This window comes from Endozoicomonas sp. ALC020 (genome assembly GCF_049275935.1).
Lineage (GTDB): Bacteria > Pseudomonadota > Gammaproteobacteria > Pseudomonadales > Endozoicomonadaceae > Endozoicomonas_A.
In genome coordinates this window covers 2,555,515-2,613,185 of sequence record NZ_CP184830.1, presented here as the reverse complement: position 1 = coordinate 2,613,185, position 57,671 = coordinate 2,555,515, and the positions used below count along the sequence as shown (strand labels likewise).

Annotated in this window: 52 protein-coding genes and 1 pseudogene (1 of these 53 running past the window's edge); 31 read left to right on the top strand and 22 right to left on the bottom strand. The window is 48.7% G+C overall.

Annotated features, from left to right (window positions below; genetic code table 11):
* The 6 genes from ACOJUO_RS09295 to ACOJUO_RS09270 form a co-directional block, all read left to right on the top strand.
* A protein-coding gene (locus tag ACOJUO_RS09295) for a hypothetical protein (protein WP_422139619.1) crosses the window boundary here: on the top strand, window positions 1-880 show its 3' portion. It extends 281 nt beyond the left edge of the window; 880 of the gene's 1,161 nt are visible here — the last part of the coding sequence; the start codon falls outside the window, past its left edge; it ends in the stop codon at window positions 878-880.
* A 218-nt stretch (window positions 881-1,098) separates the two neighbouring features.
* The gene (locus tag ACOJUO_RS09290; protein ID WP_422139618.1) at window positions 1,099-2,067 is read left to right on the top strand and encodes a hypothetical protein; all 969 of its coding nucleotides are present in this window, start codon (window positions 1,099-1,101) and stop codon (window positions 2,065-2,067) included.
* A gap of 234 nt (window positions 2,068-2,301) precedes the next feature.
* Window positions 2,302-3,492 (top strand): hypothetical protein, encoded by a 1,191-nt coding sequence (locus ACOJUO_RS09285; RefSeq protein ID WP_422139617.1) that lies wholly within the window; start codon window positions 2,302-2,304, stop codon window positions 3,490-3,492.
* A 565-nt stretch (window positions 3,493-4,057) separates the two neighbouring features.
* On the top strand, window positions 4,058-5,074 hold the full coding sequence (locus ACOJUO_RS09280) for a hypothetical protein (protein ID WP_422136446.1): 1,017 nt from the start codon (window positions 4,058-4,060) through the stop codon (window positions 5,072-5,074).
* 226 nt (window positions 5,075-5,300) lie between these two features.
* On the top strand, window positions 5,301-6,491 hold the full coding sequence (locus tag ACOJUO_RS09275) for a hypothetical protein (RefSeq protein ID WP_422139616.1): 1,191 nt from the start codon (window positions 5,301-5,303) through the stop codon (window positions 6,489-6,491).
* A 389-nt stretch (window positions 6,492-6,880) separates the two neighbouring features.
* The gene (locus ACOJUO_RS09270; RefSeq protein ID WP_422139615.1) at window positions 6,881-8,095 is read left to right on the top strand and encodes a hypothetical protein; all 1,215 of its coding nucleotides are present in this window, start codon (window positions 6,881-6,883) and stop codon (window positions 8,093-8,095) included.
* 97 nt (window positions 8,096-8,192) lie between these two features.
* Here ACOJUO_RS09270 and ACOJUO_RS09265 read toward each other — a convergent pair whose 3' ends face one another.
* From ACOJUO_RS09265 to ACOJUO_RS09245, 5 genes are all read right to left on the bottom strand, one after another.
* The gene (locus ACOJUO_RS09265; RefSeq protein ID WP_422139614.1) at window positions 8,193-9,254 is read right to left on the bottom strand and encodes a patatin-like phospholipase family protein; all 1,062 of its coding nucleotides are present in this window, start codon (window positions 9,252-9,254) and stop codon (window positions 8,193-8,195) included.
* Entirely contained in the window at window positions 9,254-9,643 is a 390-nt protein-coding gene (locus tag ACOJUO_RS09260) for an acyl-CoA thioesterase (protein WP_422139613.1), read from the bottom strand. The genes ACOJUO_RS09265 and ACOJUO_RS09260 overlap by 1 nt, the downstream gene beginning before the upstream one ends.
* A 130-nt stretch (window positions 9,644-9,773) precedes the next feature.
* Window positions 9,774-12,077: an MlaD family protein gene (locus ACOJUO_RS09255; protein ID WP_422139612.1), complete on the bottom strand. Its 2,304-nt coding sequence runs from the start codon at window positions 12,075-12,077 to the stop codon at window positions 9,774-9,776.
* Window positions 12,074-12,727, bottom strand: a complete 654-nt coding sequence (locus tag ACOJUO_RS09250) for a paraquat-inducible protein A (RefSeq protein WP_422136440.1) — start codon at window positions 12,725-12,727, stop codon at window positions 12,074-12,076. Before ACOJUO_RS09250 ends, ACOJUO_RS09255 begins: the two co-directional genes overlap by 4 nt.
* A complete protein-coding gene (locus ACOJUO_RS09245) occupies window positions 12,724-13,362 on the bottom strand; it encodes a paraquat-inducible protein A (protein ID WP_422136439.1) in 639 nt (212 codons plus the stop codon). Before ACOJUO_RS09245 ends, ACOJUO_RS09250 begins: the two co-directional genes overlap by 4 nt.
* A 170-nt stretch (window positions 13,363-13,532) precedes the next feature.
* Here ACOJUO_RS09245 and ACOJUO_RS09240 point away from each other — a divergent pair, with 170 nt between their 5' ends.
* A complete protein-coding gene (locus ACOJUO_RS09240) occupies window positions 13,533-14,291 on the top strand; it encodes a DeoR/GlpR family DNA-binding transcription regulator (protein WP_422136438.1) in 759 nt (252 codons plus the stop codon).
* A gap of 112 nt (window positions 14,292-14,403) precedes the next feature.
* On the top strand, window positions 14,404-15,408 hold the full coding sequence (gene pdxA, locus ACOJUO_RS09235; RefSeq protein WP_422136437.1) for a 4-hydroxythreonine-4-phosphate dehydrogenase PdxA: 1,005 nt from the start codon (window positions 14,404-14,406) through the stop codon (window positions 15,406-15,408).
* Here pdxA and ACOJUO_RS09230 read toward each other — a convergent pair.
* Both ACOJUO_RS09230 and ACOJUO_RS09225 read right to left on the bottom strand, forming a co-directional pair.
* Window positions 15,303-15,758: a hypothetical protein gene (locus ACOJUO_RS09230; RefSeq protein ID WP_422139611.1), complete on the bottom strand. Its 456-nt coding sequence runs from the start codon at window positions 15,756-15,758 to the stop codon at window positions 15,303-15,305. The two genes, pdxA and ACOJUO_RS09230, sit on opposite strands and share 106 nt — an antisense overlap.
* Window positions 15,742-16,125: a hypothetical protein gene (locus tag ACOJUO_RS09225; protein ID WP_422136435.1), complete on the bottom strand. Its 384-nt coding sequence runs from the start codon at window positions 16,123-16,125 to the stop codon at window positions 15,742-15,744. Before ACOJUO_RS09225 ends, ACOJUO_RS09230 begins: the two co-directional genes overlap by 17 nt.
* 181 nt (window positions 16,126-16,306) lie before the next feature.
* Between ACOJUO_RS09225 and ACOJUO_RS09220 the strand changes: the two genes are divergently transcribed.
* Together ACOJUO_RS09220 and ACOJUO_RS09215 are read left to right on the top strand one after the other, a co-directional pair.
* Window positions 16,307-18,661 carry an autotransporter domain-containing protein gene (locus tag ACOJUO_RS09220; RefSeq protein ID WP_422139610.1) on the top strand — a complete coding sequence of 785 codons (2,355 nt, stop codon included), beginning with the start codon at window positions 16,307-16,309 and terminating at the stop codon, window positions 18,659-18,661.
* 160 nt (window positions 18,662-18,821) lie between these two features.
* Entirely contained in the window at window positions 18,822-19,394 is a 573-nt protein-coding gene (locus tag ACOJUO_RS09215; protein ID WP_422136433.1) for a BPSL1445 family SYLF domain-containing lipoprotein, read from the top strand.
* Here the strand turns inward: ACOJUO_RS09215 and ACOJUO_RS09210 are convergent.
* Window positions 19,375-20,253 (bottom strand): SMP-30/gluconolactonase/LRE family protein, encoded by an 879-nt coding sequence (locus ACOJUO_RS09210; protein ID WP_422139609.1) that lies wholly within the window; start codon window positions 20,251-20,253, stop codon window positions 19,375-19,377. The genes ACOJUO_RS09215 and ACOJUO_RS09210 overlap by 20 nt on opposite strands.
* A 351-nt stretch (window positions 20,254-20,604) precedes the next feature.
* Between ACOJUO_RS09210 and alr the strand changes: the two genes are divergently transcribed.
* Both alr and ACOJUO_RS09200 read left to right on the top strand, forming a co-directional pair.
* The gene (gene alr, locus ACOJUO_RS09205; protein WP_422139608.1) at window positions 20,605-21,702 is read left to right on the top strand and encodes an alanine racemase; all 1,098 of its coding nucleotides are present in this window, start codon (window positions 20,605-20,607) and stop codon (window positions 21,700-21,702) included.
* 254 nt (window positions 21,703-21,956) lie between these two features.
* Complete coding sequence (locus tag ACOJUO_RS09200; protein WP_422136430.1) at window positions 21,957-22,445, top strand: winged helix-turn-helix transcriptional regulator; 489 nt, start codon at window positions 21,957-21,959, stop codon at window positions 22,443-22,445.
* On the opposite strand, the gene ACOJUO_RS09195 is transcribed toward ACOJUO_RS09200, so the two are convergent.
* Entirely contained in the window at window positions 22,446-22,802 is a 357-nt protein-coding gene (locus ACOJUO_RS09195; protein ID WP_422139607.1) for a PilZ domain-containing protein, read from the bottom strand. It lies immediately after the preceding gene.
* Window positions 22,803-23,304: 502 nt separating this feature from the next.
* Here ACOJUO_RS09195 and ACOJUO_RS09190 point away from each other — a divergent pair.
* The 15 genes from ACOJUO_RS09190 to ACOJUO_RS09120 all read left to right on the top strand — a co-directional run bounded on the left by ACOJUO_RS09190 (window position 23,305) and on the right by ACOJUO_RS09120 (window position 35,980).
* Window positions 23,305-23,649, top strand: coding sequence for a DMT family transporter (locus ACOJUO_RS09190; protein ID WP_422136428.1), 345 nt, complete (start codon window positions 23,305-23,307; stop codon window positions 23,647-23,649).
* Window positions 23,650-23,742: 93 nt separating this feature from the next.
* Window positions 23,743-24,627, top strand: a complete 885-nt coding sequence (locus tag ACOJUO_RS09185; protein ID WP_422136427.1) for a LysR substrate-binding domain-containing protein — start codon at window positions 23,743-23,745, stop codon at window positions 24,625-24,627.
* Window positions 24,628-24,733: 106 nt separating this feature from the next.
* Window positions 24,734-25,618: a carbohydrate ABC transporter permease gene (locus ACOJUO_RS09180; protein WP_422139606.1), complete on the top strand. Its 885-nt coding sequence runs from the start codon at window positions 24,734-24,736 to the stop codon at window positions 25,616-25,618.
* Window positions 25,619-25,628: 10 nt separating this feature from the next.
* Entirely contained in the window at window positions 25,629-26,549 is a 921-nt protein-coding gene (locus ACOJUO_RS09175; RefSeq protein ID WP_422139605.1) for a carbohydrate ABC transporter permease, read from the top strand.
* Window positions 26,550-26,555: 6 nt separating this feature from the next.
* The gene (locus tag ACOJUO_RS09170; RefSeq protein WP_422139604.1) at window positions 26,556-27,836 is read left to right on the top strand and encodes an extracellular solute-binding protein; all 1,281 of its coding nucleotides are present in this window, start codon (window positions 26,556-26,558) and stop codon (window positions 27,834-27,836) included.
* Window positions 27,837-27,900: 64 nt separating this feature from the next.
* On the top strand, window positions 27,901-29,322 hold the full coding sequence (locus ACOJUO_RS09165; RefSeq protein ID WP_422139603.1) for a CehA/McbA family metallohydrolase: 1,422 nt from the start codon (window positions 27,901-27,903) through the stop codon (window positions 29,320-29,322).
* On the top strand, window positions 29,312-30,046 hold the full coding sequence (locus tag ACOJUO_RS09160) for an HAD family hydrolase (RefSeq protein ID WP_422140065.1): 735 nt from the start codon (window positions 29,312-29,314) through the stop codon (window positions 30,044-30,046). Before ACOJUO_RS09165 ends, ACOJUO_RS09160 begins: the two co-directional genes overlap by 11 nt.
* A 9-nt stretch (window positions 30,047-30,055) precedes the next feature.
* Window positions 30,056-31,183, top strand: a complete 1,128-nt coding sequence (locus ACOJUO_RS09155; RefSeq protein ID WP_422139602.1) for an ABC transporter ATP-binding protein — start codon at window positions 30,056-30,058, stop codon at window positions 31,181-31,183.
* Window positions 31,184-31,278: 95 nt separating this feature from the next.
* Window positions 31,279-31,923, top strand: a complete 645-nt coding sequence (locus tag ACOJUO_RS09150) for a transposase (protein ID WP_422139601.1) — start codon at window positions 31,279-31,281, stop codon at window positions 31,921-31,923.
* Between the two features lie 173 nt (window positions 31,924-32,096).
* A complete protein-coding gene (locus ACOJUO_RS09145; protein WP_422136420.1) occupies window positions 32,097-33,056 on the top strand; it encodes a DEAD/DEAH box helicase family protein in 960 nt (319 codons plus the stop codon).
* A gap of 113 nt (window positions 33,057-33,169) precedes the next feature.
* On the top strand, window positions 33,170-34,324 hold the full coding sequence (locus ACOJUO_RS09140; RefSeq protein ID WP_422139600.1) for a helicase-related protein: 1,155 nt from the start codon (window positions 33,170-33,172) through the stop codon (window positions 34,322-34,324).
* A gap of 53 nt (window positions 34,325-34,377) precedes the next feature.
* Entirely contained in the window at window positions 34,378-34,677 is a 300-nt protein-coding gene (locus tag ACOJUO_RS09135) for a transposase (RefSeq protein ID WP_422136418.1), read from the top strand.
* 131 nt (window positions 34,678-34,808) lie between these two features.
* A complete protein-coding gene (locus ACOJUO_RS09130; protein WP_422139599.1) occupies window positions 34,809-35,276 on the top strand; it encodes a DDE-type integrase/transposase/recombinase in 468 nt (155 codons plus the stop codon).
* Window positions 35,277-35,365: 89 nt separating this feature from the next.
* Window positions 35,366-35,659, top strand: coding sequence for a type II toxin-antitoxin system RelE/ParE family toxin (locus ACOJUO_RS09125; RefSeq protein ID WP_422139598.1), 294 nt, complete (start codon window positions 35,366-35,368; stop codon window positions 35,657-35,659).
* A gap of 9 nt (window positions 35,660-35,668) precedes the next feature.
* The gene (locus tag ACOJUO_RS09120) at window positions 35,669-35,980 is read left to right on the top strand and encodes a HigA family addiction module antitoxin (RefSeq protein WP_422136416.1); all 312 of its coding nucleotides are present in this window, start codon (window positions 35,669-35,671) and stop codon (window positions 35,978-35,980) included.
* Between the two features lie 61 nt (window positions 35,981-36,041).
* Here ACOJUO_RS09120 and ACOJUO_RS09115 read toward each other — a convergent pair.
* Window positions 36,042-36,188, bottom strand: a pseudogene (locus ACOJUO_RS09115) (toxin-antitoxin system HicB family antitoxin); the annotation flags it as partial.
* Window positions 36,189-36,213: 25 nt separating this feature from the next.
* The gene (locus ACOJUO_RS09110) at window positions 36,214-36,414 is read right to left on the bottom strand and encodes a hypothetical protein (protein ID WP_422139597.1); all 201 of its coding nucleotides are present in this window, start codon (window positions 36,412-36,414) and stop codon (window positions 36,214-36,216) included.
* Between the two features lie 199 nt (window positions 36,415-36,613).
* Between ACOJUO_RS09110 and ACOJUO_RS09105 the strand changes: the two genes are divergently transcribed.
* The 4 genes from ACOJUO_RS09105 (at window position 36,614) to ACOJUO_RS09090 (ending at window position 41,002) form a co-directional block, all read left to right on the top strand.
* A complete protein-coding gene (locus tag ACOJUO_RS09105; protein WP_422139596.1) occupies window positions 36,614-37,636 on the top strand; it encodes a Leu/Phe/Val dehydrogenase in 1,023 nt (340 codons plus the stop codon).
* 129 nt (window positions 37,637-37,765) lie between these two features.
* The gene (pdhA, locus tag ACOJUO_RS09100) at window positions 37,766-38,845 is read left to right on the top strand and encodes a pyruvate dehydrogenase (acetyl-transferring) E1 component subunit alpha (RefSeq protein ID WP_422136414.1); all 1,080 of its coding nucleotides are present in this window, start codon (window positions 37,766-37,768) and stop codon (window positions 38,843-38,845) included.
* Window positions 38,845-39,876: an alpha-ketoacid dehydrogenase subunit beta gene (locus ACOJUO_RS09095; RefSeq protein ID WP_422139595.1), complete on the top strand. Its 1,032-nt coding sequence runs from the start codon at window positions 38,845-38,847 to the stop codon at window positions 39,874-39,876. Before pdhA ends, ACOJUO_RS09095 begins: the two co-directional genes overlap by 1 nt.
* Window positions 39,877-39,925: 49 nt before the next feature.
* Window positions 39,926-41,002 carry a dihydrolipoamide acetyltransferase family protein gene (locus tag ACOJUO_RS09090; RefSeq protein ID WP_422139594.1) on the top strand — a complete coding sequence of 359 codons (1,077 nt, stop codon included), beginning with the start codon at window positions 39,926-39,928 and terminating at the stop codon, window positions 41,000-41,002.
* A gap of 56 nt (window positions 41,003-41,058) precedes the next feature.
* Here ACOJUO_RS09090 and ACOJUO_RS09085 read toward each other — a convergent pair whose 3' ends face one another.
* The 11 genes from ACOJUO_RS09085 to ACOJUO_RS09035 form a co-directional block, all read right to left on the bottom strand.
* On the bottom strand, window positions 41,059-42,285 hold the full coding sequence (locus ACOJUO_RS09085; RefSeq protein ID WP_422139593.1) for a hypothetical protein: 1,227 nt from the start codon (window positions 42,283-42,285) through the stop codon (window positions 41,059-41,061).
* Between the two features lie 202 nt (window positions 42,286-42,487).
* A complete protein-coding gene (locus ACOJUO_RS09080; protein ID WP_422139592.1) occupies window positions 42,488-43,735 on the bottom strand; it encodes a hypothetical protein in 1,248 nt (415 codons plus the stop codon).
* Between the two features lie 197 nt (window positions 43,736-43,932).
* The gene (locus ACOJUO_RS09075) at window positions 43,933-45,402 is read right to left on the bottom strand and encodes a hypothetical protein (protein WP_422139591.1); all 1,470 of its coding nucleotides are present in this window, start codon (window positions 45,400-45,402) and stop codon (window positions 43,933-43,935) included.
* A 198-nt stretch (window positions 45,403-45,600) separates the two neighbouring features.
* Window positions 45,601-46,896: a hypothetical protein gene (locus ACOJUO_RS09070; protein WP_422139590.1), complete on the bottom strand. Its 1,296-nt coding sequence runs from the start codon at window positions 46,894-46,896 to the stop codon at window positions 45,601-45,603.
* 201 nt (window positions 46,897-47,097) lie between these two features.
* A complete protein-coding gene (locus ACOJUO_RS09065) occupies window positions 47,098-48,369 on the bottom strand; it encodes a hypothetical protein (protein WP_422139589.1) in 1,272 nt (423 codons plus the stop codon).
* A 202-nt stretch (window positions 48,370-48,571) separates the two neighbouring features.
* Window positions 48,572-49,999 carry a hypothetical protein gene (locus tag ACOJUO_RS09060; RefSeq protein WP_422139588.1) on the bottom strand — a complete coding sequence of 476 codons (1,428 nt, stop codon included), beginning with the start codon at window positions 49,997-49,999 and terminating at the stop codon, window positions 48,572-48,574.
* A gap of 189 nt (window positions 50,000-50,188) precedes the next feature.
* Window positions 50,189-51,466 carry a hypothetical protein gene (locus tag ACOJUO_RS09055; protein WP_422139587.1) on the bottom strand — a complete coding sequence of 426 codons (1,278 nt, stop codon included), beginning with the start codon at window positions 51,464-51,466 and terminating at the stop codon, window positions 50,189-50,191.
* A gap of 201 nt (window positions 51,467-51,667) precedes the next feature.
* Window positions 51,668-52,921 (bottom strand): hypothetical protein, encoded by a 1,254-nt coding sequence (locus ACOJUO_RS09050; protein WP_422139586.1) that lies wholly within the window; start codon window positions 52,919-52,921, stop codon window positions 51,668-51,670.
* Window positions 52,922-53,120: 199 nt separating this feature from the next.
* Window positions 53,121-54,320, bottom strand: a complete 1,200-nt coding sequence (locus tag ACOJUO_RS09045; protein WP_422139585.1) for a hypothetical protein — start codon at window positions 54,318-54,320, stop codon at window positions 53,121-53,123.
* 202 nt (window positions 54,321-54,522) lie between these two features.
* Window positions 54,523-55,707: a hypothetical protein gene (locus ACOJUO_RS09040; RefSeq protein ID WP_422139584.1), complete on the bottom strand. Its 1,185-nt coding sequence runs from the start codon at window positions 55,705-55,707 to the stop codon at window positions 54,523-54,525.
* A 202-nt stretch (window positions 55,708-55,909) separates the two neighbouring features.
* A complete protein-coding gene (locus tag ACOJUO_RS09035; RefSeq protein ID WP_422139583.1) occupies window positions 55,910-57,136 on the bottom strand; it encodes a hypothetical protein in 1,227 nt (408 codons plus the stop codon).
* Window positions 57,137-57,671 lie beyond the last annotated feature (535 nt).

Below are 57,671 nucleotides of genomic sequence, written 5' to 3'. Positions count from 1 at the left end.
TAAAGTACTTGCTCAGAATATGGCAAAGATTGCCAGAAACCTGAAGGTGAATCAGCTGGACATCAGTTTCAAGGAGGAGCATCACTGTCATCAGAAAAAGGAGAGGCGAGATCATCAACATCTGCATAAGTCCCTGGCATTTTTTATACGTCACTTTCAAAAGCAGTTAGAGGTGCAGGATAATCAAGAACTGCATAACTCCCTGGCATTTTTTATACGTGACTTCAAGCAGATGGAGGTGCGGGATCAGCTGCAAGAGCAGCAGGAGATGATGCAAAAACTGCATCAGGCAGCGCTTGGTTCAGGCGCTATAGAGAAAGAAAAGATGCCAATCCATGAAAAGGCAATAGCTTTGACTCGCGAAAGAGCCACGAAAATAGACCCATCTCAATGGCCAGACCTGTCAGATGCGGGAATGACTCTCCTGCTCAGTATTAAGTATCAGAATGACCTGCTGATGATGGATCTTACTTCTGTTTTTCGGGCTATCCAGGAAGGAAATATGATACAGCTTATCGTTACTCAAAGGGTGGCAGCAGATGAGGGTAATCAGGTTGCCGCAGGCACAACCAGGCTGTTCATGCTTGGCGCAATTGTGCCAGCTCCTGCTACAGACGATGATACAGTGTCTATGGATATGCACGTGTTAATCGGGACCCAGCAGCCACTGCATGTTAATCAACAAAATTTAATGAACATACTCATAGCCGCTAAGGAGGTGGCTGGTGAATACGAGCACGGTGCCGATTTATCTTTATACTTTTTTCTAAGCCCTCAAATCAATATTCAGATTAACGAAGATCCTCTATCATCAATCCCCGATATCGAACATTCGATTAATCGTAATCTTCCTGATAGCGCATTGTCACCGAAGCTGTGAGAGGACAATAAGTGCAATCACCACAGACTCAGGAATCAGAAGACGTTTGTTCTGATGACGTGATTTGACCACATCATGAATTAACCTCCGCTCCCGGAAGAGCCCCTCAAATCATCGGGCCGGACGGGACGAGCCTTTCTTTAAGAAATTTTCCGGCTGTAAAGGAAAATTTTTAGTCTAAGCTCAGATTCGTTTTTCTATTAAAGGCGGATTGAGATATGCATCATGATTTTATTCATCAATCGCGATGGCTCTTTTTATCTGTTTTGTTATTTAGCCTGCAAGTGTCGGCTACCCACTGTAAGCTTTGCGGCAAAGAGAGCGAGCCCGGTAAAGATGGGCAAATGTTCTGCCAAACCTGTGATTCCGGAAAGTCTGCTTCTCCACCCCATGATCCGCCATCCTTCTCTGATGAAGGTTTGAAAAGCTCTGCCGCCGAAAAGAAGGCCACCGAAGCAACAAACGATGAGATACCTGCTCAGGACAAGACGAACATTTTAGAGTTCAGGGAGCTGTGGAAAGAGTTGATGGACTCGTGGGCTCCGCTGCAAGCACAGCCGGAGATGATGCAAATGCTGCATCAGGCAGAACTTAGTGCAGGAGCTACAGAGACAGAAAGGATGCCAATCCATGAAAAGGTAAGAGCTTTGATCCGTAAGAGACACTCGAAAGAAAACCGATTTAAATCGTCGAACATGTCATATATGAAAAAGGTTTATCTGCTCAGTGTCGGGTTTCAGAATTCACAACTGGCGATGGATCCTGCTTCTGTTTTTCAGGTTATTCAGAGAGGAGATATGATACAACTGAGCATTTCTGCTCAAATGGTGGAAGCAGATGCGGGCAATCAGGTTGCCGCAGCCGCCACAACCAGGCTGCTGGAGATTCATGGAGCTATTATTCCAGACCCTGCTACGGAGGGTGATGCAGAGTCTACAGATATGCACCTGTTCATCGGAACCCAGCAGCCGCTGCGTGTAAATCAACAAAACCTAATGAGCGTACTCACAGCCACCATGGAGGTAGTTGCTGAAAACTCGCACAATAATGATGCATCTCTACACTTTCATTTGATCCCACAAACGTCTATTCCGCCCGACGAAGATCCTCTACTGCCATCCTCCAATATCGAAGATTGGATCAATCGTAATCTTCCCGATAGCGGATCTGCCACTGATCAGTTGTGACGCTGGAATAAGACAATAACTGCAACCATCACAGACTCAGAAGTCAGAAGACGTTTGTTCTGCTGATTCTGACAGTGCGGTTTGACCGCATCATAAACTGATCTCTGATCCCGGGCGAGCTGTCATATTATCGGTTTGGGCTGAGCTTGCCTTTCTTTAAGACATTCCCTGGCTTGCAGTGCAAAATTTTAGTCTATGCTCAAATCCGTTTTTTTATTAAAGGCGAATTAGTGTATGCATCATTATTTTATTCATCAATCGAGATGGCTTTCTTTATTTGTTTTGTTACTTAGCGCGCAGGTGCTGGCTGCACCTTTTACCTGTGAGAGGTGCGGCAAAGAGTTTTTCTGCCGAACCTGTGATTCCGGGAACTCTACTTCTACACCTTCTGGTCCGTCATCCTGTGCTTATAAAGATATGAAAAGCTCTGCAGCTAAAAACACCAGCGGAGCAACGAACTCTGAGAGACCTGATCTCGAAGAGTTTTATCTGCCAGCCTACAGATTCTCGTCGGTAGAGAAAGGTGAAAATGGTGATTCGTTGATTGTTCAAGTTAAAGTCCGAGAGAGTGTTATTGATGCTATCGAGCGGGCAGCAGTAGAGAAAGAAGGCGATGCATGTACCAAGTCATTGGCTGAGCTAATTGCTTCTAAGCTTGTAGCTATTGGCAATCACAGCAAGATAGATCATGTGAATTTTAAGTTGGATGAGGGGGATCAGGAACGTCTGCCAAAGCTATTTGAGATGGTGGAGCAAAAGCAAAAGCAGATCGAGTTCTTGAAAAAAATGTTTCTGGCAGCGCGTGGTGCAAAAGTCGAACGGACAATAATGGCAAGGAGTATAATCCATGAAAGAGCAGAGGTTCTGACTCGTGAAAGAGCCGCGAATATAGACCCATCTCAATGGCCAAACCTGTCGTATATGGGAATGACTCACCTGCTCACTGCTGAGTTTCAGAACGCCTCACTGATGTTCGATCTTACTGCTGCTTTTCAAGCTATTCAGGAAGGAAATATGATACAGCTGATCATTACCCGAATGGCGGCTGCAGATGAGGGCAATCAGGCTGCCGCTGGCACAGTCACGCCGGTGATGCTTGCAGCTCTTATTGAAGGCCCCACTCAGCGCCGTGATCAAGCAGAGTCTCCGAATGTTCATCTGGTATGGGGAACCCCGCCAATGATTTATAATGATATGAACTTGCCCCCGCCACTGCGTTTTAATCAACATGATTTAATGGATGCACTCACAGCCATTATGAGTGTGGTCAGTGAATACGAGCAAAATGCTGATTTATCTTTACACTTTTTTACGACGCCTCAAACGTATATTCAGAATAACGAAGATCCTCTATTATCAATCCCCAATATCGAACATTCGATTAATCGTAATCTTCCCGATAGCGCATTTTCAGCGAAAATGTAATAAGACTAAGTACCTGGCCAGTTGGTTTCGCATATTCTGGCGAGTGGATTTTTTCATCCTTCAAGGCGCAACGACGGGCGCGTAGCCGTAGCTACGCAACCAGAGTTGGAACGCAGAAGGATGGAAAAAGCCGCCGTCCAGAATATGTGAAACCAACTGGTTAGGTACTTACTAAATGCAATCCTCACAGACTCAGGAGTCAGGAGACGTTTGTTCTGCTGAGTCTGACAGTGCGGTTTGACCGCATACTAACCTCTGATCCTGGGCGAGCTGTCGTATTATCGGTTCGGGCTGAGCTTGCCTTTCTTTATGAAATGCCCTGGCTTGCAGTGCAAAATTTTAGTCTATGCTCATATTCGTTTTTTTATTAAGGGCGCATTGGTATATGCATCTTTATTTTATTCATCAATCGAGATGGCTTTCTTTATTTGTTTTGTTACTTAGCGTGCAAGTGCTGGCTTCCCCCTGTACCTGTGAGAGGTGCGGCAAAGAGCTTTTCTGCCGAACCTGTGATTCCGGGAACTCTACTTCACCTTCTGGTCCGTCATCCTCTGCTGATGAAGATATGAAAAGCTCTGCAGCTAAAAACACCACCGGAGCAACGAACTCTGAGATACCTGATCCCGAGGCGTTTGATCCGATACCCTATAGATTCTCGGCGGTAGAGAAGGGTGAAAATGGTGATTCGTTGATTGTCCAGGTTAAAGTCCAAAGTAGGGTTATTGATGCTATCCAGCGTGCAGAAACACAAGAAGATGGCGATGCATCTTCCAAGGGATTGGCTGAGCTAATTGCTTCTAATCTTGTAGATATGAGCAATATCAGAGGGATAGATCATGTCAATTTTAAGTTAGATGAGGGGGATCAGGAACGTCTGCCAAAGCTATTTGAGATGGTGGAGCAAAAGCAAAAGCAGATGGAGTTCCTGGAAAAAATGTATCTGGCAGCGTGCAGTGCGGGAGCCGGACAGACACTAATGTTAAAGACGCCAATCCATTTTAGGGTAGAGGCTCTGTCTCGTGAAAGAGCGGCGAAAATAGACCCATCTCAATGGCCAGACCTGTCATATATGGGAATGACTCACCTGCTCACTGCTGAGTTTCAGAACGCCTCACTGATGATCGATCTTACTGCTGTTTTTCAAGCTATTCAGGAAGGAAATATGATACAGCTGATCATTACTCAAACGGTTGCAGCAGATGAGGGCAATCAGGCTGCCGCTGGCACAGTCACGCCGGTGATGCTTGCAGCTATTATTCCAGAAGCCTTCAATCGTTACAGCAGCTGTTCAGAGTCCACGAATATTCATCTGGTATGGGGAACCCCAGCAATGCTTTTTAATGATATACACCTGCCTCTGCCACTGCATTTTAATAATCAACATAGTAATTTAATGAATGCACTCACAGCCATTATGAATGTGGTCAGTGAATACGAGCAAAATGCTGATTTATCTTTACACTTTTTTGTGGCTCCTCAAACGTATATTCAGAATAACGAAGATCCTCTATTATCAATCCTCAATATCGAACATTCGATTAATCGTAATCTTCCCGATAGTGCATTTTCAGCGAAGATGTAACAAGACTATAAATGCAATCATCACAGACTCAGGCGTCAGAAGACGTTTGTTCTGCTGATTCTGACAGTGCGGTTTGACCGCATCATAAACTGACCTCTGATCCTGGGCGAGCTGTCATATTATCGGTTTGGTCTGAGCTTGCCTTTCTTTAAGAAATTCCCTGGCTTGCAGTGCAAAATTTTAGTCTATGCTCATATTCGTTTTTTTATTAAGGGCGAATTGAGATATGCATCATTATTTTATTCATCAATCGAGATGGCTTTCTTTATTTGTTTTGTTACTTAGCGTGCAAGTGCTGGCTGCACCCGGTACCTGTAAGAGGTGCGGCAAAGAGGTGTTCTGCCGAACCTGTGATTCCGGGAACTCTACTTCTCCACCTTCTGGTCCGTCATCCTCTGCTGATGAGGACATGAAAAGCTCTGCAGCTAAAACCACCGGAGCAACGAACTCTGAGACACCTAATTCCGTGGAGTTATATCTGAAACCCTATAGATTCTTGTCGGTAAAGAGGGAAAATGATGACACGTTGATAGTTCAATTTAAAATCAGAGACTGGGCTATTGATGATATCGAAAGGGCGGAAACAGAAGAAGATGGCGATGCATGTGCCATGGCATTTGCTGAGCAAATGGCTTCTAATCTTGTAGATATGCGCAATATCATCAAAGGGATAAATCATGTTAATTTTGAGTTGGAGGAGGGGGATCAGGAACGTCTGCCAAAGCTATTTAAGATGGTGGAGCAAAAGCAAAAGCAGATCGAGTTCTTGCAAAAAATGTATCTGGCAGCGCTTGGTGCAGAAGACGAACGAGCAATAACGTATAGAAGGTGGACAATCCATGAAAGAGTAGATGCTCTGACTCGTGAAAGAGCCGCGAATATAGACCCATCTCAATGGCCGGACCTGTCGTATATGGGAATGACTCACCTGCTCACTGCTGAGTTTCAGAACGCCTCACTGATGTTCGACCTTACTGCTGTTTTTCAGGCTATTCAGGAGGGAAATATGATACAGCTGATCATTACCCGAATGGCGGCTGCAGATGAGGGCAATCAGGCTGCCGCTGGCACAGTCACGCCCGTGATGCTTGCAGCTCTTATTGAAGACCCCACTCAGCGCCGTGATCAAGCAGAGTCTCCGAATGTTCATCTGGTATGGGGAGCCCTGCCAATGATTTATCATGATGAGAACCTGCCCCCGCCACTGCGTTTTAATCAACATGATTTAATGGATGCACTCACAGCGATTATGAATGTGGCCAGTGAATACGAGCAAAATGCTGATTTATCTTTACACTTTTTTGTGGCTCCTCAAACGTATATTCAGAATAACGAAGATCCTCTATCATCAATCCCCGATATCGAACATTCGATTAATCGTAATCTTCCCGATAGTGCATTTTCAGCGAAGATGTAACAAGACTAAGTACCTGGCCAGTTGGTTTCGCATATTCTTGCGAGTGGATTTTTTCATCCTTCAAGGCGCAACGGCGGGCGCGTAGCCATAGCTACGCAACCAGAGTTGGAACGCAGAAGGATGGAAAAAGCCGCCGTCCAGAATATGTGAAACCAACTGGTTAGGTACTTATAAATGCAATCATCACAGACTCAGGCGTCAGAAGACGTTTGTTCTGCTGATTCTGACAGTGCGGTTTGACCGCATCATAAACTGACCTCTGATCCTGGGCGAGCTGTCATATTATCGGTTTGGTCTGAGCTTGCCTTTCTTTAAGAAATGCCCTGGCTTGCAGTGCAAAATTTTAGTCTATGCTCATATTCGTTTTTTTATTAAGGGCGAATTGGGATATGCATCATTATTTTATTCATCAATCGAGATGGCTTTCTTTATTTGTTTTGTTACTTAGCGCGCAAGTGCTGGCTTCCCCCTGTACCTGTAAGAGGTGCGGCAAAGAGCTTTTCTGCCGAACCTGTGATTCCGGGAACTCTACTTCACCTCCTTCTGCTCCGTCATCCTCTGCTGATGAAGATATAAAAAGCTCTGCAGCTAAAAACACCACCGGAGCAACGAACTCTGAGATACCTGATCCCGAGGCGTTTGATCCGATACCCTATAGATTCTCGTCAGTAGAGAAGGGTGAAAATGGTGATTCGTTGATTGTCAAGGTTAAAGTCCGAGGCAGGGTTATTGATGCTATCCAGCGTGCAGAAACAGAAGAAGATGGCGATGCATCTACCAAGGGATTGGCTGAGCTAATTGCTTCTAATCTTGTAGATATGAGCAATCTCAGAGAGATAGATCATGTCAATTTTACGTTGGATGAGGGGGATCAGGAACGTCTGCCAAAGCTATTTGAGATGGTGGAGCAGAAGCAAAAGCAGATGAAGTTCCTGGAAAAAATGTATCTGGCAGCGCGTACTGCGGGAGCCGGACAGACAGTAATGTTAAAGACGCCAATCCATGTCAGGGTAGAAGCATTGTCTCGTGAAAGAGCGGCGAAAATAGACCCATCTCAATGGCCGGACCTGTCATATATGGGAATGACTCACCTACTCACTGCTGAGTTTCATAACGCCTCACTGATGTTCGATCTTACTGCTGTTTTTCAAGCTATTCAGGAAGGAAATATGATACAGCTGATCGTTACTCGAATGGCGGTGGCCGATGCGGGTAATCAGGCTGCCGCTGGCACAGTCACGCCGGTGATGCTTGCAGCTATTATTCCAGAAGCCTTCAATCCTTGCAGCAGCTGTTCAGAGTCTACCAATGTTCATCTGGTATGGGGAACCCCAGCAATGCTTTTTAATGATCTACACCTGCCTCTGCCACTGCATTTTAATAATCAACACAGTAATTTAACGAATGCACTCACAGCCATTATGAATGTAGTCAGTGAAAACGAGCACAATGCAGATTTATCTTTACACTTTTTTATGAGCCCTCAATCGTATATTCAGAATGACGGAGATCGCCCTGTATCGTGTGAAATCTATCACAACCCTTCGCTTTATCTTGGTCTTCCCGTCAGTGAAGTTGCCGTTGATAGTGGAATAAAACAATAAGCGCAATCATCACAGGTTCGGGAGCCAGAAGACGTTTGTTCTGCTGATTCCTTTGAATGGTAAACTATGACTTTCGGTGCCATTCTGACCTCTCTTCTTAAAGAGGTTTCACTTTCTGTCGAATCTTTCCTGTTTCGATAGCTTCCAGAAAAGCGTCTCCCAATCTGTCACTTTCTTTAATGACTTTTTGCCAGTACTTAACCCTTTCATCAAAAGAAAAGGTTTTAAAATCGGTTCTGTCCGGAATTTTGCCATAGGGAAGTTTGCTGACAAAGGATTCAGAAGGGTACACCAAAACCAGCTTGTCACAGTGTTCAATGGCCGGTTTTCGCCACCTCAGGCTTTTATCAAACCAGCCAGGCACGATTCGTTGATAGAAGTGAGGGTAAAGAATCAGGCCCTCTCCCTTCGGAAATGCCATGTCAAAATGGTAGTCTGTGATGCCGCCATCCCGATACACACCTTTCGGGGCACCGGCAATATTCCGCACCCCTTCCATCGCCAGAGGAATTGATCCGGAAGCCATAATGACATCCAGCATATTCTCTTCGGATAAAGAAACCCTCTCTGTTGGCAGGTTGTCCATTTTGTAGAACGGAGCATTGGCATCAGGATGATGGAAAAGCGTTCTGGTAAAAAAAGCCCCCAGTGTTTTGCGGCTGAATGTATTGCCGATTGCTGCAAGGCTGAGTCCCGAGAGCTGTTTCAGGTTCACATCGCTTTTGATAAGCCCCCGGCTCTTGGCTGCAATCAGGTTAAATCTTATGACCCCATTGGCAAGAATCTCGTTTGCTCCATTCTCACCCAACATGTCCCGGGCCAGAACCCGGCACTTTCGGCTGACCTCCGCAGCATCTGGCTCTATTGAATACTCTGTCAGCAAGTAACCCTGTTCAAGCCGGTGGTGAGCTTCGAGGGCATTTTCCTGAGCATAACAACTGAGGCGCCACGCTCCCGCAGACGTGCCTAAGAGGTTCAGGGGCTGCTGTCTGTCTTTAAAATATTCACCGATCAGACACTTGTCCAGACCTGTTAACACGAACCATTTGGGGCCGCCTGAAGCCCCCAGCATGATATCAATACCGGACTGGGGAAGACCTTCATCTCGTATTTTTTCCAGAGCTGTGGAACCGGCCCTGATTTCAAAGACATCAGTCATTACTGAACGTGCTCTAACAACGCTTGCCGGATATCTTCAGGAATGGAAGTCGCTTTTCCGGCTGCAAAATCATAATGAATCACCACCGCCTTGCCACGTGCCGCCAGAACGTTGTTCTGCCAGGCTTCATGATGGATATGCATGGATGAATTACCCACCTTTTCAAGACAGGTTCTGATCTCGACGTCAGCCCCGTACTTTAGCTCTGCAGTATAATCCACTTCAATTCTGGCAATAATCAGTCGCCAGCTTTCTGTATCGAGACCGGGAGTAAACAGACGACAAATCGGCTCTCTGGCCTGTTCAAACCAGACGGGCAGAACCGTGTTATTGATATGCCCGAGGGCATCTGTCTCACAAAATCGGGGAGCAAGGGTATGCAGGTACATCAGTGTTCTTCTTTATAATTGGAAACCTGGCTATGAATAGACTGCAATGGCTTCCTGCTGTCAGTATTATTGTTTAAACAGTTTTCTATGATGCCTGCATGAGAAAAAGATGCAAATAATCGTTCTGGAGCTATTCAGGGTAGACGATGGCAGGAGCCCATTTCAGCCATTCAGCTTGCGGTTCATCCGCCAGCTCGAACGAAGTTTCAGGAGCAACCCTGTGTCCCTGCTCCGGCGTCGCAAAGGCAACGCCACCCGCCAGAACCGCTTCGAGGGATTCCGTTCGAAGCCTGGCACCACTGAACAAACCAAAATTGAAATCCACGCCACTGGCATTCCAGAATCGGCTTTTATGGGTTACCAGCGGCGCGTAGCGATCTTCGATGTTGAGAAAAATAATGACTTTGTTGGCAGGGTTACCCAACTTGAATCCGGTAACCACGCCTACCGGAATCTCCCGGTAATAAACGGGATTACCCGGTTTAATGGAACCCAGCTGAGCACTGACCAAGCGAATACGCAGACCACCAGAACGAGGCTGATCATCAGGCGCTCTTGGGTCTGCAACAAAAACATCACGCTTGGCAGCAGCCTGGGAGCGTGCTGGCGACACGTCGATATAAAGACCTGTCAACAAGGTTTCCAGGTGAGCTGTGTTGGTGAGACCCAGTTTAGGTTTAACCAGCCAGAACCTGGAACCTTTGCGAGCCAGCCAATCAGCGCCTCCATTGAGTAAGACGCTGGCTTTTATGGCTTTTTTGGCATCATCCAGATTAAGTTCTGTCACCTTTCCCATCTCCAGACCCTTGTACTTCAGTCGTGTACCTACCTGAAGGCCATCCGCCGATTCAAATTGAATATGTATCACCTTGCCGGTTTCACTTGCCCGGTTAATATCGTCATACAAAACAAACCTGGTTTTATTGGCAACTTTGGCTGCATCAGGGTTTGGGGTTTTAAATGCAATGCCTCCTGAAATCATAGAGTTGAGTGTTCCTGTCCTGACTTTGAATCCCTGCAACCCACCTTCCAGAGTTACACCGCTGATATTCCAGAAAAGCGTGCTTTTATTCACGAGATGTTGATATTTGGGCTTGATCAATATTTTGATCACCACTTCCTGTTTTCCCAGCGTGTAGGACTCCACTTCACCAACAGGCATTTTTCTGTAGAGGACAGGGCTACCCTGATTCAGACCTTCAAGTGAGTCAGCCCTGAGCTCAAGGTGTAAGCCCGGAGAAGATGGTGAAGCCGGAGGCTTGGTGGCCAGACCCATAAAATCTGTTTCCGGTTCGGCATTTTTCATATCAACCTGACTGACATCCATAGCGATATAGCGGCCAGCCAATAAGGTCTCCAGGCCGGTGATGCCTTTGAGGTTTATTTGTGGTGCCACCATCCAGAAACGGGCACCTTTTACCAGAATGTTCCTGGCTTCAGGACGAATAACGGCCTCGGCAATAATGGCTGAGTAATCCTCATTAAACGACGTATTCTTGATAACGCCCACTTCCATACCATGAAACAGTATTTTTGATTTTTCCTGGCCAAGAGCGACATCCAGAGGGAACTTAATAGAAATACGAATTCCCGCTTCCGCTGCGTCATAATCGTCGTACAAAGGAAAGCGGGTGCCATCGGATGCTTTCGGTTCTTTTTCCTCCCATTCCGGAGTGTAAAGAGCGACCCCGCCCTGGATAATGGAAATCAACGACTGGGTTCTGACCTTCAGGTGCGTCAGACCTCCGGAAATATCCACCCCTCCCGCATTCCAGAAACGGGTATTTTTTCTTACCAGATGAGTGAACATCGGTTTGATGTAAACATGGACATCGACTCTTTCGTTATCCGGGGAGAGAGCGTAACGAGTCACTTCGCCAACCTTCAGACGGCGATAATAGACCGGACTTCCCTCCTGCACAGAGGACAACTCCTCAGCCTGAAGTACCAGGCTCAGCCCACCTTCTTCTATGCCCGGCGTGGGTGGTGAATTCAGCGCCAGGAAGGATAGCTGCCTTTCCCCCTTCTCGGAGGGCTTAAAAGCGATGTAGTTGCCAGAGACCAGAGTATCCAGACCGGACACGCCCGCTACAGAAAGTTGGGGCTGAACCAGCCAGAACTGACTGTTATCTCTGAGATATTTCTGCATCTGCCGATCCATTTCCAGCTCGACATCGACACCTTCAAGGTCTTTCGTCATGGTCATTCGAGCAACTTTACCTACCGCCAAACCGTTGTACCTGACTTCTGTTTTGCCTACTTGCATGCCTTTGGCACTGTCAAAATGAACGTGAACTTCCAGACCGTGTTGATAAAGTGTTCTCCAAATCAGAAAGGCAACTATCATCAGAGCAATCAGGGGCAGCAGCCAGATAGCCGGAACACGACGACGCTCTTTCAGATCAGAGTTCACAGCGATCTTTTCATCGCTCATTGTTGATCTCCTTTCAGACTGAACGGCCTTGACCGGTCCCAAAGCAATCTGGGGTCAAAACTCATTGCCGCGCACATGGTCAACACCACCACTGCAGCAAACGCAAAAGCCGCAGGACCCGCCGTGACAGTGCCCAGGTGCCCGAACTGCACCAGTGCGACGAGAAGGGAAATAATAAAAATATCCAGCATGGACCAGCGGCCAATCCAGATAATCAATCGATACAAGGCAGTCTGACGACCCGGGTTGATCCTTCTTGTATGCACACAAACCAGCAGCCATACCATGCCCAAAAGTTTCATCAAAGGGACCAGGATACTCGCTGTAAAAACCAGCAGCGCAATGGGTGCCATACCATGATGTATCAGTTCCATAACCCCCGACATGATCGTATCCGGCCTGCTGCGCCCAAAACGACTTACGATCATTATCGGCAGCATGTTTGCAGGTATGTAGAGCAGCGCGGCGGTGAGGGTTAGAGCCCAACAACGGGACAGGCTGTCTTTTTTTCTGGATCGCACTTTACTGCCACAACGGGGACACCGGACATCTTCTGCCTGACAAACCCTGTGGCAATCCAGACAGAGTTTTATCCCACAATCAGCACCGCTGGACATCGGGCCAGGTTGCTCCGAATCCGATGCAGTCATTCATCCTCTCCCAGCATTGTCCAGATCTCATGCTCGTTCAGGTTCTGGGCAATAATCAGTTCGCAGAGCATTAGTCCGGCAAAGCAATATAACCCTGTACCTATCTGCACGCTGGCCATATCTGCCAGTTTGATGACCGCGACCAGCGCACCCAGAAAATAGATTTCCGTCATGCCCCACTCTTGCAGGCGGGTATAAAGTCTCAGCAAACTTCTGGATATTCTGCGCCCCCGGCTAGTGATGGCAGATACAATGATTTTAAGCAGAATCAAAAGGCGAAACAGAGGAATCAGTATGGCAGACAGGAGCACCAGCAAAGCTATAGCACCATAATCCCCTTGATAGAGAGCAGCAACACCTCCGCAAATCGTGCTTTGCTGCTCATTTCCCAGAATATCCATGGATAGAACAGGGTAATAATTGGCCGGTATAAACAGAATTAAGCCAGTCACAACCAGAGCCAGACAACTCTGGATACCTGCAGGGCGGTGAGACTCCAGCACACAGCCGCATCGGGGGCATACAGCCTGCTGCCGACAGGCCGGGTCATGATTGAAGACCGGGGTATTTATCATCAGATCACAGTCAGGACAAAGCCTGATGCCTGAATCAAAACTCGTCTCTTTTTTAACCATATAGGTATATCTGGGGAAGAAACTGAACAAATTCTGCCATATAATCTGCCAGTGAATTTTAGCTGTTCTGATTGCCTTGTCTCTATATCGGCAGCACGAACCAGTACTACGCCCCAGAGCTCCCTGAGAGGCGTTAATAACAGATACACAATGATTCAAGAGGTCCAGGTATGCTTCCCGTTGAGCGTCGAGAGCACATTTTGTCTTATGTTGAAGAGAAAGGCTGTGCCAACATCGAAGAGATGGCGGAGAAATTCGATGTTTCCCAGATGACTATTCGTCGCGACATACGAACCCTGGAGCAGGAAGACAAATTGCGCGTCACCTATGGCGGTGCGGTATCTAAAAGCTTCCTTATGGAGGATATCCCCTACGAAAAGAAGAACGCCGTCAACATTGAAGAGAAAAAGTCCATTGCTCACGAGGCCCTCAATCTGGTTAAGGAAGGACAGATCATTCTGCTGGATGCTGGCACAAGTACCATGGCCCTGGCCAAGCTGTTGATGCGCATGAAGGTCACCATTATTACGCCCGACCTGAAAATTGCTCTGCAATTGTCAGACTCTTCAACCGCCAAGGTCTACACGACGGGGGGACTGGTCAGTGCCATTACCAAGGCTCACTGTGACACAACGGCCCTGTCCTTCCTGGACAGCATTAATGCTGACGTTGCCTTTCTGGCAACCAACAGCTGGAGTCTGCAACACGGTATGACTACTGCGTCTACCGACCATTACTTTATTCGTCGCAAGATGCTGGAACGTGCAGCCCGCAGTGTACTGCTGGCAGACTCCAGCAAGTTTGGCGCTTCCAGCATGAAAACCATCTGTCAGCTGAATGAGCTGGATACCATTATCACAGACAGCCGTTTCGATGATGAGAGCCTGGCGGCCATCAGCGAGGCAGGTGGTAATATCATCCGCTCCTGACTGCACGACAATGCAATTATACTTTGAATAGGATGGCATGTTCTTCCTGATTGCATGGACTAAACTCACAGCTATCAATCAGACTGAGTCCAGCCAGACGTTGCTGTGAGTGATGAAACCCCTTATCTGTATTCCAATGGGTGACCCGGCCGGAATTGGCCCGGAAATCCTGATAAAGGCACTTTTAACCAATGACTTCTCCAATACCTGTCGATTGCTGGTCGTCGGCTACGTGGAGATTCTTCAGCAAGCCATTTCGATCAGCGCTTCGCCTCTTACTATCAACTCTGTTGAGGCCTGTTCGGATATTGATCCACGGACAGGTATTCTCAATGTCCTTGAGCCACCTGCCCCTCCTCAAAGTGTCGAGCCGGGCAGAGTTTCCCCAGCCGCAGGAAAGATGGCCTACGACTGTATTCAACTGGCAACACAACTGGCTCTGGAGAGGCAGGCCCAGGCTCTGGTAACGCCCCCTGTTAATAAGATGTCCCTGGACGCGGCTAATATCAGACAGGCAGGACACACCGAGATTCTTGCCGAGCTGACAAACAGCAAGAACCCACTCACTTTATTTGAGGTTGCGGGCTTGAAAGTCTTTTTTCTTTCACGACATCTGTCTCTCAAGCTGGCCTGTGACTACGTCACCCGACATCACCTGATTCAATGTGCTCAAAAAGCGGTTGATGCCATGAAATCTCTGGGTATTGAGACCCCCCATCTGGCTATAGCCGGGTTAAATCCTCATTGTGGAGATAACGGACTGTTTGGACATGAAGAGCAGGAAGAAATCAGGCCTGCTGTTCTTGAACTACAGCAGCTTGGGTTGAACGTGTCCGGTCCCCTGCCTGCTGACTCGGTGTTTTATCAGGCTCTGAATGGAAAGTTTGATGCTGTCATCTCGCTCTATCATGATCAGGGACACATTGCGACCAAAATGGTGGACTTCCATAAAACCATTTCAATCACCTGCGGCTTACCCTTCCTGAGAACTTCAGTAGATCATGGCACTGCCTACGACATTGCCGGGAAAGGCGTTGCTTCTGCCATCAGTATGGCCGAGGCCATCGCAGTGGCAATCCGATATCTGACAAAGGTTTCACCAGTGGGAACAACCTGAATAGCGGGCGAACTACCAAAATCAACCTGCCCGGTGACCACAACAGGGGCGCTTGTCTCTGCATTTTCAGGTAAAGAAATAATCAAACGTCCATTGCCTGATTGCTGAATATCCACATCCAGCGTCTGTGCAGTGGTGGCATCATTAACAATCTTCAACGGCCCTTCTATGAACAAATCGGGACGCTCGATACTGGAGCCTTGCAGGATATTGCCTTTCAGAACAGGTGCATCATCCACGTCTCTGCCATGATCATAAACAATGATCTGCTCTACTCCCGAGATATCACTGACTGCTCCTCCTCTCAGTCCAATGAGGATTTTCAGAGTCGGGCTACTGACCTGCGTCAATCAGAATGCCGTCTGACTGTCCTTCCCCTCTTATCTCGCCTTTTGGGCCCAGCCAGAGCAGAAAACCGGAACTCGGGCCAATGTATCGAACAGCAGACTGTGCATTGCCATCGGTATCCGGATTCAAAACCAGTCCCTCAATCAGAAGCACGCTTTTGCCAGAAGGATTGCGAATTTCAATAGCGGTTTCATCTTCAGGCAAGGCCTGAATGATCTGGTTAGGCTCAATGGTTTCGCTGCTGGTCACAATCTGTCTGGAATAGGCTATTTCACAGGTCAGAGCCATCACCGCCGATATGGCCGTTGCCAGGCGTTTTTTGCAGACACTTAGCCCCGAAAATACCTCACCCTTCCTGTCTTGATTCATCCGGTCTGATTCCATTCATGGGTAAAGGACCAGAGAAATATCGACCTCCTGACCTGTCAATTGACCAAAGTCCGGTTTTTTTCTCTTCAGCCCTGAAGTATTCCCAGCCGTCTGCCGATAGTGGATTCAGCCGGATTTCAAATTTGAAAAAATCGCAGTCATCTACTGCAAGGAAGAAAGGATGAACAAGAGCCTGTTCAGGAAGAAGACTCTCGCTGCAGTGATTGCTGCAACAATTCCATTTGCCGCCACCCAGTCCAGCGCAGTGACAGAAATCACCAGTGATGGAGATAGTTACGCCGCCAGCGGGCTATTCGGTGCAGTAACACGCAATGTTAATGCTGATGCAACCGACACCAATGCATTCATTCTGGATGCTGACAACGGTACTTTCTACGTCCAGGGCTCGTTACTTCAGCCAGTCAATATCAATCTCGATAACCCGAATGGCGAAGCCATTCTGCTCTATCGCCAGGCTAATACCAGCTACGCCGTGAATATGCCTTCGCTCAGCGGCCTGTATGGTAAAGGTACAACCCACGGTATCCTGTTGAGTAACGGCGAAGCCAGCGTCATTCAAATCAATGTTGGAGAAACCAATCTGGGCGGCACTATTCAGGTAGAAGACGGAGATGCTTTCAGAATTGAAGAAGAGCTGTCGGGCATCGTCACCATAACCGGGACACTGCAAGGTAACACAGCCATCACAGCAGCAGAAGGTGGGAAGCTCGGAACAAATGCTACGATCTTAGTTAATGGCGGTGTACTGAAAACAAACGGAGATACTTCTATTGACTTCAGCGATGCCGGTGGAGCTCTTGTCATGGGGGTCGTTGACGGTACGGTAGAGGGCAAAGTGCTGGGTTATACCGGCTCCGGTGATATTCTGACGATAGGTGGTAACTCGACATTTGGTGGCGATATTGAGGATATTGAATCCATCTTGGTCGTAAGGTCAGATTCACACGTCGTCAGTTTCCGAGGTGATATCAAGAAGAATTCCGGCGCAACACACGTCAAAATCTCTGGTATTGCCAGCTTTGACAAACCCGGAGCACAGACCATTGATGGTGATCTGACTGTTTATTCAACAGGGGTCATTACAACAGAGCTGGGTACCGGCTCCGACGCCAATGCAGCTCTGATTGTCACCGGTACTGCCAATATTAACCCAGGTTCAACGCTGAAAATTGTTCCTACCCTGGAAGTCGTAGAAGCTGGTAACACCGTAGAAGATGCAAAAATTATTGAAGCCAACACCAGCCTGAATGCATCCGATCTGACGATTGAGCACTCTGTGTTGATTGATACTACCGAGGTCACACAGAACGGCAATGCTCTGACCACAGATCTGACACCAAGAACCCTCGAAGCACTGAAGAATCTGATTGCACAGGAAGGTGCCGGGGCCACCACTGAAGAAGCTCTGGCGGCTACGATGACAGTGATTACCCGGGACTCCACCAACTCCACGAGTTTCAATAACTTTTACCAGACCGTTTCCAATATTACTGATGTAAAGAAACTGGCTGAGTTCGCCAGAGAGAGTAAATTCAACAACTCTGACGCCGTCCAGATGACCAACGTAACGGCAGAAACCAAGGTTAAGACCAACGTTCTGGCCCACGTCAGGGCGGTTCAGGAAGATGACCTGTCTGACAGCGGACTGTCATACGGTGGCAGTTACACCAATCAGGGTTTCTGGTTGCAGGTTCTTGGCTCGGACGTCACTCAGGATGATCGCAGAAACGATGGTGGAGACAGACTTTTCGGTTTCGATGCCGATCTGAGTGGTCTGACACTGGGCGCAGAAACCACCATCAACGATGACTACCTGGTAGGAGCTGCATTCACTGTAGCCAATGCCGAAATAGACAAACACGATTCTAATGACAACTCTACCATCAAGAACTACCAGGTCAGCCTCTACGGCTCCTGGGAGCAAGATAACTGGTTCCTGGATGGCGTCATTAACATCGGTCGCAGTAACAACGAGCGTAGCCGTTATATCGATGGCTTTGTCGATGCGCCGATTACTTCGGACTATATCAGTCATCAGTACGGCCTGACCACCATGCTGGGCATGAACCAGAGCTTTGGTGAGATGAAGATAGTGCCAATGGTCGGTTTCAACTACACCATGGTCAAAAGTAAAGCCTTTAAGGAAGATGACAAGTATGCGACCGGTTTTGCCCTGAATGTGGACAGCCAGAAATATCAAAAGGTCGAGCTGGGTGCTGGCGTTGAAATCAGTCAGGCTTTCAAAGTCGACCAGGGTGAACTCGAACCTTCTCTGAAACTGATGGCCTGGCATGACTTTAAGGGTGATGTAGTAGAAACCACCACACGTTACGTGCTCGGTGGACCCGAGTTCACCTCAAAAGGGGCCGACGCTGTCAAGAACAGCTATCAGGCTTCAGCCAGTGTGACCTACCGTCGCAACGATAACATGAGCTTCGTTGTGGGTTATGAACTGAACCAGAGTTCAGATTACAAAGCTCAGAACTACTACCTGAGAATGAAGTACGACTTCTAACTTTGACGCTTTCGAGAGGACTCTGTTTCAGGGTGTTGTACTCTCGTTTTCCCTCTCTCCCTCCCTCCCGGTATTAAAGCCTTCAACCCACTCATTTATCTGGTACTATTCGCCCGGAAAAGCAGGTACTCTCGTTTTACATACCCTGCAAGATCCCACATTGACCAACACTATTTACCGGAATCGCACCGATATGGCTTCTCTCAGACACCTCCTGGTAACGGCTTTTATCCTTTTCTTGTCACTTTCTGCCCATGCTGCTTCCAGCACTGAACTCAATGCTACCGTCCATGAAGCGTTGAAAAATCTTTATGCACAGAGCAGTGCTGCAAAATCTCTGGGCAGCAGAGCGAAAGGAATCCTGGTCTTCCCCAAGGTACTGAAAGGCGGGCTGGTTGTGGGTGGTGAATACGGTGAAGGCGCACTTTTAAAGAATGGAGCAATACAGGACTATTACAATACCGTATCGGCCTCTATCGGTTTCCAGCTGGGCGCACAGGCTCGCTCCCAGATTGTCATGTTCATGACCAGCGAGGCTCTGAACAACTTCGTGAACAGCGAAGGTTGGGAAGCGGGTATCGATGGAAGTATTGCTATTGCTGAGTTTGGTGCCGGAGAAGGCATAGACACTAAAACCGCTAGAGCTCCCATCATTGGCTTTATCAGCAATAACAAGGGATTGATGTATAACCTGACTCTGGAAGGTTCCAAAATCACAAAAATTGAAAAGTAAAACCCTCGTCAGGTACTTCGGTGATTTCAACTCTACCCCGCTGATATTCGGTGATGTAAAGTCTTTTGCTACCTTTGCCACCGAAAACAACATTGGTGGGGCATGAGCCTCTGGTCACAATGGTTCGATGAATCTCGCCATCGGGAGTGACAGTGGCCACATGCCCCTGACCAAACATGGCCACATAAAGGTTACCCTCTTTGTCAAAAGAGATTCCATCGGGCCCCACAACCCGGCATGGGCCGGCAGTATCGGTGACCGACACAAACTGTTCACGGCTGCTAACCTCCAGTCTGTCTGTAAACGGATAACGATAGATATTCCCTGTTGCCGACTCACTGAGATAGAGCTTCCCATCAGGAGCAAAGGCAATACCATTGGCGAAACGAAACCCGTCATCAAGGCAATCCACCTGTTTACTGACGGGATCAATGCGAAACAATTTTCCCTGCATTGGCCCCTCCCAGACTTCCGGATCAGGCCCTTCCCGAGTGATCAGGTCAGCGACGCGGATACCAGAATCTGTCAGGTAAATGGCCCCTTCAGGCCCCAGAGTCATATCATTGGGCCAAAGAAAGGGGTTCTCACCGTCTCCGTAAAGTCTCTCCGCCAGTGAGCCATCGGGGTTGAGCCTGAGCAGAGATGGCTCACGGGTCTCGGCAACCCAGATACTGCCATCATGGTTGTCCTGTAAAATACCATTGGGCCTGTCGACCTGCGCAAAAACATGGCGGTGCTTTCCTGAGGCTGAAACCCGGGTCAGACGACCTCTCTCCTCACCGACTTCTGAAACAACTAAACTTCCGTCGTTTAATATCAAAGCGGACACTGGATACTCCAGCCCATCAACAAAAATCATACTGCCCCTCTTGAGTGTGACCGAAAAAACGCTACCTCTGACGGTCTAATGAAAAAATAGCTGCCATCGCAGGTGAATGTTCATTTGGAGAGACAGTTTAGATACAGATGACGACCAACTGTTTAGAACAATAAGAAACAAAATATAGGGAGAATTAGCTATAAAGGGTATTATTTAGTCACTAATAGAATTAATAAAAACACTTAAAGAGCAATAACTTATTAACTGATAGCATCCAGATAACTTTGAAAATGCAGCGCTATCAGACTCTGCTGCCATTTTCAGACTTCAGCCTGAGCTGTATTTTCGGCTCATGGCTGTTTGATTTGACTCGGGGGAAATGCGACTACTATGAGTCGTCCGGCCAGGGCCGTCATTCATCTTGACGCTCTAAAGCATAACTATCGATTGGCTAAATCACTGGCGGGCGGGGGCAATGTTCTGGCCGTTGTAAAAGCCGACGCTTATGGCCATGGTGCTATCAGATGTGCCCACTCCCTGTCAGAGGAAGCCGACGGGTTTGCAGTGGCCTGTATTGAAGAAGCCCTGGAGCTCAGGGCAGCCGGTATCAGAAACCGTCTGCTTATTCTCGAAGGATTCTTTGAACATTCCGAACTCACCAATATTGCCTCAGAAAATATTGACATTGTTGTACAAAGTCCGGAACAGGTAAAACAGCTTGAACAAACCCCACTGGAGAAGCCTGTCAGGGTCTGGCTGAAAATGGACTCCGGCATGCACAGAGTGGGTATTCTTCCCGGCGATTATCGCGATGCCTGGGCAAGGCTTGAGCAACTGCCCTGGATCGACGAGATTCTCATGATGACTCACCTTGCCTGTGCCGACGAAACTGACAATGGCTACACCCTGCAGCAGCTTGAAGTCTTTGAGCAACATACCCTTGGATTGCCGGGTAAAAGAAGCATTGCCAATTCGGCCGGTCTCATTCATTGTGCCGCTGCCAGGGCAGACTGGAGCCGCCCCGGTCTTATGCTTTACGGAGCCTCTCCTTTTGATCAGGCTCATAACATTGAATCCAGGCTCAAGCCTGTCATGGAGCTCCACTCAGCCATTATCAATATCAAGGAAATCCCTGCTGGCAGTCCGGTAGGCTATTCCGGTACCGCAGTGACCAACAAGACGACGCGTTTAGGCGTCATCGCCATGGGTTATGCCGATGGCTATCCCCTGGCTCCCAATGGTACACCGGTACTCGTCAATGGTCAGCCAGTACCACTGACAGGTCGGGTCTCCATGGATATGTTAACGGTTGATTTGTCAGAAATAGGTGATGTGAACGTGGGAGATCCTGCTTTACTCTGGGGTAAAGACTTGTCGGTGAATGAAGTAGCACGACATGCGGGCACAATTCCCTATCAGCTGTTGTGTAATACAAACCGGTTTCCTATTTCGTACTCTCAGCAAGTTACCTGCAAAGAGAGAGTATGAATCCACCTGAAAAATTGTCCGATTGCCGGGAACGCTTTAATAACCAGCGCATCTGTCAAATCCTTTACATTGCAGAACCGTTTCAGCACTTGTATATTTTCTGCACGTGCCATACTCTTCTCAGTCCGTGACTGAAGCCTTCTTATGACGGTCAGGAGCCACGGGGAAAAAGGCGTCCCGGTGTACATCGACACCTGGAGCAATGCGGTAATTTACACCATGCCCAAAACTACCTGAATCAGACGATTGCTGAAATGAGAAGTCGAAAAGAAGTCGTCCGGCAACTGGACAGGATCGATCGTAATATTCTTCGCACACTCCAGGAAAACGGTCGAATTTCCTATGTGGATCTGGCAGATCGGGTGGGCTTGAGTACCACACCCTGCATGGAAAGGGTCAAACGCCTTGAGCGGGAAGGCATCATTCAGGGCTATAGTGCCCGGTTAAAACCCCAGTACCTTCAAGCAGGCTTGCTGGTGTATGTTGAAATCAGCCTCTATACCAAATCGGCTGATATCTTTGACGAGTTTCGACGGGCAGTTGTCGCTCTTCCAAACGTGCTGGAATGCCACCTGGTTTCCGGTAACTTTGACTACCTGATCAAGGCCCGTATTTCAGAAATGGCTTCTTACCGGGAGTTGCTGGGCGACATATTACTGAAGCTTCCGGGAGTGAGGGAATCCAAAAGCTACATTGTCATGGAAGAACTGAAAGAAACACTGAATCTCCCAATTCCTGACTAATCAGTAATCCCTGATAAAATAATTCAGGGCGACTGCATCCTGCTCTTCAATATCATGAAGCTGGAATCCAGCGGCAAAGTCCCTGCTGTGATCGCCCTGTTTATTACCAGACTGACACCAGACGCATTTGGCCACCAGTGTTACGTGGTGCGCTGTGTCATTAAGACCAGGCAGTACCATGGTAACATTCCTGACGTCTTCCAACCGAATGGGTTGATCCGTAGTAATACTGAACCCTCCTCTGGATACATCTTCCAAAACCCCCAGTAGTTGACCACTGTCATTGTCCACGACCTGGGCGGGCTCAGCCAGAACCTTGCGTGGATAGCGCCGCTTCTCAAGTACAGTATCCGTCATAACAACTCCTCTCTTTCATAAAGCGAAATTTCAAGATACCGACTTTTTAGCAAGATGACAAAATTCTGCTGCATTTGGCAACCCAATTCTGTTATAAGTTACCTTAAGTACTCTGCCATACGAAATCGAATATGTCTGGCTTATTGGGCAGGTGCTCTGCAAGGCGAAACGACGGGAACATAGCAAGCTATTTGACCAGAGTTGCAACGCAGTCAGAGTGCCTGAACAATAAGTCAGAAAATACGATTTCGTATGGTTGAGTACTTATATCCATCTGCCGGGACGCTGTGTATCAGACCGACTCAGATGGACCAGTAGAGTCAATCTATCAATTTTAATAAGCTCCAGATGGGGAATATTGCTGACATCTTATTACCCAGGGAGCCCTATATGGTCCGCCCCGTTTTACAAGAGCCTGTTTCGTTAATTTGCAAACAAAGATAACTGCAATTTTACAAGGCTCGCAGAATTCGGGAATTTGAAAGTTTAAATACGGCTTGATATGTTGCTATCCAATACGCCTGCTCTGACTTTGACCTTAGCGATTGTATTAGAGGTCTTTGCAACGTCCTGGTTGCCCAGAACCCATCAATTTACCGCCCCCATACCGACAACAGCGGTATTGATAGCCTATGGCCTGGCATTTTACCTGTTGTCGATTACGGTTCAAACCATGTCACTGGGTGTGGTTTATGCGATCTGGTGTGGTGCAGGTATTGTCTTGGTCGCAGCTTTGTCATGGCTGATATATGGGCAAAAGCTGGATATTTATGCATTGATTGGTATTGGCTTTATTCTAACCGGAACCGTTATCATTAATCTCTTCTCATCTTCTTTGAGTCATTAATCTTTCATCTGGGTGTCAAAATCTTGTAACCTGCCTGAAGTAGCTTGAATAAGCGCCTAACCAGGTACTTATTTATTTCAGTCAGGTGAATTCATGCTACCCCCACTAAGAGCCCTGGTGGCCTTTGAAGCAGTGGCCAGGCTTGGCTCTATTGGTGCCGCAGCGCGGGAATTGTGTGTAACACAAGCCGCAGTGAGCCAACAGCTCAAGAGTCTGGAAGCATTTCTTGATACCACATTGTTTGAACGAACCAGGAGAGGCGTCAAGCTCACCTCTTCGGCACTGCAATATCAACCCATAGTCTCTGGCTCTCTGGCTCATTTAAAGTTGCAGACTCAGCTTCTTTTTGGTGAGCCAAAAGCGGATGTGTTGAGGCTGAGAGCCAATCAAACATTTTGCCACAACTGGTTACTCCCCCGATTAGACAGCTTTTATCAGAAATACCCTTTCATTCGCCTCGATATCCAACTCGTGGACTGGCCTTCCACAACTCCTTGTCAAAATGTTGATATAGAGCTTACTAACGGCAAAGTAGATAGCGAAGAAACGAATGCAGAAAAACTGTTTCAGGAACACTGGCAGTTGGTATGCAGTCCGCAATTCAAACGAGATTATCAACAATCATTAAAAGATGAAGACTTCTCTCAATTACCTGCGGTACAGGTTAAGGGCTATCAGGAGAACTGGCTGCAGTGGCTGAGCCACAATCAAATTGAGACCACCTTACCCAGAGTGCAATTGGAAATCAGCAACTCACTCCATGCTCTGGAAGCAGTAAAGCACGGCGTTGGGGTTATGTTAGTTCGCTCACTGGCAGCATCCGAGTTACTAAACAAAAACGAAATTGTGCTGGCACATCAAGCGTCAATGCCTGCGGAGTCTGGCCACTATATGATTACTAACAATAATCGCAACGCAAAGGTGAATTTCTTCTGTGACTGGCTGCACCATCAGATTAAAAGGGATGGCCTTATCTAAAGATTTTCTTATGAGCACCCATAAAAAAAATGAGGTGCTTTTCAACATAATTGTCATATATCCCGTTTAAATTATCGACAATTATTAAAAGTGCCAGGGTTAAGCCATGCGTACCTTCTCTCAACATTTTTCGAACCGGTTAAAGGTGCTGTTTTTTACTGCACCTTTACTGATACCGCTCGTAACGTTCTGGTTGGTGCCATTTGGTTACTCCGTCTATATCAGCTTTACCAATTGGGACTACATTTCACCAGAATACAATTTCGTTGGTCTGGAGAATTACCAGTATATCGTAGAGGACTTTGAGTTCACTCAAGCTTTACTCAATACCTTTTGGTTCTCGCTCGCAGTGGTCATTCCTACCGTTGTGCTTGGTCTTGTGTTTGCTTTGCTGTTACACCGCAATTTTGTCGGCAGTCAGTTTTATCGAGCGGTGATCTTTTCTCCGTGGATTACCCCGACGGTTGCTGTCTCCATTGTCTGGTCCTGGGTCTTTGAGTCTAAATCGGGTCTTGCGAATCAACTGTTAATGTCTATGGGCTTTGACAAAATCCCGTGGCTGGAACAAGGGGATACCGCTATGGTGGCCGTGGTCATCGTGACTATCTGGCAAGCTATTGGCTGGACAATGCTGTTTTACATCAGCGCCTTAAATAAGATTCCCGAATCTTTATATGAAGCCTCTTTAATTGACGGATGCAGTCGTCTGACCCGTTTTCTGAGGATAACACTACCACTGGTTTCACCGACCACATTTTTTCTGGTGGTGGTCAATATCATCACGGCTGTGCAGGCATTCGATCAGTTTCAGATTCTGACTCAGGGTGGCCCCGGCGGGGAAACACGGACCTTGTTGTATCTTTTCTATCAACAGGCATTTGAGCGGTATGAAATGGGCCCGGCAGCAGCAACCTCGCTGGTCATTTTAGCGATCACAGGTTTGCTTGCCCTGATCAATACCTGCATCGGTAAGCGCTGGGTTTACTACTAAGGACAGGGTTATGACGACACAAGCTATTGATAGTTCAATCACGTTAGGTCAGATAAAAGCCGTTAGCCGTAAGAGAATTGCCATTAAAGAACGTTTAGTGGCAAGACAGGCTTTTCTTGCGCTGGCTAAGCATATTTTTCTGATGGCCTGCGGAACCATGATGGTGTTTCCATTCTTATGGATGATATCGGGCTCTTTGAAGTCGAATGATGAAATTTTTTCCAGCCCACTTAATTTAATCCCGGAGACATTCCGTTGGGAAACATTTGTTGAAACATTCCACAGTGCGCCATTTGGTTTGTACATCTTTAACAGTTTTAGTGTGGCGTTATTGACAACTCTGCTGGTGATCATCAACTCAGCCATGTTTGCCTATGCACTGACTCAACTGAGATTCCGCTCCAAAACTGTGCTCTACTTCGTTGTGATGGGTTGCTACATGTTGCCCGGTGCGGTGACCTATATTCCCTCCTACATCACGCTGGCCAGACTGGGTTTGCTCGACTCTCACACTGGATTGGTTATCTCTAATGCGGCCTCTGTTTTTGGTGTTTTCTACCTTCGTCAGGTGTTTATAAAAATACACCCTTCACTGATCGAAGCGGCACGCATTGACGGAGCTGGAGAATTCAGGATTTTGTGGGCCATTATGCTTCCCCAGTGTCGGGCTGCGGTTGCCACATTGTTCCTTATTACGTTCATCACTAACTACAACAGTTACATGTGGCCAAGCCTGGTGATTACTTCACAAGAGTTGAACCTGATCGCAACGGGTATTCGCCAATATTTTATCGCTGAAGGTAACTACGGCTTGAATTGGTCGCAGATTATGGCTGCGAGCACAATTGCTGTGTTGCCTTTATTGATTCTATTCGTCGTGTGTCAAAAGACGATTCTTTCAGGCATCGCCGATAACGGCGTAAAAGAGTAAACGGACATGAAACTGAACAGTCTCGCACTTATGCTTACCGGCGCAGTGAGTGCGTCTTTATTCTCAGGCAGTGTACTGGCAAAAACCGAAGTGGACTTCTGGTATTCAGGCGGTACAAAGCCTCAGAAAATGATGACTGAACTTATTACAGAGTTCAACGCGAGTCAGGATGAATATGTGATTAAACCTGCTCTGCAGGGAAATTACACCGAGACTTACCAGAAACTTCAGGCAGGTTTAGCGTCAAAAACTGCGCCAGAGTTAGTACTTTTGGACCCGGTTTACGCTGATGCCATGCGACAGCGTGGTTTAAGCCGTGACTTGAATACTTACATGGATGCACAATTCAACTTTGATGACTTTGTCACTGCCTTTAGAGACCAGGTAACGGCAGAAGATGGGCAAGTATTTGGTTTACCCGCTTACGGCACCACACAGGTTTTCTATTACAACAAACAAGTGTTGGCAGAGAATGGCTTTAAAGAAGAGGATTTAAACACCTGGCAAGGTGTTGCAAAAGTTGCAGAAAAAGTGACTAAGCGTGACGAGAAAGGCAACACAGTGTTTTACGGCTGGGAACCAATGTGGGGCGCTGATAATTTGATCGATGCCGCTTTTTCTAACGGCGCCCGTGTGATCAGTAATGATGGCAAGAAGGTGCTGATCGATTCACAGGAGTGGGTTGAGGTTTGGGATAGTTTCCGCACGTGGATTCATGATGATGAAATCATGCGTATTCACTACGGTGGTCAGGGCTGGGAATACTGGTATAAGACCATTGACGACGTGATGAAAGACCAAGCGCTGGGCTATACCGGTTCTTCAGGTGATCAGGGTGATCTGGATTTCACTAAATTGGCAGCGACCACTCAGCCTGGTTGGGGGTCGCATCCTCCGGCTCCTCAGGCAGGAGCACTTATTTACGTGATGCCTGAAGGAACCGATGAAAAAGCGGCTCAAGGGGCGTTTGAATTTATGCAGTTTTACACAAGTGCCGAAAAAACCGCCGCCTGGTCAATGTTCACAGGCTACATCCCGGTTCGCACGAGTGCAGCGGATGTCGCTGAGTACAAGTTGTTTACAGAGAAGAATCCACAAGCTCTGATTCCGTTGAAGCAAGCCAGCTCAGCAAGCCCTGACTTTCTTGATCCAACCAACGGCAAGATTATGGATGCGCTGAGAGTGGCTGCTGACCAAATTCAAATCCAAAACGTTCCTGCTGAGAAAGCACTTAAACAGGCAGCAAAAAAAGCGCAGCGGGCGTTAGATAGAGTGAACCGCTCTTAATGCCTTTCGAGCCCGTTTCAAACGGGCTCTCATTTCTAAAGAAACGGATTAATCACCGGACGCTATGACTGAATTTCAGGGTGAGCTGACCTTTGGCCGAACTCGTCTGCCATTTAAGGTACCGAACGGAACCTTATCGGTAAATATCACCGGTTCAACGGTTACTAAAAGGTTTTTGTATGCCGCTGTCTACGATGCAAAGGACCAATATCGTGGCAAAATACTGTTTGAAAAACCTGACAAGTCATTGTGTGTCAAACCTGAACGCTCCGGGTTTGGTGCGATTGATGGCGATGTTATGGAAGGGGAATGGTATCTCGATTTATACAATCTGGATGCTGAGTTTAAACCCAAGCATGCCATAGAATATCGTATCCGGGTTGACTTCAATCAGGAGCAAAAACATGAAGACCTTCTCACCGAAGATGTTGTCGGGACTGACCACAATATCCACTTTGATTACAGCAGACTGATTAAATCTGAATCACGCTGGTATCGTGGTGATCTTCATGCTCACACCAGACTTTCTGATGGTCATAACAGTCTCTCTGCGGCAAAGCAGATTGTGGAGTCTCAAGAGCTCGATTTCTTTTTCTTTACCGAACACAACATTTGCCAGCCAAGACTGCCTGTCTCAGACTCATGTCTTTTCTTGCCCGGCATCGAGGTGACCACTGACCTGGGACACTTTAATGTTCACGGGCCGCAATCCATATTGGATCTCAGAAGTGTCGAGCTTAGCAACCAAAAGGTTATCGAAACAGGTCTGCAACTCGCCCGCGAGGGCCAGAGCTCAATCAGCATTAATCACCCGATGATGAAACCATGGCATTGGCAATATTCGCCGCTTTTACTTGTGAAGATCTCAACCTTTGAAGTCTGTTGCGATCCCACCTGGCCAACATCGCCGCAAGCCACAGAGTCTGCACTGCGGGTGCTCAATGAAATGTGGAATTGCGGTCATCGGGTGGCTGCCATAGGTGGAAGTGACTCACATCTCGAGCCACATGAGCGCAACCCCAAAGCGACGGAGCCGTCGATATATGGCGACCCTTCTACCTTTGTCTTCAGCCAGGGTTTGAGTGGTGAGGGCATCTTGTCCGGTTTGCGCAACGGTCAGGTCTACATAGAGCGACGATGCGGCCTTTCGTTTGATATCAACAACCATCAACTCTTGCCGGGGGCTGACAGCTCGGGCGAGCCTCTGAGCTACCGAATAGCTGTACAAGATACTCAGTTGAGTTATCTCGCTGAGTGCATTGTCGATGGCGAATTGGTTGCCACCGTCATGCTGGGTACAGAGCCGAAAACGATTAAGGTCGATTCCGATTATTACTGGTGTCGAGTTGATATTCGCAAAGCCCGGACCCGGGAATTCGAAGGCTGTATCAACGCTGTTTATAACGGTACCAAACCTACTTTTAAAACCCCGAAAGTGCATAGTTGGGGAGAGCTGATAGAGCGATTAAATAGTGATGAAGTATAAAGCACTACTGTTTGATAAAGATGGCACACTATTGGAATTCCACAATATGTGGCTAAAGGTTTCATGCAGCGCCTGTCATCGAGTAAAAAAATATAGCGACGAGAGACAAGGTCATCAAAATGTCACTGAGACCGGGTTACTCTCGGCGATTGGCGTTGAGGGAGACAAAGTCGACAATCATGGCCTGCTCGCTTCTAACCCTGTTGAAGACACCGCTGCTGCATGGTTTGAAATGCTCAACCCTCAGGTAACACTGACAGAATTCACCAGAGTGACGAAAAGCGCTTTTAACCAGGAGGTTGCAGAAAATCCTGAATGGATCGAAGCCTTACCCGGAGTGGCAGACAGGCTCACTTCTCTCAGGCAACAAGGGATGATTTTAGGCATTGCAACAGCGGACACCAAAGATTCGACGCTCTATACGCTGGAACAATCAGGCCTGAAGGAGTTGTTTGATTATATTGGCTACAGTGACGGGGATATAGAACCCAAACCAGGTCCCGCGCTTCTCCATGCGTTTTGTCAGCAATGTGGAGTTGAACCCCACGAGGTCATCATGTTCGGAGATACGGTGTCGGATATGGAATTCGCTACCAATGCCGGGGCAAAGAAAATTGGTGTCCTGACAGGGACTGCTTCAGCGAGCGAGTTGGAACCTGTGGCGGATCTTGTTATTCCATCGGTGGCTCAGTTTGACCCATACGCACTTAATGAATTGACTTGAGGATGAGAAATGGCTGAAGTCACACTGAAAGGGGTAGAAAAAACCTATCCGAATGGTTTTAAAGCGGTACATGGTGTCGACCTCAACATTCGTGAAGGTGAGTTCATGGTGTTTGTGGGCCCCTCTGGCTGCGCAAAATCAACCACGCTGAGAATGATTGCGGGCCTGGAAGATATCTCTGAGGGCGATGTGTACATTGGTGATAGGCGAGTGAATGATTTGCCTCCAAAAGATCGCGGTATCTCGATGGTTTTCCAAAACTACGCTCTTTATCCTCACATGACCGTGTATGAAAATATGGCCTTTGGGTTGAAGCAGCAAAAGCTGGCAAAAGCCGAAATAGAAAAGCGTATTGCAGAAGCGGCAAAGACACTCGAAATTGAGCATCTACTGCAAAATAAACCCGGTGAAATGTCCGGTGGACAGAGACAGCGCGTTGCACTGGGCCGTGCCATGGTCCGCAAGCCGGTTGTTTTTCTCTTCGATGAACCGCTTTCAAATCTGGATGCCAAACTCAGAGTCTCAACCCGGGTCAGTATTGCTCGGCTGCATAATAATCTTAAAGCGGAAGGGCAAAATGCAACCATGATTTATGTTACCCATGATCAGGTGGAAGCCATGACACTGGGCGACAGAATCTGTGTACTTAACCAGGGCCAGATCATGCAGGTCGATACGCCAATGAACCTCTATCAATACCCTGCTAATAAGTTTGTTGCCGGCTTTATTGGTTCTCCGGCGATGAATATCATTAAGGTGCTTATTGATGAAGTCGATGACGTAATGAGTGTGGTTACAGAGAGTGGGCATCGCTGGGAGTTGCCGCAACATAAGCAGAACCTGGCCAGACAGAGAGCAGGTAAGTGGGTCTGGTTTGGTATTCGCCCTGAGCATATTCAGTTAGCCAACGATGCTACAAACACCTCAGACGTCAACACCCAACGCCACAAAATTGATGTAGTGGAGTCAATGGGTAATGAGCTTTACCTCTATTTTCAGTTGGGAGGTGACAAGATGATATCAAGGATACCCTTCGACGCAGACAAAGTGTTAGCCAATGGTGACTCTGCGTTGTTGAAATTCACAGTCTCTCAATGCCACTTGTTCGATTGGGATACTGAAGAAGCTTTAGGCTAGGGATATCTCATAAATATGAGCAGGTTCCGCCCAATCACCTTACATGATTGAGTCGACCAAAAATAAGCTTCGGAAGAAGCAAACCGGAACCTGCCATGGCAAAACATACACAAGAAACTCTTCGTTTTCACTCTGTTAATGGTAAAACTGTCAGAGTTGATTTTAACGGAGGGGAGTTGTCTTCTGATTTTGGCACACTGCTGCTTCGTGAAATAGCCATCCGTAGTGAGCTAATCCCCAGGCTCGTCAAGGCAATCCAGGAAAAACGACATCAATCCTATATCGACCATTCCATACAGGATCTTCTGACACAAAGAGTGCTGCAAATGGCCTGCGGTTATCAGGATGCCAACAACAGCAACCATTTGCGTAAAGACCCCATGTTCAAGTTGGCTGTCGGTCGTAGCCCTCTGAATACCGCGACCGAGCCCCTCATTTATCGCCGCATACCCCCCTGCATGAGCAGGCATCCATATCTTATTTCTGGCGTTATCCCTTGCGATCTTTTGTCCGATCACTGCATCGAAATTTGCAGGGCTGGCGCAAGCACTCTCACCAGTAAAGTAACCGTGAAACCATTTTTCAACGTCATACAGCAAACTGTCAGACACGAACCTTCAAAAACATGGAACTGCGTTTTTGCGATAGCGGAGTCAATCAGTTCAGGAGTCAGGCGAGGTCCATTTCGGGTCTTAATCAAGAACTCTCATGCACGCCGATATAAAGGCTCGATTTTATAAACACTACTCGATGCTTATGTACGACATTACTCTAATAATAATCTGTATCATCACCTATTCAAGAGGTCTGCAGCGTCTGATATCCGAACGATTGCTCGTGTTGACACACAACCTGTTTCTGTAGCATATAAACGACGATTGCAACCATTTTACAATTACATAAGGAAATGAAAGTGAATACTCTACAGGCCCTGCTAGACGAATTTACCGAAGCAACCCGCAACAACCGCGATAAGGGCACGCAGTTTGAAAAGCTGATTGCGAACTATCTGATGACTGACCCGCAATACGCTGACCGGCTTTCGGATGTCTGGTTATGGGGAGAGTGGCCGTATCGCTGGGGAAGTGATAACGGTATTGATCTGGTCGCCCGTGAGCGTGGTACGGGGGAATACTGGGCGATTCAGTGCAAATTCTTCGATCCGGCAAACACGCTTGACAAGGGCGGCATTGACACATTCCTGGCCGCATCAGGAAAGCAATTCAGCACCACGGATGGCGCATTCAGTTTTACAACACGACTGATCGTATCCACCACCGAGAAGTGGTCATCCAAGGCAAATAAAACCCTCGAAGCGCAAACCGTCCCTGTAAGCCGCCTGTTCTTCAAAGACCTGGCCGACAGCCCAATCGACTGGAGTCAGTTCAGCCTCAGCAATATCAAGGACATCAAGCTCAAGAAAAAGCACGAACCCCGTGAGCACCAGCGTGAAGCCATCGACGCAGTAAAGAAAGGCTTTGAACAGCACAGCCGGGGTAAAATGATCATGGCGTGCGGTACGGGTAAAACCTTCACCGCCCTGCGCCTGATGGAAGAAGTTACGCCAGAGAAAGGCCGAATACTCTTTCTGGCTCCGTCCATCTCGCTGGTAGCGCAGTCATTGCGGGAATGGACCGCCCAGGGTGTCAGCCCAATCAATGCCTTCGTCGTCTGTTCTGACTCAAAGGTGGGTAAAGATGAAGAAGACATCAGCCTGCATGACCTGGCCTACCCCGCCACCACCGATGCAAAGAAACTGGCTGACGCAGCAAAAGTGGTCAGTAAAGACCGGCGCACCATTGTTTTCTCCACCTATCAGTCTATTCAGGTGGTCAGCGAAGCCCAAAACAGGGTCTTGGCGACTTTGACCTGATTATCTGCGATGAGGCGCATCGTACTACCGGCCTTACCCTGAAAGGTCAAGACTACTCCGAGTTCGTCAAAGTTCACCAGAATCATATCGTCAAGGCGGACAAGCGGGTTTATATGACCGCTACGCCTCGAATATACGCCGACAAATCGAAAAGCAAGGCCAACGAAGCTGATGCCGTGCTGTTCTCAATGGACGATAAAGACCTCTACGGCCCGGAACTTTATCGCCTCGGGTTCGGCAAAGCCGTTGAGAAAGACCTGCTGACCGAATACAAGGTGCTGATCGTCGCCGTTGAAGAAGAGAAGATGGCGAATCTGGTCAACAACTATAACGCCTTCAAAGTCGCCGACGACAAAGCCATTGATATGAAGTTGGCCACCAAAATCATCGGCAGCTGGAAAGGTCTCTCGAAGCAGGGGTTGGTGATGGTCGACGAAGCAGGCGAGCAGGAAGACATGACGGAAGACACTGCTCCGATGCGTCGGGCAGTGGCGTTCTCCCGCTCGATCAAAGATTCGAAGCAGACCACCGACATATTCGCAAAGCTGGTCGAGACTTACCAGAACTCCTACCGCAACGTCGACAACTCAATGGTCAATTGCGAACTCGACCATGTGGATGGCAGCATGAATGCCCATGTGCGGCAGGAAAAGCTCGGCTGGCTGAAAGATGACATATCAGAAGGTGACTGCCGTATTCTTTCCAACGCCCGATGCCTGTCAGAAGGTATTGATGTACCTTCGCTCGACTCAGTTATCTTTTTCGATACCCGTGAATCTATCGTCGATATTGTGCAATCCGTTGGTCGAGTCATGCGGAAAGACCCTGCTAGCAAAAAGAAGTATGGCTACATCATTCTGCCGGTCTGTATGCCGTCTGAGCGGGTCAAGGATTACAACAGCTTCATCGACAGCGACCCGCAGTTCAAGGGCATCTGGAAGGTTATCAAGGCACTGCGTGCCCATGATGAATCGCTGGTGGACGAAGCTGAGTTTCGTAAGAAAATACAGGTCATTGTTGGTGAGCCGGGTAGCGGCTCTGATGGCGACGACGGGAGTGATGGCACCCTTGACCTGCCGCTGGACATTCCGAACCTGCCCTTCGACGAAGTCAACGAAGCCGTTTATGCCGCCATTCCGAAAAAGCTGGGCGACCGGGAATACTGGAGCGAGTGGGCGAAAGACATCGGCAAAACCGCAGAGAGTCTGATTGCCCGTATTAAGGCGCTGATCAAAACCGACAAGTCACTGGCAAGTGAAGTGGTCTAATGACACCGGACACCTCGTTAAGCACAATAGTGCAACCAGTAACGAGGTTCATAATGGCAACGCGAAAACATTATTCTCAGGAATTCAAACTCAAAGCTGTAAAACTGGTTACTGAACAAGCTCAGTCGCCTACAGCAGTCGCCAGAAGTCTAGGAATTTGTGCGACTAACCTCCGTCGTTGGGTTCGACTCAGTGAAGAGAAGAAAGAGCTGGCTTTCCCCGGCAAAGGCCATCAGGCCCTGACGACTGAACAGCAGAGAATCAAAGAGCTTGAAGCTGAAAACAAACAGCTGAAAATGGAACAGGAAATCTTAAAAAAAGCCATGGCCTTCTTTGCGAAAGACCAGCTGTAAGATACGCCTTCATACAGCGGGAGAGGAAGGCCTATCCTGTCGTAACGCTATGCAAAGCACTAAAAGTTAGTCGCAGTAGCTTCTACGAATAGAATAAACAACAGGCAAAAAATCAACAGATTGACCCGGAGATGTTTCGCCTGGAGGCAGATGCCCGAGAGATTTTTGCTCAATCAGGTGACTCTTATGGAAGTCGTCGAATGGCGAAAGCCCTGCGTTCAAAAGGTTACAGCATAGGGCGTTATCAGGCCAAAACCCTGATGCAACGGCTTGGCCTGCGGGTTCGGGTGGTCAAAAAATTCAAGGTGACAACCAACAGCAAACACAAACTGCCAGTGGCGGCAAACCTTTTGAATCGTGAGTTTTCAGTTTCAGCACCCGACAGAGTATACGTAGCTGATATCAGCTACCTCTGGACTCGTGAAGGCTGGGTTTATCTGGCGGCTGTCGTTGATCTGTTTTCGCGGAAAGTCGTCGGTTGGTCGATGAGTAACCGTATGACGACAGAGCTGCCCCTGGAAGCTTTGAGAATGGCTTACTGGGGCAGAAAGCCTGGAGATGGTGTGACAAAATTTAGAGGCCACCCACAATGTGGATAGTGCATCCTGCGAGTCAAGAGTGTGCCACTACACACTCAACCCAACAACATCGAACACTTTGGCATGGTATCCGTGCTACCATGTAATCCATGATCGCTTCTTTCAAAGACAAGGCTACAGCAGATATTTTTAACGGTAAGGCTTCCCGCCTGGCTCGCAAAGTCTGTCCCCAGTCGCTTTGGCGAATCGCTGCAAGAAAGCTCGATCAGCTGGATTCTGTGCTAATCCTGGATGAACTCAAGGTTCCACCGGGTAACTGTCTTGAGGCCTTGACCCGAGACCGGAAAGGGCAACACAGTATCAGGATTAATGACCAGTATCGAATCTGCTTCCGGTGGGGCAACAATGGTCCGGAAAATGTTGAAGTCACCGATTACCACTAGGAGCAACGGATGACCAGAGTGCCTGAAAGCCGACCACCTACCCATCCCGGCGAAATGTTGCTGGAAGAGTTCCTGATGCCTATGAATATTTCACAAAGGGAGTTAGCGGACGCCATTCACGTGCCTTATCAGCGAGTGAATGAATTGGTCAATAAAAAGCGTGGGATCACACCCAGTACAGCGTTGAGGCTAGCCCGTTTTTTCGGAATGTCACCAGACTTCTGGTTGAGTCTGCAGGTTCGCTGGGATTTATATAACGTTCAAACTGCAGAAAAAAGCGACCTTGAAAAAATACAGGTATTCCAGCAGAAAACGGCCTGACTCGATTTTCTGAAGTCAACTCCCTCAGCCAAAACAAGCAGAATTTTGCTCTCATGGAATCTCAATGACACCAATCACTGGTGGCAGCGCAAAAGCCTGAAGAATAGCTAAGGATATTGACTATGTGCTGGTTCAGGCTTACCCCCTCCTGCTTTGCACCTTCTGCAAGGTTGCGATGAAGGTTTTTTGCCAGTCGCAGTGTTACTCTGCCACTGAAGTCGTCTGTAAGCTCATCAAGGAGAAAGCACTACCTTACCCTTTTCGGCAAAGATCTCTGCGGTAATTTCTATAGTGTCAATCGCCAGGGCGTAGGCCTCTTCGGCAGTATCAGCGTACTCAGCAACATCTGGCAGCTCTTTGACCCGAGCTTCAAAAAATACCTCACCATCGAAATTAGCTCGACGGACGGTAATGTTATAGCTGTGAGGATTCATATCCTGTCTCCGTTAAAGTACGTTCAAGCTATTGTTGTTTTAAGGTTGACAATACACCTGCTGACGTATTGTAATCGTTGAAGGGCTAAAAGCCCTGATCATCGCTGTTTTGGGCAGTCATCCTGACCCTTGGCTACAAAAAAAATAACTATAAGCAAAACAGAGCATTATCGGCTCTGACACATACGGAGATCCCGTTATGTTCAGACAGATAAAAGAGGCCCGGCTTAATGACATTCATCTGAAATACGATGAAGCCTCAGGTCTCAGAGCAATCATTGCAATCCATAACACCCGAAGAGGACCAGCCCTCGGCGGTTGTCGTATAATTCCCTACACCTCAACTGAAGATGCAGTTACCGATGCTATCCGTCTTGCCAAAGGTATGAGCTATAAGGCGGCGCTTGCCGGACTGGATCTCGGTGGCGGCAAATCCGTCATCATGGAGCCGACAGCCCCCTACAATCGGGAACAACTGTTCAGAGCTTTTGGCCAGTTTATTGAAGAACTGGGAGGCCGCTATATTACTGCAATGGATAGCGGCTCAAGAGTATCTGATATGGATGCCATCGCCTCTCAAACTCAACACGTTTCTTGTACCTCTTCGAGTGGTAATCCCGCACCTTCCACCGCCCTCGGTGTTTACAAGGGCATTCTGGCTACCCTGAAAGCTCATCCGGAATTTGGTTCTTCACTAAAAGGTATCAGAGTCGCTGTTCAGGGACTTGGTAATGTCGGCTTTGCCCTTTGCCAGTTACTGCATCAGGGTGGCGCCAAACTGATTGTCACTGATATCAATGAACAGAAACTTCAGCAGTGCATTGATGAGTTGGGGGCAACCGCCGTCAGTACTGAAGAAATCTATTCGGTTCCCTGTGACATTTTCAGTCCTTGCGGTCTGGGAGGCATTCTCAATAAAGACACCATCAGTCAATTGCAATGCACTGCTGTAGCAGGCTCTGCAAACAATCAACTGCTGACTCCCGAATGTGGCCAGTTGCTGTTTGACAGAGGCATTCTCTATGCGCCGGACTACCTGATCAATGCCGGTGGACTGATCTTCGTAGCAATGACACACCAGGGTAAACCACAGAGCGAAATAAATGATCGCATCAACGCCATAGAAGAGACTTTGTTGCAGGTCTTTCGCTATGAACAGCAGCGGAAGACTCCCAGCAGTGTGATTGCCGATCATATGGCAGAAGCTCTGCTATTCAAATAGCAATCCTGACAACTAATTGCCTGACTGACTTCTCACAGTCATTACTTGTCACAACTATGGGTATGCGCATTTCTTTTTATCCCGGTGGTCAAACAGAGTCCCGTAGTAAAAAACACAGGAGCGCACCTTATGAAAACCAACGATGCCTGTCAGATTCCGTTCTATCAGTACCTCAGTGAGGAGGGAGAAGTCCTCCAACCTTTGCCGGAATGGACCGAAGATAAAGACACCCTGATTCAATATTACCGCACCATGGTCATAGCCAGAGCAGGTGATGCCAAAGCCGTTGCCCTGCAGAGAACCGGTCAGATGGGGACCTACCCATCCTGTCTGGGACAGGAGGCTATCAGCACTGTTTTTGGTTCACTGATGGAGAAAAAAGACGTCCTGATTCCTTACTATCGAGACCTTCCCGGATTGATGTTACGAGGGGTTCCCCTCTCCGATATCATGCTCTATTGGGGTGGAGATGAGCGCGGCAGTTCCAGTCCGGCCTGGGGTCATGACTTTCCGAACTGCGTTCCTATTGCTACCCAGGCAGATCATGCTGCCGGGGTGGCCACCGCGATCAAAATTCGACACCAACCTCAGGTGGCGGTGGTGTCCCTGGGCGATGGCGCTACTTCCAAAGGTGACTTTACTGAAGCCCTGAACCTTGCCGGGGTCTGGCAGTTGCCCCTGGTATTTATCATCAATAACAACCAGTGGGCTATTTCTGTTCCTCGTAACATTCAGTCCGGAGCCCCGACACTGGCTCAAAAAGGCGTTGCTGCCGGGCTGCCTTGCGCACAAGTTGATGGTAACGATGTTGTGGCGCTGCACGAAGTCATCAATGAAGCCATGATGCGCGCCAGAGGCGGCAAAGGCGCTACAGTGATTGAAGCCATCAGCTATCGCCTGAGCGATCACACTACGGCAGACGACGCCAGTCGCTATCGCAACAGTGAAGAGCTGCAGGATGCCTGGAACAAAGAGCCGGTAAAACGACTCAGAAACTTCCTGCATCACCGTGGCCTGTGGAATGAGCAGAAAGAGCAGGCGCTGAAACAGGAAGCTGCCGCCCTGGTTGAGAAAGAAGTCAAAACCTATCTGGAAACGCCACTTCCTTCTATCAGCGACCTCTTCGATCACACCTATGCAAATATGCCCCCGCAACTGGAACAGCAAAAACAAGCCGCTATGTTTAAAGCCGACGGAGGAACTCATTGATGAATAGTTCAGTATCTGAAAACCTGATCCGATCGACTGTCGACAGCAGCACAAATAAAATCACCATGGTGGAAGCCATCAATCTGGCTTTGGACCACGCCATGAAACAAGACCCTGAGGTGGTACTGCTGGGTGAAGACATAGGTGTTAATGGCGGTGTTTTCCGCGCGACTCAGGGTCTGAGAGAAAAGTATGGCCTGAAAAGGGTCATGGATACGCCCCTGGCTGAAGCCCTGATCGCCGGTATCAGTGTTGGTATGGCCACTCAGGGCCTCAAGCCTGTTGCGGAAATCCAGTTCATGGGGTTCATCTTCCCGGCCATGGAACAGTTGATATGTCATGCTGCCCGAATGCGAAACCGTACCCGTGGACGCCTCAGCTGCCCAATGGTTGTCAGAGCGCCTTTCGGGGGTGGTATCCGCGCTCCCGAGCATCATTCTGAAAGTACTGAAGCTCTTTTTGCCCATATTCCCGGCATCAGAGTGGTCATTCCATCATCGCCCGTCAGAGCCTACGGACTGCTGCGCTCTGCGATTAATGATCCTGATCCGGTCCTGTTTCTGGAGCCCAAACGCATCTATCGCGCGGTCAAGCAGGACGTTTCTGAAGAGACTCCACTGCTCCCACTCGACAAGTGCTTTACGCTCAAGCAAGGCTCCGACCTGACTCTGATCAGCTGGGGAGCTTCCATCAGTGAAACCCTTCAGGCCGCCAAAACTCTGGAACAACACGGCGTTTCCGTGGAAGTGATTGATGTCGCCACAATTAAGCCCCTTGATATGGAGACGATCCTGACTTCGGTTCGCAAAACAGGCCGTTGTGTGATTATTCACGAAGCCTGCCGAAGCTTTGGCGTAGGTGCTGAAATAGCTGCCGGGCTGGCCTCGGAAGCGCTCATGGATCTGAAGGCACCGATCGAACGGGTGACAGGATATGACACGACCATGCCCTATTATCGGATGGAAAATCATTACCTTCCCCAACCTGATGACATCATTAGGGCATCCCTGAAAACACTGGCGTATCAATAATATCCGCAGAGCCTTCAGCAAAAGGGCTTTCAGTAACAAGGAAAAGAATATGAAATTTTTCAACCTGCCCGACCTGGGTGAAGGCATTCCCGAAGCCGATATTATTGAATGGCATATCAAGGAAGGCGACTCCGTCACAGAAGACCAGATCATTGTCTCAGTCGAAACCGCCAAGGCTATTGTCGACGTTCCTTCACCCGTCAGCGGTGTTGTGGCAAAACTCTGTGGCAAACCCGGCGACACCATTATGACCGGAGCGCCTTTGCTGGAGTTTGTCAGTGATCAGGAAGATGCCGGCACGGTGGTCGGCGAGTTAGCAACAGACTCTCATGATGACAGCACCGATGACCATTTTTTTATCGGTACACCACCTGACTCCGGAAAAGCCCCTGCCGCTGCAAACAAAGCTGACATCAGTGAGCTGGCCGCCAAACTGGGTGTCTCCATCGATCAGCAAAGCGTTGGCAGAAACTCCATTCGTCAAAGCTATCCCCTGGAAAACCCTGAGCCTCTCAAAGGCGTCAGAAAACACATGGCTCGAACCATGACGCAGTCTCATGCCGAAGTAGTACCTGTCACTCTGTTTGATGATGTGGATATTGAACACTGGCCAAAAGGTACAGACATCAGCGTTCGGCTGATTCAGGCCGTTACCTCAGCCTGCAAGGAAGAACCGGCACTCAATGCCTGGTTTGATGAAACGCTGATGAGTCGTGAAGTCTTTACTTCCGTTCACCTGGGACTGGCTGTTGACAGTGAAGAAGGTCTGTTTGTGCCTGTTATCAGAGACGCAGAAAAACTGGATGCCACTGCGTTGAGAGACAGCATTAACAATTTTAGAAAAGCGGTTGAGGAACGCAGCCTTCCGCCATCAGAAATGCAGGGTGCCACCATAACTCTCAGCAACTTTGGTGTTTTTGCGGGTCAGTTCGCTACCCCTGTTGTTGTGCCGCCCATGGTGTGCATCATTGGTGTTGGCCGACTGAGAGCCCGGGTGGTCAGCGAAGACGGCCAGATCCAGAATCACCGGATTCTTCCTGTCTCTCTGACCTTTGATCATCGCGCAGTTACTGGTGGAGAAGCCACTCGCTTCTTGCATTGTATCCTTCAGAAGTTGTCCGAATAATTTTATATCGGCTTTTACCAATGGGTAGAAGCCGATTATCATGAAAGTTGGATCTGTCAGTTAAACAGAGTCGAGAGATAATCCAGGGGCGCATAGAACTTTTTCCACTGAGTCCAGCCGGTCTCTGAAAGGCCTTGTTCCAGTGGATAACCATAAACAGCGTAGTTTGAAAGACTATTGATAACAGCGAAAGTCAACGCAGGCACCAAAGTGACACCGGCTTTGATAAACGGATTGTTTGAGGTTATCTTCGAACTGCCAAACATAAGCAAGGCTCCCGCTCCGCCCAGGACTGTGGCTCCAGCTATGGCTCCGGCTCCGACTCCGGTTCCCACTCCGACTCCGACTGTGGCTCCAACTCCGGCTCCGGCTCCAACCAAGGCTCCGGCTATGATTCCGACACCGGCTCCGGCTAAGACTCCGGATCTGGCTCCGGCTTCCAATCTGACTGAGGCTAAACCTGAGGCTACGACTCCGGCTCCGACTCCGGCTACAACTCCGACTCCGGCTCCGGGTCCGGCTCCAGCCTGTGCCTGTAAATCAATTGTTAGCAGTGAAATAATTCCCGAGAGGGTGCCGACAATCGCTGCGCTGACAACAGAAGCAAGAGTCGCTTTTGCTGGACTCAAGCCCTTATGAATCATGGATTCATAGACGACAGCCCCTGCCATAATTCCGTTAGTCATGGACAATATTGTGTATTCCCCTGTCGCATACCATTCGGTTGCAATATCCCTTAAGCTCATTTTTCTAAGAATTAACGCCGTAATAGCGCTGGCTCCAGTTCTTGATACCGCTTCGGACGCAAGGTAGGTCAAAACTGCTACAGATATGAGCTCCTTTGTTTTCGTATTGGCGATATAAGCTGCCATTCCTGCACCGGCAAAATACAGGGGTTTCCACCAGCGCTGTTCCAGGGGCCAGGGAGACGCTTGCCCGACCAGCGCGACTTCGGCGGTAGTCACCACGGGCGCCAGTTGCAAACAGAAATCCGTTTTCAACTTCTCCAGCTCCTTTGTATCCAATGCAGCCAGATCATATTCGCCTGAAGTCCCGGAGACTATTTCCGCTGTTTTACAGACACCCCACCATATACCCAGGTTGAGCAGGGTAGACAAAGAGACTCCGGCAATGCTTTGCGTTAACTCGAGTCCATTTTCAACCAATGCGGTGTCATTAAAAGGCTTAAGAAAATCAAAATCATTTTGTGAGGGAGGGCTGGCCTTTGCCATCGAATAAAGCAAACACAAAAGTAACGGAAGCAGGTTGAATGACTTTTTCATGATGATTTTCCAGATACAGTGACTGAACTGGAAATATAGATTCTAAACGGAGCTATGAATGACAATATCCTTAACTACAAGGTGCAGTGCAAATAAAGCAGCTATCTAATGCTTCCAATAGGCTGCGCCTTCGGCACAGCAAATGAAGCAGGTGTTAGCTGCCAGAGTTTACCGCTGATTCAGTGGCTGACAGTTGAGTCTGTCAGTTAAACAGAGTCGAGAGATAATCCAGAGGCGCATAAAACTTTTTCCACAGATTCCGGTCGGTCTCTGTAAGGCCTTGTTCCAGTGGATAACCATAAACAGCGTAGTTTGAAAGACTATTGATAACAGCGAAAGTCAACGCAGGCACCAGAGTGACACCGGCTATGATAAACGGGTTGTTTGAGGTTATCTTCGAACTGCCGAACATAAGCAAGGTTCCGACTCCGCCCAGGGCTGAGGCTCCGACTCCAGCTCCGATTCCGGCTCCAGCCCCGACTCCGACTACGGCTCCAACTACAGCTCCTGCCAGGGTTCCGGATAAAGCTCCGGTTGCAGCTCCTACAACTAAGGGTTCAGCTACGGCGAGGACTCCGAGTTCGGCTACGGCTATGGCTCCGAGTACGGCTAAGGCTGTGGATCTGGTTTCGGCTGCAACTCTTTTTTCGGCTTCGGCTCTGGTTTCGGCTGCGGCTCTGGTTTCGGCTTCGGCTGCGGCCTTTGCCAGTCCGTCCACATTCATTACAAACTCTGAAATAACTACAATCCCTATGCTGACAAGAGAAGCAAGTAGCGCTGTTTTTGGACTGAAGCCTTTATGAATCATGGCTTCACAAACGGCATACCCTGCCATAACCCCATTAATCAGAGACAATACTGCGTATTCCCCAGCCGCATACCGTTCAGCTGTAATATTCCTTGCGCTCATTTTTCTTAGAATTAACACCGACACAGCGCTGGCTCCGGTTCTTGATGCCGCTTCTGATGCAAGGTAGGTCAAGACTGCGAAAGGTACGAGTTCCCTCGCTTTCGTCATAGAGGCACAAGCTGTCACTCCTGCACCGGCAAAATACTGGGGTTTCCACCAGCGCTGCTCCAGCGGCCAGGGAGACACATGCCCGGCCAGCGCCACTTCGGCAGTCGTCATCACGGGCGCCAGTTGCAAACAAAAATCCGTTTTCAACTTCTCCAGCTCCTCTGTATCCAATGCAGCCAGATCATATTTGCCTGAAGGCCCGGAAACTATTTGCACTGTTTTACAGACACCCCACCATATACCCAGGTTGAGCAGGGTAGACAAAGAGACTCCGGTAATGCTTTGCTTTAACTTGAGCCCGTTTTCAACCAGCGCGGTGCCATTAAAATGCTTAAGAAAATCAAAATCATTTTTTGCGGGGAGGCTGGCGGCCTTTGCCATCGAATAAAGCAAACACAAAAGTAACGGAAACAGGTTGAATGACTTTTTCATGACGATTTCCGGATACAGTGACTGAACTGGAAATATAGATTCTAAATGGAGCTATGAATGACAATATCCTCAACTACAAGGAGCAATGTAAATAAAGCAGCTATCAAATGCTTCCAATAAGCTGCGCCTTCGGCACAGCCACTGAAACAGCTGGCTGCCAGAGTTCACTGCTGATTCAGTGGCTGACAGTTGGGTCTTCATTTAAACAGAGTCGAGAGATAATCCAAGGGCGCATAGAACTTTTTCCACTGAGTCCAGGCGGTCTCTGAAAGGCTTTGTTCCAGTGGATAGCCATATACAGCGTAGTTTGAAAGACTATTGATAACTGCGAAAGTCAACGCAGGTACCAAAGTGGCACCGGCTTTGATACACAGGTTGTCTGAGGTTGTCTTCGAACTGGCCAACATAAGCAAGGTTCCTACTCCGATCAGGGCTACGGCTGTGAATCCGACTCCCAGTGTGATTCCGATTCCATTTTCGACTCCGTCTCCGAGTCCGGCTCCGATTCCGGCTCCAGCTCCGGCCAAGGCTCCGGACAGGATTCCGACAAAAGATCCTAATCCTGCTCCTAATCCTGCTCCTGATACTGCTCCTGATCCGACTCCTGATCCGACTCCTGATCCGACTCCTGATCCGACTCCTGATCCGATTTCTGCTCCGACCAGGGCTCCGGTTACGCCTCCAAGTCCAAATCCGACTGCGGCTACGACTCCGGCTCCAACTACGGATCCGGATGCAACTCCGGCTAAGATTCCAGCCAGAGTTCCGGCTCCGGCTCCGAATCCGGATCCGAATCCGGCTCCGATTCCGGCTCCAGATACAGATCCGGCTACGGCTCCAGTCAGGGCTCCAGCCATGATTCCGGCTCCGGCTCCGATTGCGACTCCGGCTCTAACTCCGGCCTTTGTCTGTTCGTCCACATCCGCTATTAACTCTGAACTAATTCCCGAGAGGGCTCCCACAATCGCTGCGCTGACAACAGCAGCAAGATTCGCTTTTGTTGGCCTGATGCCTTTATGGATCAAGGCTTCATAAGTGACAGCACCAACCATAACCCCATTAATCGCAGACAATATTGCGTATTCACCAGTCACATACCTTTTAGTTGTAATATCTCTTACGAACCTCGTTTTTCTCAGCATTGACACCGAAATAGCACTGGCTCCGGTTCTAAATAGCGCTTCTGAAGCAAGGTAATACAAGACTCCGGCAGGTATGCGCTTCCTCGTTTCCGTCATAGAGGCATAAATGTCCATTCCTGCACCGGCCAAATAAAGGAGTTTCCACCAATGCTGTTCCAGGGGCCAGGAAGACACATGCCCGGCCAGCGCCACTTCGGCGGTCGTTATCATGGGAGCCAGTTGCCAACAGAAATCCGTTTTCAACTCTTCCAGCTCCTTTGTATCCGATGCCGCCAGATCATAGGTGTCTGAAAGACCGGTGACTATTCCCGCTGTTTTACAGACACCCCACCATATACCCAGGTTCAGCAGGGTAGACAAAGAGACTCCGGCAATGCTTTCCGTTAACTCAAGCCCGTTTGCCACCAGTGCGCTGTCATTAAAAGGCTTAAGAAAATCAAAATCATTTTGTGAAGGAGGGCTGGCCTGTGGCGTCGAACAAAACAAACACAAAAGTAACGGAAACAGGTTGAATAACTTTTTCATGATGATTTCCAGATACAGTGACTGAACTGGAAATATAGATTCTAAAGGGAGCTATGAATGAAAAAATCCTTAACTACAAGGTGCGGTGCAAATAAGGCAGCTATCAAATGCTTCCAATAAGCTGCGCCTTCGGCAAAGCCACTGAAACAGCTGGCTGCCAGAGTTCACTGCTGATTCAGTGGCTGACAGTCAGGTCTGTCATTTAAACAGAGTCGAGAGATAATCCAGGGGCGCATAGAACTTTTTCCACTGAGTCCATTCGGTCTCTGAAAAGCCTTGTTCCAATGGATCGCCATAAACAGCGTAGTTTGAAAGACTATTGATAACAGCAAAAGCCAACGCAGGCACCAAAGTGGCACCGGCTTTGATAAAGGGGTTGTTTGAGGTTGTCATCAAACTGCCCAACATAAACCAGACTCCGGATCCGCCCAGCATTGTGGCTACGGCTCCGACTAGCACTACGCCTTCGGATTCGGGTTTGGCTTCACATAGGAATCGGATTCCGGCTGTGGATCCGACTAAAGCTCCGGCAAAAGCCAGGGCTTCGGATAGAGATCGAGCTCCGGATTGAGCTCCGGATTGAGCTCCGGATTGAGCTTCGATTATGATTGCTGGTATGGCTCCGGCAAAGACTGCGGCTGTGACTACTGCTAAGTATGCGAATTGCTTTCTGTTTCGGGCTTGGCCTCGGGCTGCGGCTGTGTAAATGGCTTCGTCTGCGGCTCCGACTCCGGTCTTTGTCTGTCCGTCCACATCAATTATTGAACCTGAAACAATTCGCGAGAGGGTACTTACAATCGCTGCGCTGACAATAGAAGCAAGTATCCCTTTTGTTGGACTGAAGCCTTTATGGATCATAGCTTCGAAGGAGACACTGCCCACAACAACCATACTAAGCGCATATAATACTGCGTATTCCCAAGCCACATACCATTCAATTGTAATATCCCTTACGCTCGTTTTTCTTAGCATTAGCACCGACATAGTGCTGACTATAGTTCTTGTTAACGCTTCTGACGCAAGATAGGACAAGACTGCGACAGATACGAACTCCCTTGGGTGGGCAATAGCAACACAAGCTGCCATTCCTGCACCGGCAAAATACAGAGGTTTCCACCAGCGCTCCATGGGCCAGGGAGACACCTGTCCGGCCAGCGCCACTTCGGCGGTTGTCATCACGGGAGCCAGTTGCAAACAGAAATCCGTTTGCAACTTCTCCAGTTCATTTGTATCCGATGCAGGCAGATCATGTGTTCTTGAAAGCCCGGAGACTATTCCAGCTGTTTTACAGACACCCCACCATATACCCAAGTTCAGCAAGGTAGACAAAGAGAGCCCTGCAATGCTTTCCGTTAACTCAAGCCCATTTGCCACCAGTGCGGTGTCATTAAGAGGCTTAAGAAAATCAAAATCATTTTGTGAAGGAGGGCTGGCCTGTGTCGTCGAATAAAACAAACACAAAAGTAACGGAAACAGGTTGAATGACTTTTTCATGATGATTTCCAAATACAGTGACTGAACTGGAAATATAGATTCTAAACGGAGCTATGAATGACAATATCCTTAGCTACAAGGTGCAGTGCCTGTAAGGCAGCTATCAAATACTTCCAATAGGCTGCGCTTTCGGCACAGCGACTGATGCAGCCGATAGCTGCCAGAGTTCACCGCTGATTCAGTGGCTGACAGTCAGGTCTGTCATTTAAACAGAGTCGAGAGATAATCCAGTGGCGCATAGAACTTTTTCCACTGAGTCCAGCTGGTCTCTGAAAGGCCTTGTTCCAGTGGATAGCCATAAATAGCGTAGTTTGAAAGACTATTGATAACAGCGAAGGCCAGCGCAGGCGCCAAAGTGACACTGGCTTTGATAAAGGGGTTGTTTGAGGTTATCTTTGAACTGCCCAACATAAGCAAGGCTACCGCTCCGCTCAGGGCTGAGGCTCCAGTTATGGCTCCGGCTCCGGCTCCGACTCCGGCTCCCACTTTGATTCTGGGTCCGGCTCCGGCCCCAACTAAGGCTCCGGCTCCGGCCCCGGTTCCAACTAAGGCTCCAGCTATTACTCCGACACTGGTTCCGGCGTTTCCGACTAAGGCTACGGCTCCGGCTTCCGCTCCAACTGAGGCTAAGCCTAATTCTACGACTCCGGCTCCGGCTCCGACTACGACTCCCATTACGACTCCCATTATGACTTTGGCTACGACTCCAGCCTGTGTCGGTTCACCCAAATCAATTGTTAGCATTGAAATAATTCCCGAGAGGGTACCCGTAATCGCTGCGCTGACAACAGAAGCAAAAGTCGCTTTTGCTGGACTCAAGCCTTTATGAATCATCGATTCATAGACGACAGCCCCTACAATAATCCCGTTAATCAAAGACAACATTGCGTACTCCCCAGTCGCATACCGTTCAGCTGCAATATCCCTTACGCTCATTTTTCTTAGAATTAACGCCGAAATAGCACTGGCTCCAGTTCTTGATACCGCTTCGGACGCCAGGTAGGTCAAAACTGCGACAGGTATCAGCTCCCTCGTTTTCTTATTGGCGGCATAAGCTGCCATTACTGCACCGGCAAAATACAGGGGTTTCCACCAGCACTGCTCCAGGGGCCAGGGAGACACATGCCCGGCCAGCGCCACTTCGGTGATAGTTATCGCAGGAGCCAGTTGCAGACAGAAATCCGTTTGCAACTTCTCCAGCTCCTTTGTATCCATTTCAGCCAGATTATGTGTGCCTGAAAGCCCGGAGACTATTCCCACTGTTTTACAGACACCCCACCAGATACCCATGTTGAGCAGGGTAGACAAAGACAGTCCAGCAATGCTTTCTCTTAACTCAAACCCGTTTGCCACCAGTGCGGTGTCATTAAAAGGCTCAAGAAAATCAAAATCATTTTTTGAGGGGGGGCTGGCTTTTGCCATCGAATAAAGCAAACACAAAAGTAATGGAAACAGGTTGAATGACTTTTTCACGATAATTTCCCAGATACAGTGACTGAACTGGAAATATAGATTCTAAACGGAGCTATGAATGACAATATCCTTAACTACGAGTTGCGGTGCAAATGAAGCAGCTATCAAATGCTTCCAACAAGCTGCGCCTTCGGCACAGCCACTGAAGCAGCCACTCGCTGCCAAAGCTCACCGCTGATTCAGTGGCTGTCAGTTGAGTCTGTCAGTTAAACAGAGTCGAGAGATAATCCAGGGGTGCATTGAACTTTTTCCACTGAGTCCAGATGGTCTCTGAAAGGCTTTGTTCCAGTGGATAGCCATAAACAGCGTAGTTTGAAAGACTATTGATAACAGCCAAAGTCAACGCAGGTGCCAAAGTGATACCGGTTATGATACATACGTTGTCTGAGGTTGTCTTCGAACTGGCCAACATAAGCAAGGTTCCGACTCCGAACAGGGCTGCGGCTGTGGATCCTACTCCCAATGTGATTCCGAATCCGTCTACGATTCCATTTCCGATTCCGATTCCGATTCCGATTCCAGCTCCGGCTAAGGCTCCGGACAGGGCTACGACAAAAGCTCCAAATCCTGCTCCAAATCCTGCTTCTGATCCGACTCCTGATCCGACTCTTGGTCCGATTTCTGCTGCGGTCAGGGCTCCGGTTACGCCTCCAAGCCCGACTCCGACTGCGGCTACAACTCCGGCTCCAACTACGGATCCGGATACAACTCCGGCTAAGATTCCAGACAGAGTTCCGGGTCCGGCTCCGGCTCCGATTCCGGTTCCGAATCCGGCTCCAGATACAGATCCGGCTGTGGCTCCTGCCAGGCTTCCAGCCAGGGCTCCGGCTACGACCCCAATTCCAACTCCAGCTCCGACTCCGGCCTTTGTCTGTTCTTCCAAATCTGCTATTAACTCTGAACCAATTCCCGAGAGGACTCCCACAATCGCTGCGCTGACAACAGCAGCAAGACTTGCTCTTGCTGGCCTGAAGCCTTTATGGATCAGGGCTTCATAAGTGACAGCACCAACCATAACCCCATTAATTGAAGACAATATCGCGTATTCCCCAGCCACATACCTTTTAGTTGTAATATCTCTTACGAACCTCATGTGTCTTAGAATTTGCACCGAAATAGCGCTGGCTACGGTTCTTGATAACGCTTCTGAAGCAAGGTAAGTCAAGACTCTGACAGGTATGTGCCGCCTCGTTTTCGTCATAGAGGCATAAATGTCCATTCCTGCACCGGCAAAATAAAGGAGTTTCCACCAATGCTGTTCCAGGGGCCAGGAAGACACATGCCCGGCCAGCGCCACTTCGGCGGTAGTTATCACAGGAGCCAGTTGCAAACAGAAATCCGTTTTCAACTCTTCCAGCTCCTTTGTACCCGATGCAGCCAGATTATAGGTGTCTGAAAGCCCGGTGACTATTCCCGCTGTTTCACAGACACCCCACCATATACCCAGGTTGAGCAGGGTAGACAAAGAGAGCCCGGCAACGCTTCCCGCTAACTCAAGCCCGTTTGCCACCAGTGTGGTGTCATTTAAAGGCTCAAGAAAATCAAAATCATTTTTTGAGGGGGGACTGGCCTCTGTCGTCGAATAAAACAAACACAAAAGTAACGGAAACAGGTTAAATAACTTTTTCATGGTGACTTCCGATATACGGTAACTGAACGGGAAATATAGACCCTGAACGGAGCTCTGGATGACAATTCCCTTAACGAAAAGCAGCGGTACAAATAAGGCAGCTATTAAATGCTTCCAATAGGCAGTGCCTTGGGCACAGCGACTGAAAAAGCCGTTAGCTGCCAGAGTTCACCGCTGATTCAGTGGCTGTCAGTTAAACAGAGTCGAGAGATAATCCGGGGGCGCATAGAACTTTTTCCACTGAGTCCAGCCAGTCTCTGAAAGGCTTTGTTCCAGCGGATAGCCATAAATAGCGTAGTTTGAAAGACTATTGATAACAGCGAAAGCCAGCGCAGGCACCAGAGTGACACCGGCTTTGATAAACGGGCTGTTTGAGGTTATCTTCGAACTGCCCAAAACAAGCAAGACTACGACTCCGCCCAGGGCTGCGCCTGCAACTTCGACTCCGGCTCCGGCTCCGATGCTCGCTCCGACTCCGATGTTGGCTCCGACTCCGACTCCGACTCCGACTCCAGCCAAGGCTCCAGCCAAGGCTCCGGCTATAACTCCGACTGCGGCTCCGGCTATGACTCCGTCTCCGACTCCGAGGGTCACGGCTGCTGCTTTCGTTGCGACCGAGGCCAAGCCTGAGACAATGAATCCGGCTCCGGCTCCGGCTACGGCTCCGGCTGCGGCTGCGGCTGCGGCTGCGGCTCCAGCTTCAGCTTGTGTCTCTCCATCCAAATCAATTGTTAGCACTGAAATAATTCCCGAAAGGGTACCCACAATCGCTGCGCAGACAACAGAAGCAAGAGTCGCTTTTGCTGGATTCAAGCCTTTATGAATCATGGATTCATAGACGACAGCCCCTGACATAATCCCGTTAACCATAGACAATATTGTGTATTCCCCAGCCGCATACGATTCAGTTTCTATATCCCTTACGCTCATTTTTCTAAGAATTAACGCCGACATAGCACTGGCTCCAGTTCTTGATACCGCCTCGGACGCCAGGTAGGTCAAGACTGCGACAGGTATAAGCTCCCTTGTTTTCGTATTGGCGGTGTATGCTGTCATTCCTGCACCGGCAAAATACAGGGGTCTCCACCAGCGCTGCTCCAGGGGCCAGGGAGATACATGCCCGGCCAGCGCCACTTCGGTGATAGTTATCGCAGGAGCCAGTTGCAGACAGAAATCCGTTTGCAATTTCTCCCGCTCCTTTGTATTCGTTGCAGCCAGATTATGTGTGCCTGAAAGCCCGGAGACTATTCCCACTGTTTTACAGACACCCCACCATATACCCATGTTGAGCAGGGTAGACAAAGAGAGTCCAGTAATGCTTTCCCTTAACTCAAGCCCGTTTGCCACCAGTGCGCTGTCATTAAAAGGCTCAAGAAAATCAAAATCATTTTTTGAGGAGGGGGTGGCCTTTGCCATCGAATAAAGCAAACACAAAAGTAACGGAAACAGGTTGAATGACTTTTTCATAGTGATTTCCAGATACAGTGACTGAACTGGAAATATAGATTCTAAACGGAGCTATAAATGGCAATATCCTCAACTACAAGTTGCACTGCAAATAAAGCAGGTATCAAATGCTTCCAATAGGCACTGCCTTGGGCACAGCGACTGAAACAGCCGTTAACTGCCAGAGTTCACTGCTGATTCAGTGGCTGACATTCAGGTCTGTCATTTAAACAGAGTCGAGAGATAATCCAGGGGCGCATAGAACTTTTTCCACTGAGTCCAGCCGGTCTCTGAAAAGCCTTGTTCCAGTGGATAGCCATAAACGGCGTAGTTTGAAAGACTGTTGATAACAGCGAAAGCCAACGCAGGCACCAGGGTGACACCGGCTTTGATAAAGGGGTTGTTTGAGGTCATCTTCGAACTGCCCAACACAAGCAAGGCTCCGACTCCGCCCAGGGCTACGCCTATAGCATTGACTCCAGCTCCGACTCCGATGCTGGCTCCGACTCCGATGTCGGATCCGACTCCGGCTCCGACTTCGGCTAAGGCTCCGGCTATAATTCCGACTGCGGCTCCGCCTGTGGCTCCGTCTACGACTCCGGTGGTTCCGACTAAGGCTGCTGCTCCGGCTTTCGTTGCGACTGAGGCTAAGCCTAAGGCTATGAGTCCGGCTCCGGCTCCGGCTACGGCTCCGACTGCGGCTCCAGTTTCAGCTTTTGTCTCTCCACCCAAATCAATTGTTAGCACTGAAATAATTCCCGAAAGGGTACCCGCAATCGCTGCGCAGACAACAGAAGCAAGAGTCACTTTTGCTGGACTCAAGCCTTTATGAATCATGGATTCATAGACGACAGCCCCTGACATAATCCCGTTAACCATAGACAAAATCATGTATTCCCCAGCCGCATACCATTCAGTTGCTATATCCCTTGCGCTCATTTCTCTAAAAATTAACGCCGACATAGCACTGGCTCCAGTTCTTGATACCGCTTCGGACGCCAGGTAGGTCAAGACTGCGACAGGTATAAGCCCCCTTGTTTTCGTATTGGCGGTGTATGCTGTCATTCCTGCACCGGCAAAATACAGGGGTTTCCACCAGCGCTGCTCCAGGGGCCAGGGAGACACACGCCCGGCCAGCGCCACTTCGGTGATAGTTATCGCAGGAGCCAGTTGCAGACAGAAATCCGTTTGCAACTTCTCCAGCTCCTTTGTATCCGTTTCAGCCAGATTATGTGTGCTTGAAAGCCCGGAGACTATTCCCGCTGTTTTACAGACGCCCCACCATATACCCATGTTGAGCAAGGTAGACAAAGAGAGTCCAGCAATGCTTTCCCTTAACTCAAGCCCGTTTGCCACCAGTGCGCTGTCATTAAAAGGCTCAAGAAAATCAAAATCATTTTTTGAGGAGGGGGTGGCCTTTGCCATCGAATAAAGCAAACACAAAAGTAACGGAAACAGGTTGAATGACTTTTTCATAGTGATTTCCAGATACAGTGACTGAACTGGAAATATAGATTCTAAACGGAGCTATGAATGGCAATATCCTCAACTACAAGGTGCACTGCAAATAAAGCAGGTATCAAATGCTTCCAATAGGCAGTGCCGGGTACAGCGACTAAAACAGCCGTTAGCTGCCAGAGTTCACCGCCGATTCAGTGGCTGACAGTCAGGTCTGTCATTTAAACAGAGTCGAGAAATAATCCAGGGGCGCATAGAACTTTTTCCACTGAGTCCAGCCGGTCTCTGAAAAGCCTTGTTCCAGTGGATAGCCATAAACGGCGTAGTTTGAAAGACTGTTGATAACAGCGAAAGTCAACGCAGGCGCCAAAGTGACACCGGCTTTGATAAAGGGGTTGTTTGAGGTTAATTTCGAACTACCCGACATAAGTAAGGCTCCAAATCCGCCCAGGGCTGAGGCTCCCAGTCCAACTGCAACACCGACTCCGATTCCGGCTGCGCCTCCGGCTCCAACTATGGCTCCGGATACAGCTCCGGCCAAGGCTCCGGATACGACTCCGATTGAAGCTCCGGGCACAAGTCCGTATAAAACTCCGATTTCGATTATGGTTACGGTTAATGCTGCGGCTCCGATTCCTGCTCCGGCTCCGACTCCGGCCTTTTTTTTGTCCGCATAAATTACTAACTTTGAAATAATTCCCGAAAGGGCACCCGCATTCGCAGCGCTGAAAACAGCAGCAATAGTTGCTTGTGGATGCCTGAAGCCTTTACGGATCTTGCTCTCATAAATGACCCCCCCTAGCATAACCCCATTAATCATAGACAATGCTGAGTATTCGGCGACCACATACCATTCAGTTGTAATATCCCTTACGCTCATTTTTCTAAGAATTAACGCCGACATAGCACTGGCTCCAGTTCTTGATACCGCTTCGGACGCCAGATAGGTCAAGACTGCGACAGGTATAAGCCCCCTTGTTTTCGTATTGGCGATGTATGCTGTCATTCCTGCACCGGCAAAATACAGGGGTCTCCACCAGAGCTGCTCCAGGGGCCAGGGAGATACATGCCCGGCCAGCGCCACTTCGGCGGTAGTTATCACAGGAGCCAGTTGCAAACAGAAATCCGCTTTCAACTCCTCCAGCTCCTTTGTATCCGATGCAGCCAGATCATATTTGCCTGAAAGCCCGGAGACTATTCCCGCTGTTTTGCAGACACCCCACCATATACCCAGGTTGAGCAGGGTAGACAAAGAGACTCCGGCAATGCTTTCTGTTAACTCAAGCCCATTCGCCACCAGTGCGCTGTCATTAAAAGGCTCAAGAAAATCAAAATCATTTTTTGAGGGGAGACTGGCCTGTGCCGTCGAATAAAACAAACACAAAAGTAACGGAAACAGGTTGAATAACTTTTTCATGGTGATTTCCCAGATACAGTAACTGAACGGGAAATATAGACCCTGAACGGAGCTATGGATGACAATTCCCTTAACGACAAGGTGCGCTACAAATAATGCAGCTATTAAATGCTACCAATAGGCTACGCCTTGGGCGCAGCCACTGAAACAGCCGATAGCTGCCAGAGTTCACCGCTGATTCAGTGGCTGACAGTTGGGTCTGTCAGTTAAACAGAGTCGAGAAATAATCCAGGGGCGCATAGAACTTTTTCCACTGAGTCCAGCCGGTCTCTGAAAGGCCTTGTTCCAGTGGATAGCCATAAACAGCGTAGTTTAAAAGACTATTGATAACAGCAAAAGTCAACGCAGGCACCAAAGTGACGCCGACTTTGATAAAGGGGTTGTCTGAGGTTATATTCGAACTGCCCAACACAAGCAAGGCTCCGGCTAAGGCTCCGACTAAGGCTCCGGCTCCGGTTCCGGCTACGGCTCCGACTCCGACTCCGGCTACGGCTCCGACTCCGGCCACGGCTCCGGTTCCGGCTACGGCTCCGGCTACGGCTCCGACTCCGGCTCCGGCTACGGCTCCGACTCCGGCTACGACTCCAGCTCCGGCTCCGGCTCCGGCTGCGGCTGCGGCTGCGGCTTTTGTCTCTCGATCCAAATCAATTGTTAGCACTGAAATAATTCCCGAAAGGGTACCCGCAATCGCTGCGCAGACAGCAGAGGCAAGAGTTGCTTTTGCTGGACTCAAGCCTTTATAAATCATGAATTTATAGACGACAGCCCCTAACATAATCCCGTTAACCATAGACAATATTGTGTATTCCCCAGCCGCATACCATTCAGTTTCTATATCCCTTACGCTCATTTTTCTAAGAATTAACGCCGACATAGCACTGGCTCCAGTTCTTGATACCGCTACGGACGCCAGGTAGGTCAAGACTGCGACAGGTATAAGCTCCCTTGTTTCCGCATTGGCGGTGTATGCTGTCATTCCTGCACCGGCAAAATACAGGGGTTTCCACCAGCGCCGCTCCAGGGGCCAGGGAGACACATGCCCGGCCAGCGCCACTTCGGCGGTAGTTATCGCAGGCGCCAGTTGCAGACAGAAATCCGTTTGCAACTTCTCCGGGTCCCTTGCATCCGTTTCAACCAGATTATGTGTGCTTGAAAGCCTAGAGACTATTCCCGCTGTTTTACAGAGACCCCACCATATACCCACGTTGAGCAGGGTAGACAAAGAGAGTCCAGCAATGCTTTCTCTTAACTCAAGCCCGTTTGCCACCAATGCGGTGTCATTAAAAGGCTCAAGAAAATCAAAATCATTTTTTGAGGGGAGACTGGCCTGTGCCGTCGAATAAAACAAACACAAAAGTAACGGAAACAGGTTGAATGACTTTTTCATGATGATTTCCCAGATACATTGACTAAACGGGAAATATAGACCCTGAACGGAGCTATGGATGACAATTCCCTTAACGACAAGCAGCGGTACAAATAAGGCAGCTATTAAATGCTTCCAATAGGCAGTGCTTTGGGCACAGCGACTGAAACAGCCGTTAGCTGCAAGAGTTCACCGCCGATTCAGTGGCTGACAGTCAGGTCTGTCATTTAAACAGAGTCGAGAAATAATCCAGGGGCGCATAGAACTTTTTCCACTGAGTCCAGCCGGTCTCTGAAAAGCCCTGTTCCAGTGGATAGCCATAAACGGCGTAGTTTGAAAGACTGTTGATAACAGCGAAAGCCAACGCGGGCACCAAAGTGACACCGGCCTGGATAACCGGGTTGTTTGAGATTATCTGCGAGCGTCCCAACGTAAGCAAGGTTCCGACTCCACCCAGGGCTGTGGCTACAACTCCGACTTCCATTCCGGGTTGGGATTCGGCTTTGACTTCGGCTCCGACTCCAACTCCGGCTAAGGATCCGACTAAAGCTCCGACTAAAGCTGCGGATCCGGATAGAGATGGAGCTCCGGTTTCATCTTCAATTATGTTAACGGCTGTGGCTCCGGCTGACACCACGGCTGTGACTGCGGCTAAGTATATGGTTTCGACTGCGACTCGGGCCAGGGCTCTGGTATTTGTCTGTCCGTCCACATCAATTATTGCCCCTGAAATAATTCTCGAGAGGGTACCTAAAATCGCTGCGCTGACAGCAGTAGCAAGAATCCGTTTTGTTGCATTGAAGCCTTTATGGACCAAAGCTTCGTAGGCGACACTGCCTGCAATAACCAAACTAAGCGCAGATAATACGTATTCCCTGGCCACATACCATTCAGTTGTAATATCCCTTACGCTCATTTTTCTTAGAATTAACACCGCCATAGTGCTGGCTATAGTTCTTGATACCGCTTCTGACGCAAGGTAGGTCAAGACTGAGACAGGCACTAACTCCCTTGTTTGGGCAATAGCGTCATAAGCTGCCAATCCTGCACCGGCATAATATAGAGGTTTCCACCGGCGCTTCGTGGGCCAGGGAGACACATGCCCGGCCAGCGCCACTTCGGCGATAGTCATCACGGACGCCAGCTGCAGACAGAAATCCGTTTGCGAACTCTCCAGCTCCTTTGTATCCGTTTCAGTCAGATTATGTGTCCTTGTAAGCCCTGTGACCATTCCCGCTGTTTTACAGACACCCCACCAGATACCCAGGTTCATCAGGGTAGACAAAGAGAGCCCGGCAATGCTTTTCGTTAACTCAAGCCCGCTTGCAAACAGTGCGTTGTCATTAAAAGGCTCAAGAAAATCAAAATCATTTTTTGAGGGGAGGCTGGCCTGTGCCGCCGAATAAAACAAACACAAAAGTAACGGAAAAGGGTTGAATAACTTTTTCATGATAATTTCCCGGAAAAACTGACTGAACAGGAAATATAGCCCCTCGGCGAAGCTATGAATGAAATTTCCTTAGCTACAAAGTGCGGTGCAAATAAGGCAGCTATCAGCCCCTGATTCAGAAGTATTTGGCTGCAAATCTTTTACATTAACTTAGTCGTATAATTTTAATTTATGCAAAGATGGCAAAACTGTCACAAACCCCAAAAGCTCAGTGCATTTTTTTTGAGTGCAGAAAAAAAATCGCTATTTTCTGCACTAAACCCGACGACAGCTATTGCAGATTGATTAAAAACTCCACATTATAAAATCTAATGGGTTGGACTTTTCCTGCCATTGTGTTTGAGTCAACGAACAGGAGACTGACCGGGAATAAAAAAATTCTTGATCAGGCTTCCAGGTTTTAGTTGAGCTTTCCATGATGTCAGCCAATGGACGGCTGCCAGCCCGGGCCACTTTCTATACTGACTCTCTTCAATCATAAGAGTGGCCAATGTACTGATCTTGAGACAGTCGTGAATAAAGGGGGCGCCCCCCC

Bases quoted from the DNA above. Each gene is read 5' to 3' on its own strand.
- ACOJUO_RS09075 (WP_422139591.1), bottom strand. From the start codon at position 45,402: ATGAAAAAGTTATTCAACCTGTTTCCGTTACTTTTGTGTTTGTTTTGT.
- ACOJUO_RS09125 (WP_422139598.1), top strand. From the start codon at position 35,366: ATGATCGCTTCTTTCAAAGACAAGGCTACAGCAGATATTTTTAACGGT.
- ACOJUO_RS09240 (WP_422136438.1), top strand. From the start codon at position 13,533: ATGCTTCCCGTTGAGCGTCGAGAGCACATTTTGTCTTATGTTGAAGAG.
- pdhA (WP_422136414.1), top strand. From the start codon at position 37,766: ATGAAAACCAACGATGCCTGTCAGATTCCGTTCTATCAGTACCTCAGT.
- ACOJUO_RS09285 (WP_422139617.1), top strand. From the start codon at position 2,302: ATGCATCATTATTTTATTCATCAATCGAGATGGCTTTCTTTATTTGTT.
- ACOJUO_RS09140 (WP_422139600.1), top strand. From the start codon at position 33,170: ATGACCGCTACGCCTCGAATATACGCCGACAAATCGAAAAGCAAGGCC.
- ACOJUO_RS09250 (WP_422136440.1), bottom strand. From the start codon at position 12,727: ATGACTGCATCGGATTCGGAGCAACCTGGCCCGATGTCCAGCGGTGCT.
- ACOJUO_RS09185 (WP_422136427.1), top strand. From the start codon at position 23,743: ATGCTACCCCCACTAAGAGCCCTGGTGGCCTTTGAAGCAGTGGCCAGG.
- ACOJUO_RS09170 (WP_422139604.1), top strand. From the start codon at position 26,556: ATGAAACTGAACAGTCTCGCACTTATGCTTACCGGCGCAGTGAGTGCG.
- ACOJUO_RS09090 (WP_422139594.1), top strand. From the start codon at position 39,926: ATGAAATTTTTCAACCTGCCCGACCTGGGTGAAGGCATTCCCGAAGCC.
- ACOJUO_RS09110 (WP_422139597.1), bottom strand. From the start codon at position 36,414: ATGAATCCTCACAGCTATAACATTACCGTCCGTCGAGCTAATTTCGAT.
- ACOJUO_RS09130 (WP_422139599.1), top strand. From the start codon at position 34,809: ATGTTTCGCCTGGAGGCAGATGCCCGAGAGATTTTTGCTCAATCAGGT.
- ACOJUO_RS09225 (WP_422136435.1), bottom strand. From the start codon at position 16,125: ATGAATCAAGACAGGAAGGGTGAGGTATTTTCGGGGCTAAGTGTCTGC.
- ACOJUO_RS09150 (WP_422139601.1), top strand. From the start codon at position 31,279: ATGGCAAAACATACACAAGAAACTCTTCGTTTTCACTCTGTTAATGGT.
- ACOJUO_RS09080 (WP_422139592.1), bottom strand. From the start codon at position 43,735: ATGAAAAAGTCATTCAACCTGTTTCCGTTACTTTTGTGTTTGCTTTAT.
- ACOJUO_RS09040 (WP_422139584.1), bottom strand. From the start codon at position 55,707: ATGAAAAAGTCATTCAACCTGTTTCCGTTACTTTTGTGTTTGTTTTAT.
- ACOJUO_RS09050 (WP_422139586.1), bottom strand. From the start codon at position 52,921: ATGAAAAAGTCATTCAACCTGTTTCCGTTACTTTTGTGTTTGCTTTAT.
- ACOJUO_RS09105 (WP_422139596.1), top strand. From the start codon at position 36,614: ATGTTCAGACAGATAAAAGAGGCCCGGCTTAATGACATTCATCTGAAA.
- ACOJUO_RS09270 (WP_422139615.1), top strand. From the start codon at position 6,881: ATGCATCATTATTTTATTCATCAATCGAGATGGCTTTCTTTATTTGTT.
- ACOJUO_RS09175 (WP_422139605.1), top strand. From the start codon at position 25,629: ATGACGACACAAGCTATTGATAGTTCAATCACGTTAGGTCAGATAAAA.
- ACOJUO_RS09060 (WP_422139588.1), bottom strand. From the start codon at position 49,999: ATGAAAAAGTTATTTAACCTGTTTCCGTTACTTTTGTGTTTGTTTTAT.
- ACOJUO_RS09035 (WP_422139583.1), bottom strand. From the start codon at position 57,136: ATGAAAAAGTTATTCAACCCTTTTCCGTTACTTTTGTGTTTGTTTTAT.
- ACOJUO_RS09095 (WP_422139595.1), top strand. From the start codon at position 38,845: ATGAATAGTTCAGTATCTGAAAACCTGATCCGATCGACTGTCGACAGC.
- ACOJUO_RS09260 (WP_422139613.1), bottom strand. From the start codon at position 9,643: ATGTACCTGCATACCCTTGCTCCCCGATTTTGTGAGACAGATGCCCTC.
- ACOJUO_RS09275 (WP_422139616.1), top strand. From the start codon at position 5,301: ATGCATCATTATTTTATTCATCAATCGAGATGGCTTTCTTTATTTGTT.
- ACOJUO_RS09055 (WP_422139587.1), bottom strand. From the start codon at position 51,466: ATGAAAAAGTCATTCAACCTGTTTCCGTTACTTTTGTGTTTGCTTTAT.
- ACOJUO_RS09290 (WP_422139618.1), top strand. From the start codon at position 1,099: ATGCATCATGATTTTATTCATCAATCGCGATGGCTCTTTTTATCTGTT.
- ACOJUO_RS09280 (WP_422136446.1), top strand. From the start codon at position 4,058: ATGAAAAGCTCTGCAGCTAAAAACACCACCGGAGCAACGAACTCTGAG.
- ACOJUO_RS09070 (WP_422139590.1), bottom strand. From the start codon at position 46,896: ATGAAAAAGTCATTCAACCTGTTTCCGTTACTTTTGTGTTTGTTTTAT.
- ACOJUO_RS09045 (WP_422139585.1), bottom strand. From the start codon at position 54,320: ATGAAAAAGTTATTCAACCTGTTTCCGTTACTTTTGTGTTTGTTTTAT.
- ACOJUO_RS09255 (WP_422139612.1), bottom strand. From the start codon at position 12,077: ATGAGCGATGAAAAGATCGCTGTGAACTCTGATCTGAAAGAGCGTCGT.
- alr (WP_422139608.1), top strand. From the start codon at position 20,605: ATGAGTCGTCCGGCCAGGGCCGTCATTCATCTTGACGCTCTAAAGCAT.
- ACOJUO_RS09245 (WP_422136439.1), bottom strand. From the start codon at position 13,362: ATGGTTAAAAAAGAGACGAGTTTTGATTCAGGCATCAGGCTTTGTCCT.
- ACOJUO_RS09210 (WP_422139609.1), bottom strand. From the start codon at position 20,253: ATGATTTTTGTTGATGGGCTGGAGTATCCAGTGTCCGCTTTGATATTA.
- ACOJUO_RS09220 (WP_422139610.1), top strand. From the start codon at position 16,307: ATGAACAAGAGCCTGTTCAGGAAGAAGACTCTCGCTGCAGTGATTGCT.
- ACOJUO_RS09165 (WP_422139603.1), top strand. From the start codon at position 27,901: ATGACTGAATTTCAGGGTGAGCTGACCTTTGGCCGAACTCGTCTGCCA.
- ACOJUO_RS09190 (WP_422136428.1), top strand. From the start codon at position 23,305: ATGTTGCTATCCAATACGCCTGCTCTGACTTTGACCTTAGCGATTGTA.
- ACOJUO_RS09085 (WP_422139593.1), bottom strand. From the start codon at position 42,285: ATGAAAAAGTCATTCAACCTGCTTCCGTTACTTTTGTGTTTGCTTTAT.
- ACOJUO_RS09200 (WP_422136430.1), top strand. From the start codon at position 21,957: ATGAGAAGTCGAAAAGAAGTCGTCCGGCAACTGGACAGGATCGATCGT.
- ACOJUO_RS09155 (WP_422139602.1), top strand. From the start codon at position 30,056: ATGGCTGAAGTCACACTGAAAGGGGTAGAAAAAACCTATCCGAATGGT.
- ACOJUO_RS09180 (WP_422139606.1), top strand. From the start codon at position 24,734: ATGCGTACCTTCTCTCAACATTTTTCGAACCGGTTAAAGGTGCTGTTT.
- ACOJUO_RS09160 (WP_422140065.1), top strand. From the start codon at position 29,312: ATGAAGTATAAAGCACTACTGTTTGATAAAGATGGCACACTATTGGAA.
- ACOJUO_RS09120 (WP_422136416.1), top strand. From the start codon at position 35,669: ATGACCAGAGTGCCTGAAAGCCGACCACCTACCCATCCCGGCGAAATG.
- ACOJUO_RS09265 (WP_422139614.1), bottom strand. From the start codon at position 9,254: ATGACTGATGTCTTTGAAATCAGGGCCGGTTCCACAGCTCTGGAAAAA.
- pdxA (WP_422136437.1), top strand. From the start codon at position 14,404: ATGAAACCCCTTATCTGTATTCCAATGGGTGACCCGGCCGGAATTGGC.
- ACOJUO_RS09135 (WP_422136418.1), top strand. From the start codon at position 34,378: ATGGCAACGCGAAAACATTATTCTCAGGAATTCAAACTCAAAGCTGTA.
- ACOJUO_RS09195 (WP_422139607.1), bottom strand. From the start codon at position 22,802: ATGACGGATACTGTACTTGAGAAGCGGCGCTATCCACGCAAGGTTCTG.